The sequence below is a fragment of the Pseudomonas sp. GW822-FHT06D10 genome (assembly GCF_058799535.1).
The window spans coordinates 1-57,671 of record NZ_JBXALN010000005.1; the positions used below are offsets into that span (position 1 = coordinate 1).

Annotated in this window: 37 protein-coding genes, 1 rRNA gene and 2 pseudogenes (1 of these 40 running past the window's edge); 31 read left to right on the top strand and 9 right to left on the bottom strand. The window is 63.5% G+C overall.

The window, feature by feature from the left end:
* Nucleotides 1-76 (top strand): 5S ribosomal RNA (rrf, locus tag AC1RL5_RS17390); the annotation flags it as partial.
* 154 nt (nt 77-230) lie between these two features.
* Here rrf and AC1RL5_RS17395 read toward each other — a convergent pair.
* From AC1RL5_RS17395 to AC1RL5_RS17410, 4 genes are all read right to left on the bottom strand, one after another.
* Nucleotides 231-1,412, bottom strand: a complete 1,182-nt coding sequence (locus tag AC1RL5_RS17395) for a PepSY-associated TM helix domain-containing protein (protein ID WP_072453181.1) — start codon at nt 1,410-1,412, stop codon at nt 231-233.
* A 71-nt stretch (nt 1,413-1,483) separates the two neighbouring features.
* Nucleotides 1,484-3,976, bottom strand: coding sequence for a TonB-dependent siderophore receptor (locus AC1RL5_RS17400; protein WP_093410321.1), 2,493 nt, complete (start codon nt 3,974-3,976; stop codon nt 1,484-1,486).
* A 99-nt stretch (nt 3,977-4,075) separates the two neighbouring features.
* Entirely contained in the window at nt 4,076-5,080 is a 1,005-nt protein-coding gene (locus tag AC1RL5_RS17405) for a DUF4880 domain-containing protein (RefSeq protein WP_072453177.1), read from the bottom strand.
* Nucleotides 5,081-5,085: 5 nt separating this feature from the next.
* Entirely contained in the window at nt 5,086-5,586 is a 501-nt protein-coding gene (locus tag AC1RL5_RS17410; RefSeq protein ID WP_103408270.1) for a sigma-70 family RNA polymerase sigma factor, read from the bottom strand.
* A gap of 314 nt (nt 5,587-5,900) precedes the next feature.
* On the opposite strand from AC1RL5_RS17410, the pseudogene AC1RL5_RS17415 reads away from it, so the two are divergent.
* Both AC1RL5_RS17415 and AC1RL5_RS17420 read left to right on the top strand, forming a co-directional pair.
* A pseudogene (locus AC1RL5_RS17415) lies at nt 5,901-6,926 on the top strand (HAMP domain-containing protein); the annotation flags it as partial.
* Between the two features lie 69 nt (nt 6,927-6,995).
* A complete protein-coding gene (locus AC1RL5_RS17420; protein ID WP_370059459.1) occupies nt 6,996-7,781 on the top strand; it encodes a methyl-accepting chemotaxis protein in 786 nt (261 codons plus the stop codon).
* Between the two features lie 65 nt (nt 7,782-7,846).
* Here AC1RL5_RS17420 and AC1RL5_RS17425 read toward each other — a convergent pair whose 3' ends face one another.
* A complete protein-coding gene (locus AC1RL5_RS17425) occupies nt 7,847-8,611 on the bottom strand; it encodes a thioesterase II family protein (protein ID WP_492589462.1) in 765 nt (254 codons plus the stop codon).
* A 290-nt stretch (nt 8,612-8,901) separates the two neighbouring features.
* Between AC1RL5_RS17425 and lapG the strand changes: the two genes are divergently transcribed.
* Both lapG and lapD read left to right on the top strand, forming a co-directional pair.
* Complete coding sequence (gene lapG / locus AC1RL5_RS17430; protein WP_011058511.1) at nt 8,902-9,594, top strand: cysteine protease LapG; 693 nt, start codon at nt 8,902-8,904, stop codon at nt 9,592-9,594.
* Nucleotides 9,595-9,608: 14 nt separating this feature from the next.
* Nucleotides 9,609-11,555 (top strand): cyclic di-GMP receptor LapD, encoded by a 1,947-nt coding sequence (gene lapD, locus AC1RL5_RS17435; protein WP_072453173.1) that lies wholly within the window; start codon nt 9,609-9,611, stop codon nt 11,553-11,555.
* Nucleotides 11,556-11,611: 56 nt separating this feature from the next.
* On the opposite strand, the gene AC1RL5_RS17440 is transcribed toward lapD, so the two are convergent.
* Nucleotides 11,612-11,950, bottom strand: coding sequence for a hypothetical protein (locus AC1RL5_RS17440; protein WP_011058513.1), 339 nt, complete (start codon nt 11,948-11,950; stop codon nt 11,612-11,614).
* Between the two features lie 160 nt (nt 11,951-12,110).
* Nucleotides 12,111-26,267: a retention module-containing protein gene (locus tag AC1RL5_RS17445; RefSeq protein ID WP_492589464.1), complete on the bottom strand. Its 14,157-nt coding sequence runs from the start codon at nt 26,265-26,267 to the stop codon at nt 12,111-12,113.
* A 361-nt stretch (nt 26,268-26,628) separates the two neighbouring features.
* Here AC1RL5_RS17445 and AC1RL5_RS17450 point away from each other — a divergent pair, with 361 nt between their 5' ends.
* The 14 genes from AC1RL5_RS17450 to AC1RL5_RS17515 all read left to right on the top strand — a co-directional run bounded on the left by AC1RL5_RS17450 (nt 26,629) and on the right by AC1RL5_RS17515 (nt 45,129).
* On the top strand, nt 26,629-27,981 hold the full coding sequence (locus AC1RL5_RS17450) for a TolC family outer membrane protein (RefSeq protein ID WP_103408217.1): 1,353 nt from the start codon (nt 26,629-26,631) through the stop codon (nt 27,979-27,981).
* A gap of 38 nt (nt 27,982-28,019) precedes the next feature.
* The gene (locus tag AC1RL5_RS17455) at nt 28,020-30,173 is read left to right on the top strand and encodes a type I secretion system permease/ATPase (protein ID WP_011058516.1); all 2,154 of its coding nucleotides are present in this window, start codon (nt 28,020-28,022) and stop codon (nt 30,171-30,173) included.
* On the top strand, nt 30,163-31,530 hold the full coding sequence (locus AC1RL5_RS17460) for an HlyD family type I secretion periplasmic adaptor subunit (protein ID WP_011058517.1): 1,368 nt from the start codon (nt 30,163-30,165) through the stop codon (nt 31,528-31,530). The genes AC1RL5_RS17455 and AC1RL5_RS17460 overlap by 11 nt, the downstream gene beginning before the upstream one ends.
* A gap of 360 nt (nt 31,531-31,890) precedes the next feature.
* Entirely contained in the window at nt 31,891-32,778 is an 888-nt protein-coding gene (locus AC1RL5_RS17465; RefSeq protein WP_093410257.1) for a TauD/TfdA dioxygenase family protein, read from the top strand.
* 27 nt (nt 32,779-32,805) lie between these two features.
* Complete coding sequence (locus tag AC1RL5_RS17470) at nt 32,806-33,843, top strand: ABC transporter substrate-binding protein (protein ID WP_015633677.1); 1,038 nt, start codon at nt 32,806-32,808, stop codon at nt 33,841-33,843.
* Between the two features lie 5 nt (nt 33,844-33,848).
* On the top strand, nt 33,849-34,709 hold the full coding sequence (locus AC1RL5_RS17475) for an ABC transporter ATP-binding protein (protein WP_207239892.1): 861 nt from the start codon (nt 33,849-33,851) through the stop codon (nt 34,707-34,709).
* 33 nt (nt 34,710-34,742) lie between these two features.
* Nucleotides 34,743-35,609: an ABC transporter permease gene (locus tag AC1RL5_RS17480; RefSeq protein WP_011058521.1), complete on the top strand. Its 867-nt coding sequence runs from the start codon at nt 34,743-34,745 to the stop codon at nt 35,607-35,609.
* 215 nt (nt 35,610-35,824) lie between these two features.
* Nucleotides 35,825-36,751, top strand: coding sequence for a LysR family transcriptional regulator (locus AC1RL5_RS17485; RefSeq protein ID WP_011058522.1), 927 nt, complete (start codon nt 35,825-35,827; stop codon nt 36,749-36,751).
* A gap of 176 nt (nt 36,752-36,927) precedes the next feature.
* Nucleotides 36,928-38,472 carry an MFS transporter gene (locus AC1RL5_RS17490; RefSeq protein ID WP_011058523.1) on the top strand — a complete coding sequence of 515 codons (1,545 nt, stop codon included), beginning with the start codon at nt 36,928-36,930 and terminating at the stop codon, nt 38,470-38,472.
* Nucleotides 38,473-38,486: 14 nt separating this feature from the next.
* Complete coding sequence (locus AC1RL5_RS17495) at nt 38,487-39,557, top strand: HlyD family secretion protein (protein WP_011058524.1); 1,071 nt, start codon at nt 38,487-38,489, stop codon at nt 39,555-39,557.
* Nucleotides 39,554-41,035 (top strand): efflux transporter outer membrane subunit, encoded by a 1,482-nt coding sequence (locus tag AC1RL5_RS17500; protein WP_015633681.1) that lies wholly within the window; start codon nt 39,554-39,556, stop codon nt 41,033-41,035. Before AC1RL5_RS17495 ends, AC1RL5_RS17500 begins: the two co-directional genes overlap by 4 nt.
* Nucleotides 41,036-41,105: 70 nt before the next feature.
* On the top strand, nt 41,106-41,615 hold the full coding sequence (locus tag AC1RL5_RS17505; protein ID WP_011058526.1) for a sigma-70 family RNA polymerase sigma factor: 510 nt from the start codon (nt 41,106-41,108) through the stop codon (nt 41,613-41,615).
* Nucleotides 41,612-42,565, top strand: a complete 954-nt coding sequence (locus AC1RL5_RS17510) for a FecR domain-containing protein (protein ID WP_492589465.1) — start codon at nt 41,612-41,614, stop codon at nt 42,563-42,565. Before AC1RL5_RS17505 ends, AC1RL5_RS17510 begins: the two co-directional genes overlap by 4 nt.
* A 98-nt stretch (nt 42,566-42,663) precedes the next feature.
* Nucleotides 42,664-45,129 (top strand): TonB-dependent siderophore receptor, encoded by a 2,466-nt coding sequence (locus AC1RL5_RS17515; protein WP_011058528.1) that lies wholly within the window; start codon nt 42,664-42,666, stop codon nt 45,127-45,129.
* A gap of 96 nt (nt 45,130-45,225) precedes the next feature.
* Here AC1RL5_RS17515 and AC1RL5_RS17520 read toward each other — a convergent pair whose 3' ends face one another.
* Both AC1RL5_RS17520 and AC1RL5_RS17525 read right to left on the bottom strand, forming a co-directional pair.
* Nucleotides 45,226-45,969, bottom strand: coding sequence for a DUF3142 domain-containing protein (locus tag AC1RL5_RS17520; protein ID WP_492589466.1), 744 nt, complete (start codon nt 45,967-45,969; stop codon nt 45,226-45,228).
* A complete protein-coding gene (locus AC1RL5_RS17525) occupies nt 45,939-48,131 on the bottom strand; it encodes a PA5441 family protein (protein ID WP_072453129.1) in 2,193 nt (730 codons plus the stop codon). Before AC1RL5_RS17525 ends, AC1RL5_RS17520 begins: the two co-directional genes overlap by 31 nt.
* Nucleotides 48,132-48,462: 331 nt before the next feature.
* On the opposite strand from AC1RL5_RS17525, the gene AC1RL5_RS17530 reads away from it, so the two are divergent.
* The 12 genes and pseudogenes from AC1RL5_RS17530 to AC1RL5_RS17585 all read left to right on the top strand — a co-directional run.
* Nucleotides 48,463-50,073, top strand: a complete 1,611-nt coding sequence (locus AC1RL5_RS17530; RefSeq protein WP_093410280.1) for a glycosyltransferase family 39 protein — start codon at nt 48,463-48,465, stop codon at nt 50,071-50,073.
* A gap of 109 nt (nt 50,074-50,182) precedes the next feature.
* A complete protein-coding gene (locus AC1RL5_RS17535) occupies nt 50,183-50,644 on the top strand; it encodes an aminoacyl-tRNA deacylase (protein ID WP_041115071.1) in 462 nt (153 codons plus the stop codon).
* Between the two features lie 14 nt (nt 50,645-50,658).
* Nucleotides 50,659-50,904, top strand: a complete 246-nt coding sequence (locus AC1RL5_RS17540; protein ID WP_011058533.1) for a DUF2789 domain-containing protein — start codon at nt 50,659-50,661, stop codon at nt 50,902-50,904.
* Between the two features lie 64 nt (nt 50,905-50,968).
* A complete protein-coding gene (locus AC1RL5_RS17545) occupies nt 50,969-51,214 on the top strand; it encodes a type II toxin-antitoxin system Phd/YefM family antitoxin (RefSeq protein ID WP_011058534.1) in 246 nt (81 codons plus the stop codon).
* Nucleotides 51,204-51,485, top strand: a pseudogene (locus AC1RL5_RS17550) (type II toxin-antitoxin system RelE family toxin). The gene AC1RL5_RS17545 and the pseudogene AC1RL5_RS17550 overlap by 11 nt, the downstream one beginning before the upstream one ends.
* Nucleotides 51,486-51,627: 142 nt before the next feature.
* Nucleotides 51,628-52,056, top strand: a complete 429-nt coding sequence (locus AC1RL5_RS17555) for a MarR family winged helix-turn-helix transcriptional regulator (protein WP_011058536.1) — start codon at nt 51,628-51,630, stop codon at nt 52,054-52,056.
* Nucleotides 52,053-54,140: an FUSC family protein gene (locus AC1RL5_RS17560; protein ID WP_072453123.1), complete on the top strand. Its 2,088-nt coding sequence runs from the start codon at nt 52,053-52,055 to the stop codon at nt 54,138-54,140. The genes AC1RL5_RS17555 and AC1RL5_RS17560 overlap by 4 nt, the downstream gene beginning before the upstream one ends.
* Entirely contained in the window at nt 54,137-54,346 is a 210-nt protein-coding gene (locus tag AC1RL5_RS17565) for a DUF1656 domain-containing protein (RefSeq protein ID WP_011058538.1), read from the top strand. Before AC1RL5_RS17560 ends, AC1RL5_RS17565 begins: the two co-directional genes overlap by 4 nt.
* Entirely contained in the window at nt 54,343-55,233 is an 891-nt protein-coding gene (locus AC1RL5_RS17570; protein ID WP_011058539.1) for an efflux RND transporter periplasmic adaptor subunit, read from the top strand. Before AC1RL5_RS17565 ends, AC1RL5_RS17570 begins: the two co-directional genes overlap by 4 nt.
* Nucleotides 55,230-56,678: an efflux transporter outer membrane subunit gene (locus tag AC1RL5_RS17575; protein WP_492589467.1), complete on the top strand. Its 1,449-nt coding sequence runs from the start codon at nt 55,230-55,232 to the stop codon at nt 56,676-56,678. Before AC1RL5_RS17570 ends, AC1RL5_RS17575 begins: the two co-directional genes overlap by 4 nt.
* A 93-nt stretch (nt 56,679-56,771) precedes the next feature.
* On the top strand, nt 56,772-57,407 hold the full coding sequence (locus AC1RL5_RS17580) for an NADH:ubiquinone oxidoreductase subunit N (RefSeq protein WP_093410289.1): 636 nt from the start codon (nt 56,772-56,774) through the stop codon (nt 57,405-57,407).
* A 223-nt stretch (nt 57,408-57,630) separates the two neighbouring features.
* Nucleotides 57,631-57,671 carry the beginning of a YdgA family protein gene (locus tag AC1RL5_RS17585; protein WP_072453121.1) on the top strand. The gene runs 1,462 nt beyond the window's last position, so only the first 41 of its 1,503 coding nucleotides appear in the window; the start codon lies at nt 57,631-57,633; its stop codon lies off the right edge, out of view.

The following is a 57,671-nucleotide window of genomic DNA, read 5'->3' on the forward strand; positions in this document are numbered from 1 at the left end:
CGAACTCAGAAGTGAAACGATGCATCGCCGATGGTAGTGTGGGGTTTCCCCATGTGAGAGTAGGTCATCGTCAAGATCAAATTCCAAAACCCCTGTCTGCTCACGCAGACAGGGGTTTTGTTTTTGTGCGCTATAAAGCCAGGGCTGTGTGGCAGAAGCAGATTGCAGGGTGGATTCAGGGCTTCATCAGCATCGAGTAAGCAGTCATCAAGACCACATTTGTTTGCCCCTTACGCCCTGTTCTTACGCATCTTGCTGCTTCTACGGGCGATTAACTTACGCCACCAGATATAGATGCCGGTCAGTGCCAGCACGGCAATCAGAACGCCCAATAGAGCAATGATCACCTGCCCCGTGGTACCGATGATCCTGCCTCCATGTATGGGCAGTTGCAGTCGGTAGAAGCGCTCTCCGAGGGTGCCTTGCCCCGCTATCTCCTGCCCCAGCAAGCGCCCATCCGTACCGTGGAAGAACAGCCAGGACTTACCATGGGTTTGGCTGTCATGCCGACCAAAACCTGCTCCATAGAAGTTGTATTCAAAGCTGTAATACAACTCACCAATCGTCTCCTTCAAGCCCAGCCGCTGCCCCTCTTCCAGAGCCCGTTCATAGGCCTGTTGATAAGTCAGCCGGGTTATCCCCAGCTCTGCCGCCGGTACTCGTCCCCGAGCTTCATAGACGCTGGGTTCGATGGACGAGAGCAATGACACCACGGGTTTGAACACCTGGCTCGGCAGGTTCATGGCTACGCTACTGATGGCGATCGGCAGCAGTAGCAGCCATAACCACAAGCCTGCGGCGCGATGCAGGTCGAAGTTGAGCCGATAGGCATGGCCGCCCTTGATCTTCCAGGCCGTGGCCCACTTGTGCCAGAACGGCCGTCCACGAGGCAGGGTCAGCAGCAAGGCAACAAAACAGTCGATGACCCAGGCAATGGCCACCAACCCCATCAACCACAGCCCCCAATTGCCGGGCAGGCTCAGGTTGTAGTGGAACTCCAGCAGAAAAGGCACCAGGTTCTGCCGCTGGAAGCAGCAGGCGCCCCAAAAGCGCTGCCCCTGCTGATGGGCCGTAACCGGGTCCAAGTAAAATACTTGATTGCGCTCGGTATACGGTTGGCCGGTGGCCGGGTCGGTGCGTGGCACCGCTGCCAGCAGCGCGGCATGCCCGGCTTCTTGTGGATATTCCATGTACCAGACCTGCAGCCTCGGGTGCTCGGCCTGAACGCGATCCACCAGTGCGCCGGGGGCCAGCACCGGCCCCTTGCCAGGCGTGTGATAGAACTCGGGGTTGAGCCACTCATCCAGCTCGTGATGAAAGGCCAGGACACTCCCGGTCAGCCCGGCCAGCAGCAGGAACACTGCGGTGGCCAGGCCCATGTAGCGGTGCAATAGAACCAGAATGGCGCGCATGACATTTTCCCGTAGAGACGACAAAGCCAGCGGCTGCTGACAGGCGCTGGCTTTGTTGGCGTCAACCTAGATCAGAACTGGTAGCTCACCGTGGCGGCGACATTGCGCTCTTCGCCCAGGTAGCAGTAGCTCAAGCTTGCACAGGAGGCGACGTAGGACTCGTTGGTCAGGTTGTTGGCATTGAGCCGTACATCCACTCCCTTGAGGCCCAGCTTGCCCAGGTCATAGCCGATGGAGGCATCGAAGAGCGTGTAGGCCGGTACCTTCATGGTGTTCTCGGCATCGGCCCAGCTGTAGCCCACATAGCGCACACCGCCGCCCAAGCGCAGGCCATCCAGCGCCGCGCTGTCGAACTTGTAGTCGGCCCACAGCGATGCCATCTGCCGAGGTGCCTGAGTAGGCGAGTTGCCCTTGTTCTCGATGAGGTTGGTGGCGCTGCTCAGGGTGCTGGTCATCGACTTCGAATACTGGATGTCGGTGAAGGTATAGCTGCCCAGCAGTTTCAGGTTGTCGGTGAGTTGCATGTGGGCTTCCAGCTCCAGCCCCTGGGAGCGAACAGCACCCACCGCACGATAGAAGTTTTCCTGGGGCAGCTTCGACGCCAGGTTCTCCTGGTCGATGCGGAACAACGAGGCAGTGAACAAGTTGTCCGTACCTGGTGGCTGATATTTCAGCCCGACTTCCCATTGAGTGCCGTCGGTAGGTGGCAGCGGATTGCCTGCGCTGTCTGCGTAGGAGTTGGGGTTGAATGACTCGGAATAGCTGACGTAAGGCGCCAGACCGTTATCGAACAGATAGAGCGCGCCCGCACGTCCAGTGAGCTTGGTGCGTTTGTCGCTGATTTCGGTGCCCAGTGGACGCTGGGCTTCAGCCAGGCGGTTTTCATCCGAGGTCTCCACCCAGTCCTGGCGCAGCCCCAGGGAGAAGCGCCATTTGTTCAGCTCGATCAGGTCCTGCAAGTACACGCCGGTCTGTTCCAGGCGCCGCAAATAGCTGGTGTGGCTGTAGTAGTTGATCGTCGAGTTGCCATAGACCGGGTTGAACGCATTGATCGGCTGCAGCGTTCCCTGGTCCCAGTCGACCACGGTCTTGCGCCGTTGATAGTCGGCTCCCAGCAGTAAGGTGTGCTTGACGTCGCCGGTGAGTAGTTCGGCCTGCAGCATGTTATCGACGATGAAGGAGTGGAGCTTCTCATCTCCGCCCGAGTAATAGCGGTTCAGGTCGTTGCTGGTGGCATTGGTCCAGCCATAGGCATAGACCTGGTCGAGCTTCACCTTGGAGTCCAGGTAGCGGAAGTTCTGGCGGGCGGTGAAGGTGTCGTTGAAGCGATGCTCGAACTGATAGCCGAAGGACTGTTGATCGCGCTTGTAGCCATCCACGCCGGGCTCGCCCTCGAAGAAATGCTCAGAAATGCGCTGGCCATTGCGCTGGTTCAGGGTGCCGTTGGCGGGCATGCCGCCGTGGTAGCCGCCATCGGGGTCATTCTGCAAATAGGCCTGGAGCGTCAGGGAGGTGTCTTCACTGAAGTCGATACTCAGGGTCGGCGACAGGGCGAAGCGTTTTTCCTTCGCGTGGTCGAACTGAGTGTCGGACTTGTCCGTCAGGCCGATCAACCGATAGGCAATGCGCTTGTCGTCATCGAGCGGGCCGCTGAAGTCGAACCCCAGGCCCTGTTTGCCCTGGGTGCCCACGGTTGCCTGAATCTGGTGATAGGGCTCGTAGAGAGGCTTTTTGCTGGTCAGGGCCACCAGGCCGCCAGGGGAGCTGCGGCCATAAAGCACCGATGAGGGGCCCTTGAGAATATCCACCCGTTCGAGGAAGTAGGGGTCGACCTGCATGCTGCTGTAGGTGCCGCTGTCACCCATGGACTTGAGGCCATCGAGGTAGATGTTGTCCACCGAACCATCGTTGAAGCCGCGCATCGCTACATAGTCGTAGCGATGGGTGGCGCCATAGGGATTGGTCAGCACGCCGGGGGTGTAGCGCATGGTCTGGGCGACGGTTTGCGCGCCCTGGTCGTCGATCTGTTCACGGGTGACCACCGAGACGCTTTGCGAGGTCTCCAGCAACGCGGTACTGGTCTTGGTGGCGATCTGACTGTGCGTCGCGTTGTAGCCCTCCATGCTGCCCAATGCGTTGCCCAGGGCGAAGCCCTTGACCTCAGTGGCGGGCAGGGTCAGGGCGCTGCCCTGGGGCAGGGGCCGCAGCACGTAGCTGCCGCCGTCCTGGCTGACCGCCTCCAGTCCCGAACCCCGCAGCAGCTGGTTCAGGCCCTGGGGAATGGAGTAGTCGCCCTGGAGCCCGGGGGACTGCATGCCCTGGGTCAGGGCTGGGGTGGTGGACAGGGTGATCCCGGCCTGCCGGGCGAACTGGTTGAGGGCATCGCCGAGGTTGCCCGGGGCCACGCTGTAGCTGTGACGCGGGGCATCAACAGCCCTATCGGCGGCCAGCACCTGGGGCGCCACTGTGCCGAGACCGATGCTGGAGCACAGCAGGGCGGCGTGGATGGCTTGGCGCAAGGGGCGGGCGCAGGGAGAGCTTGGGCGGGTGTCGCGCAGAGTCATGGTAGGTTCCGTTGAAGTCGCAGGAAGCAGATTGAAGTGCTTACTGACTAAGCCGGACGTCCTGGCAAAACCCGCCAAAAAAAATCACCCCAGTGAATTTCAAGCCACGGGCCCCAAGGTCACCCACCAACGGGTGCGGTAGCGCAACTGCACTGGCAGGGTCTGGGGCAGGATGGCCAGCAACTTGTCGGTGTCTTCCAGGCGGAACACACCTGAAAGGCGCAGATTGCCGACCGCTGCCGAGCAGCCCAGATAGCCATGGCGATAGCGGCCGACCTCCTGGAGGAAGTCGTCCAGGCGCATGTTGCGCGTAACGATCAGGCCATCGGCCCAGGCGCCGACGTCCATCGCCAGGGGGGCCGCAGGTTCGGCCAGGCCATGGCTGATCTGATAGCTCTGACCTGCTTCCACCCGGGCGCTACGGCCATCGGCGGTGTGCGGCGCATGAATGGCCACGCTGCCGTGGGTCACGCTCAGGCGCGTGCAGCGTTCCTCCATGCGCACCACGAAGCGGGCGTCGAAGCCTTCCAGCAGGGCGTGGCGGCTCTCCACCAGCAGCGGGCGGGCAGGGCCGTGATCGGCTCCACAGGACACCATGATCTCGCCCCGGCGCAGTTTGATCAGGCGCTGCTCGGCATTGAAGTTGAGGTCCGCCGCGCTGTCGGTGTTGAGTTCCAGGCGGGTGCCATCGGGCAACTGGAAGCCCCGCTGCTCGCCGACGGCGGTGGCAAAGTCTGCGTTCCATTGTTGCCAGCCCAGCAGATCCTTGCCGACCCAGGCACTGGAGCCCAGGAGCAGGGCGCCACTGAGCAGTTTCAGGGCCTGGCGCCGGTCCAGGCGCTGACTGCTGTGTTCCAGGGTATGCAAGGCCACCTGAGCCCCCGGCACCGAACGCAGGTTGGCCGTGAGTTCCTGCTGCAACGATTGCACCCGCTGCCAGGCCAGTTCGTGCTCCTGGTGCGCCGCCCGCCACAGATCGCACTGTTGCTGCAGCTTGGGGTTGGCACCGTTGTTGCGCAGGCGCAGCAACCAGTTGATTGCTTGCTTGACCACCAGGTGATCGGGATTGGGCTTGAGCGGCAGGCTGGCGGGAAAGTTATCCACAGGCTTCAGCTCTCGTAGCGCAGCAGGTAGCAATGGTAGAGCGCCTGGGCGACATAACGCTCGACGGTACGCAGGGATAGGCCCATCTGCTGAGCAATCTGCTTGTGGGTAAGTTCCTCGCACTGAGCCAGGAGAAAAGCCTGACGTACTTTCGGCTTCAGCCCTTCAAGCATCCGCGCAATGCTTTCCAGCAGCTCCAGAATCAACGCCCGAGCTTCAGCGCCGGGTGTTTCGGCTTCGGGCAAGTGGGCGATGGTTTCCAGATAGGCTCGTTCGATTTCCTCGCGGCGCCAGTGATCGATTACCAGCCCCCGGGCGATGGTGCGTAAAAAAGCCCGGGGGGCCTTGAGTTCCAGACGTTCAGTTTTCTGCAGCAGGCGTACGAAGGTGTCCTGAGCCAGGTCGGCAGCATCCGCGGCATTGCCCAGGCGCTGGCGCAGCCAGCAGTTGAGCCAGCCATGGTGATGGCTGTAGAGCGTCTGTATGGCGAACTCGGGTGATGACATGGACGCGGATTGCCTGAGTGTCACTAATGATAATTAGTCGCATTGTCATTGAGGCTTTATCGATTTGGCAATAAGCAGCGCGCTGTCGGTCATCTGAAAATGTGCCGCGGATGCTCTGGAACACCGTTCGGCGGGATTAGGTAAATTCAGGCGAGTAATTCAGAAAAATCTCTAAGGGTTCGCAGATTCTTGCCGAAAGACTGATAAGACATGCGTGCACCAAAGTAGAGCGGTCAGAGAACATCGCCTGCGCTGTTACATGGAATGTTGCATTACGGACGCATCCCCACTTTCGGCATAAGAAGTCCCATGAAATGAATCTCAAGTTCAGCCATAAAATCCTTTTGGCCGCCTCCGGCGTAGTGGTTCTGGCTTTTGCGTTGTTCACCTTGTACAACGACTACCTGCAGCGAAACACCATCCGACAGAACCTCGAATCCTCTATCCAGCAGGCCGGTGAGCTCACCTCCAGCAGTGTGCAGAACTGGATGAGCGGGCGGATCCTGGTGCTCGAGAACCTCGCGCAGAACGTTGCTCACCAAGGTCAGAACGCAGATTTCCCAGGGCTGGTGGACCAACCGGCCTTTACCTCGAACTTCCAGTTCACCTACGTCGGCCAGGCCAACGGCACCTTCACCCAGCGCCCTGACGCGAAGATGCCCGACGGCTACGACCCGCGTCAGCGCCCCTGGTACAAGCAGGCCGTCGCCGCCGACAAGACCATGCTGACCCCGCCCTACATGGCGGCTGTCGGTGGCCTGGTGGTGACCATCGCCATGCCGGTGAAAAAGCAGGGTGAACTGCTGGGCGTGGTTGGTGGCGACCTGAGCCTGGAAACCCTGGTGAAGATCATCAACTCGGTGGATTTCGGTGGCCTGGGCCACGCCTTCTTGGTCAGTGCCGACGGTCAAGTGATCGTCAGCCCGGACAAGGACCAGGTGATGAAGAACCTCAAGGACATCTACCCCGGCGCCAACGTACGGATCGAAAACGGCAACCAGGAAGTGGTCCTGAACAAACAGGAACGCATCCTCTCCTTCACCCCGGTGACCGGCTTGCCGAATGCCGAGTGGTACATCGGTCTGTCCATCGACAAGGACAAGGCCTACGCACCGCTGAGCCAATTCCGTACTTCCGCCTTGATCGCGATGTTTATCGCCGTGGCGGTGATCGCCGTACTGCTGACCCTGCTGATCCAGGTGTTGATGCGCCCACTGATCACCATGGGCCGTGCGATGCAGGACATCGCCCAGGGCGAGGGCGACCTGACCCGGCGCCTAGTGGTGGAGAGCAAGGACGAATTCGGCGAACTGGGCAGCTCGTTCAACCAGTTCGTCGAGCGGATCCATGCCTCGATTTCCGAAGTGTCCTCGGCCACCCGCCAGGTACACGACCTGTCCCAGCGCGTGATGGCTTCGTCCAACGCTTCGATCATCGGTTCCGACGAGCAGAGCGCCCGCACCAACAGCGTGGCCGCCGCGATCAACGAACTGGGGGCCGCAACCCAGGAAATCGCCCGTAACGCCGCCGATGCCTCGCAGCACGCCAGTGGCGCCAGCGAGCAGGCCGACGACGGTCGCCAAGTGGTGGAACAGACCATCCAGGCCATGACCGAGCTGTCGCAGAAGATCAGCCTGTCCTGCACCCAGATCGAGACCCTGAACGCCAGCACCGACAACATCGGGCACATTCTCGATGTGATCAAGGGCATCTCCCAGCAGACCAACTTGCTGGCCCTCAACGCGGCCATCGAAGCGGCCCGTGCCGGCGAAGCCGGTCGTGGCTTCGCCGTGGTGGCCGACGAGGTGCGCAACCTGGCTCATCGCACCCAGGAGTCGGCGGAAGAGATCCACAAGATGATCACCTCCTTGCAGGTCGGCTCCCGTGAGGCGGTGTCGACCATGAACGCCAGCCAGGCGTCCAGCGAAGAGAGCGTCGAAGTGGCCAACCAGGCCGGCGCGCGGCTGGTCAGCGTGACTCAGCGGATCGGCGAGATCGATGGCATGAACCAGTCGGTGGCGGCGGCGACCGAAGAGCAGACGGCCGTGGTGGAGACCCTCAATGTCGACATCAACCAGATCAATCTGCTGAACCAGCAGGGCGTGGCCAACCTCAACGAAACCCTGAAGGATTGCGATGCCCTGTCGCAGCAGGCCAGCCGCCTGAAGCAGTTGGTGGACAGCTTCAAGATCTGACGTTTCGCGTCACTTTCAAGCCCGCTCCCGCCTCACGGCAGGGCGGGCTTTTTCATGGGTACCGATCAGGCCGGGTGGTCGCCCAGCAGCCCCAGGTGAGTATTGATCACCTGCAACAAGCGCTGGCGCTGGGACTTGATGAAGAAGTGATTGCCGGCCACTTCGATCAGCTCGAACTCGCGGCCGGTGAACTCGCGCCAGTTGAGCATGAGGTTGGCCGTGGCCAGCGGGTCCTCGCTGCCGTAGAAGGCCGTCAACGGCACATCCAGGCAGCCGCTGGAGGTGTCGTACCAGGTTTCGAAAAGCTTCAGGCCGTTGCGCAGCAGGCGTTCGTAGGATTGCAGGTCGTTCTGCCCGCGGGGCATCTCCAGGGGGCTGGCGCCGAGGGTCAGGATCGCCTCGCGAAACGCGGCGATGGGCAGGGAGTGGAGCAAGGGCCGGCGCGGCAGGCTATCCGGGCTGCGACAGCCGGAGACGAACAGGTGGCGGGTCTGCTGGGGAAAGCGTTCCTGGGCATGCTTGCTGGTCTCGTAGGCCAGCAGCGCGCCCAGGCCGTGGCCGAACAGCGCATGGGGCTCGCCGAGCCAGGGGTCGAGGGCGGTGAAGGTGTTTTCCAGCAGGCTGGGCCAGTTGTCGCAGGGCGCTTCGTCACGGCGCGGACCGTGCCCCGGCAGGTTGAGCACCACCAGCTCGATATGATCGGCCAGGCCACTGGACCAGAACCGCATTTGCTCGGCTGCCGCCCCGGCCTGGGGAAAGCAGATCAGGCGGATCCGGGTGGCTTGCCCGGGTTTGATCACCAGCGTCCATTGTCGGGTGTCGGTGTACACAGCTTTTCCTTAAGCAAGTGGGCCGGCACTGCGCCGGCCAGAGGCAGCCTGAAGAGGGCGTCGCAGTCTGCGGATGGTTTCTAACATAGTGCCTGTCGTCCGTGAAGGCACGCGTGTGCCGGGCCGGGCGGGCGGTTGCTGTTCGTCGCCGGAACGCGGCTTGCGGCTATGCTCTGAATGTTTCGCGCCGGCTCTTTTCCGGCGGCTGGTGATTGTAAGGTGCCATTGTTTTTTGCCGGGCCAGCCTTCACCATCAGCCGATTTACGATAGCTCCCATGGACGCATTGCATTGGCGGCACGTTTAGCTCTTTCTCGGACCCTGCGCTGGTTCTGCGCGGCATTGCTGCTGGCCGGCGCACTGCTGGGCAGCCTGCACGCCGACTGGGATTTCTCCCTGATCAGCCGCCGTGCCACGGCGCTCTACGGTCCGCTGGGCGAAGGGCAGCCGCGCATCGATGCCTGGCAGCACCTGCTGGCCACGCAAAAGCAGGTGCCCGAGCGCGAACAGTTGAAGGTGGTCAACCTGTTCTTCAACAAGAACATGCGCTACGTGGAAGACATCGATCTGTGGCACCAGGTGGATTATTGGGAAACGCCGATCGAGGCATTGTGGAAGGGCGCCGGCGATTGCGAGGACTACGCGATCGCCAAGTATTTCAGCCTGCGCCACCTCGGGGTTTCCAGTGACAAACTGCGCATCACCTACGTCAAGGCCCTGCGCCAGAACCGTGCGCACATGGTCTTGACCTACTATTCCAGCCCGGAGGCCATGCCTCTGGTGCTCGACAGCCTGGAAGACTCGATCCGCCCGGCCAGCGAGCGCACCGACCTGTTGCCGGTGTACTCCTTCAATGCCGAGGGTCTGTGGCTGCCCGGGGCCAAGGGCAACAAGCGGGTGGGCGACACCAAGCGCCTGTCCCGTTGGCAGGACGTGTTGAAAAAAATGCAGGCCGAAGGTTTTCCGGTCGAGACGACTAACTAGGAGCACGAGCTCAGATGTCTTTGTTCAAACAACTGTTGATCGCAATCTGTGTGTTCCTGGTGGTCGCCTTCAGCGGCAGCTTCATGGTCAGCCTGGAAAGCTCGCGCACCCAGTATGTCAATCAGCTGCGCTCCCACGCCCAGGATGCCGCCACTGCCCTGGCGCTGTCGCTGACGCCGAACATCGACGACCCGGCGATGGTCGAGCTGATGGTCAGCTCGATCTTTGACAGTGGCTACTACGCCAGTATCCGGGTGGTGGACCTGGCCACCGACAAGACCCTTGTCGAGCGCAGCGGCATCCCGGAAGTCGGCAACGTGCCCCATTGGTTTGTCAGCCTGATCGGCCTGGAACCGGCGGGTGGCGATGCCATCGTCAGTCGCGGCTGGGAACAGGCGGCACGGGTCGAGGTGCTCAGCCACCCGATGTTCGCCGTGGCCAAGCTCTGGCAAAGCGCCCTGGGCAGCCTGGGCTGGCTGTTGATCTGCGGTGCGGTGAGCGCGGTGCTCGGCGCCCTGCTGCTGCGGCGCCAGCTCAAGCCGTTGGACTACATGGTCCAGCAGTCCCACGCCATTGCCCGTCGTGAATTCCTCAGCCTGCCGCAATTGCCCCGGACTCCGGAGCTGCGGCGGGTGGTGCAGGCCATGAACCAGATGGTCGAGAAGCTCAAGGCGCTGTTCCAGGAGCAGGCCGAGCGTAGCGAGAAACTGCGCACCGAGTCCTATCAGGACAGCCTGACCGGGCTGGCCAACCGGCGTTATTTCGAAATGCAGCTGCACGCCCGCGTAAGCAACCCCGAGCAGGCCAGTTCCGGCTACCTGCTGCTGTTGCGGGTCAAGGACCTGGCCGGGCTGAACCAGCGCCTGGGCGGCCAGCGCACCGACCAGTTGCTCAAGGCGGTGGGTGAACAACTGCTGCGCGAGTGCGACAAGTACCCGGAAACCCACAACCTGGTCACCCGGGTCCGTGGTGGCGAGTTCGCGGTGCTGGCGCCGGGGCTGGTGCGTGAGGAAGCCATCCAGCTGGCCCAGAGCCTGGACAGTGCCCTGGGCAACCTGCACGCCACCGGCGCCACCGATGTTGCCTCAGTGGCCTCCATCGGCCTGGCGGCGTTTGCTCACGGTGATTCGCCGCAAGCGGTGCTGAGCCTCGGCGACCAGGCCCTGGCCCAGGCCGAAGCCCAGGGTGACACCAGCTGGGCCTGCCTCGATCAAGGCGCCAGTGCCCAGGTCGGGGATGACCACCATGGCTGGCACCGGCTGTTGGACCGGGCGCTGTCGGAGCAGCACTTCCAGCTGTACTTCCAGCCGGTGGTGGCCGCTCGAGACACCCACCTGGTGCTGCACTACAAAGTGCTGTCGCGGCTGCTGGATGAACTGGGCCAGACCATTCCGGCCGGGCGTTTCCTGCCGTGGCTGGAGCGTTTCGGCTGGACCTCGCGCCTGGATCTGCTGATGCTCGAACAGGTGCTGAGACAGATGGCGAGCCACGAAGACTGCCTGGCGCTGAACCTGTCGGCGGCGACCCTGGCGGACCCGCACGCCCTGAATCGGGTGTTCGAGATCCTCCGCCAGCATTCCGACCTGGGCCCGCGCCTGACCCTGGAGATCGGTGAAGAGCAATTACCCGAGCAGGCCATGCTGGAACAGCTGACCCGGCGCCTGCGCGAGCTGGGTTTCTCCCTCAGCCTGCAACGCTTCGGTGGGCGCTTCAGCATGATCGGCAACCTGGCGCGCCTGGGGCTGGCGTACCTGAAGATCGATGGCAGCTACATCCGCGACATCGATCAGGAAAGCGACAAGCGCCTGTTTATCGAAGCCATCCAGCGCGCGGCCCACAGCATCGACCTGCCGCTGATTGCCGAACGGGTCGAGACCGAGGGCGAGCTGCAGGTGATTCGCGAGATGGGCTTGTACGGGGTGCAGGGCCAGCTGTTCGGCGAGCCGGCCCCCTGGGGTTGAAACCACTTTCGCCGGCGAGCCGGCTCCTACAGTAGGAGTCGGCTGGCGAAAAGGGTTCAGATCAGTCCGGTTTCATCGTCATTGATCAACCGGCTCAAACCGCCCAGCGCCTCGCGGGCCTGGGTGCGGTCCATCAGCTTGGCCTGGGCCGCGGCCGGCAGGTCGGTGATGCGGATCACGCCCTTGAGGGTCAGGAGCTGGATCAGGTCGTCCAGCACCCGGATCATTTCCAGGTCGCTTTGCTTGAGTTGCTTGAGACTGACTTCCACCGCCTCGTTGGCGTACCAGGTCTGGATCTCGTGGTGGTCGGCGGGCAGCGTCTCGGTGGCCTCGGCGTAAGCGGCGGCTTCCACGCGAATCAGCTGGCCCTGTGCATCGCGTTGCACGTAGAACATGGCGAATCCCTCAGGCATGTGTTTCCGGCGTCAGGCAGGCAGCAGCATAGGCCAACGCAGCATTCAGAGCGCGAGTATGCGGTGCGCCGCGGCGCTCGTCACGCCGCGGGCTGCCTGCCGGGGCCCGGCGACCACCCTGGGGGTGGCCGCTAGGGACCGGTCAGCTGTTGTTGTGATCGATCTTGATGGTCGGGTCGCTGCCGGCGATCAACGAATTGATGTTGGCGTTGGACCAGTTGTTGCCTTCCAGCTTGATCGTCACGTCGGCGTTGGCCAGGCCCCCGGCGGCGTTGAGCTTGCCCTCGGAGCTGACCTGCAGGGTCGAGACCCCGTCCACGGTGGTGATCTTGAGGAAGTTGTCGATGGTGCTGGCGCTCTCGCCCTGCAGCAAGTCACGCAGGTCGATGCGGTCGCCTTCGCTGGCCTTGAAATCCTTGATCACGTCGTTGCCGGTGTCGCCGGCCTTCCAGACGAAGGTGTCGGCACCCGAACCGCCGATCAGGATATCGTTGCCCTTGCCACCGATCAGGGTGTCGTTGCCGGTACCCCCCAGCAGGATGTCATTGCCCTTGCCGCCGTCCAGCAGATCGTTGCCGCCCTGGCCGAAGAGAATGTCATTGCCGGCACCACCCAGCAGAGTGTCGTTGCCGTCGTGGCTGCCAGACACATCGAACTCGGTGTAGTGCTCGGTGATGTACTGGTGCACGTTGCTGGTGGTGACCTTGCTCACGTCGATCCCGGTCTGCTTGGCCACATAGGCCTGCATGGCCTGGTAGCCCTCGCCTGCGACGCCGTTGAAGCTCACCAGGTCGCCGAACAGGATGTCGTTGCCGTCGCCGCCGCTGACCTTGTCGGCCCCCGGCATGGTCGCTTCGGTGTGGCCGATGATCGAGTTGGCCAGGTCGTTCGGGTCGATGTTGGTCTGCGGCTTGCCGTCGCTGTCGTAGGGCTTGAGGTCGTTGAGGCTGACACCACTGTTGATGCCGATGGCTTCGACGTTCGACAGGCCGCTGAGCAGGGCAAAGCCGCTGTTGGAGTTGATGGTGGTGTAGTAGTCGGTGCTGCTGCCGGAGCCGGCCAGGTTCGACAGCTCGTAGGTACCGTCGCCCTGGGCGTGCAGGGTGCCCAGGGTCTTGCTGCTCCAGCCCCAGCCATTGGTGTAGGTCTGCAGGACCACCGAACCGCTAGAGTTCACGGAGAGGTAGTGGGTGTTGTCGATGTAGCTGCTGAAGGTATCCCCCAGCTTGTAGTTGCTGGTAGTCACCACATCGTCGAGGCGCACGTTGCCGTACAGCGTCGGGTTGGTCTGCTCGCCGCTCTGGTAGTAGGTCGGCTGACCGTCGGTGATGAAGTAGGTCAGGTTGGTGGCGTTGCTGTTGCCGGTGGCCTGGCTGCTCTGGAAGAAGTTGGCCGTGGCCTTGAACACGTCTTCATAGTTGGTACCGCCGCCGGACGTCATCGAATCCAGCACTGCCTTGAGCTGGGCCAGGGCATTCGGGTCGTTGAGGTTAACCGATACCGACTTGTTGACCTGGGTATCGAAGTCGGCGAGGAAGATGTTCACCGTCCCCGAGCTGCTGCCGCCGATGCTGTTCTTCAGGGTATTGAACACCGAGGTCAGGGAGTTCTTGGCCGCGGTGATCGAGGCGCTGCTCATGCTGCCGGAACTGTCCACCATGAAGGCGATGTTGTAGTTGGTGCCCGGGACCACGGTCAGGCCGCCGATGTCGGCAACCACGATGTCGTTGCCGTCGGTGCCGGTAACGGTGTCGTCGCCAGAGGTGGCGACCACCGAGTTGTAGACCGCCGGGTAGACCTTGACCGGGATCTGCGCCGAAGTGCTGGCAGAGCCGCCCAGGGACTCGGTGGAGGTCGAGGTCACGTTCAGGTTGAAGGTGCCGTTGTAGTACGGCGGCGGCGTGACCGTCAGGTTGCCCAGGTTCCAGCCGGTGACGTTGGCTTCACCGGAAGTCGCGGTGGCGGTGAAGGTGTGCCCGGCACCATCGCTGAGCACCGAGCCTGCCGGAATGCCGCTGATCTTCACGCTGAGGGTTTCCGAGCCGTCGGTATCGGTCAGGCCGGTGGTGATCTTCGACAGATGCACGCTGCCGCCTTCGCCGCCCTCGTTGAGCTTGTAGCCGTCGTAGTAGCCTTCACCGTTGGTGCCGTGCAGGTCGGACACCGAGACTCCGGCGTTGGTCAGGTCGGTGATGCCGGTGTACAGCGGCACGCCGGCGTTGCTCAGGTCCACCGCAGCCCCGCCGTTGACCGAGAGGTTGACGTCGTAGTTGCCTACGCCGTTCTGGTTGTGATGGTAGATATCGATGGTGTAGTAACCGCTGGTGGTCGGGGTGAAAGTACCGTTGAGGTTACCGCCGGCGCCCCAGGTGGTGCTGGCCACGTTCTTGCCGCCGATGGTCACCAGCAGGCTGTCGTCGCCGGTGCCGGAGAAGGTATAGGCCTTGCCTGCTTCCAGGTAGATCAGGCCTGAGGTCTTCGACGCGGTGCCCGGCGTGATGTTGCCGTCGGACTGGACGTTGGTCGCCAGGCTGCTGCTGTTGGGTGTGCCGGCAGCGTCGATCACCGATTTCAGAGTGCTGGCGGAAGCGCCGCTGCCGTCGGTGCCCAGGCCGCTGAGGTTGGTCCAGACTTCCTTGAGCAGGCCCACCGAATTCACGCTGTTGCCGGCCACGCTCAGGGTCGGCGCATCGGCTACCGGGGTGATGTCGACGGTTACCGTGCCGGTGTTGCCCAGGGCCTGACCGTCGGTTGGCTGGAACTTGATCTGGGCGTAATCGGCTTGCTGGTTGCCCACGCCGTTGCCGCCGTAGCCATTGGTTCCGGATTCGTTGGCGTCCGGTGTGAAGCGCAGTTTTCCGGCATCGATATCGGCCTTGCTGAAGGTCTGGTTGTTGGCCACATCCTTCCAGGTCGAACCGTCCAGGTATTGCAGTTTGCCGTCGCTGGGCAGCTGGGTGATCTTCACGCCGAGGCTGGACGCCGGGCTGTCAACGTCGCTGACACCGAAGTTCGACCAGGTCAGTGCCAGCGGTGTGTCTTCGTTGCCGGTCACGGCGCCGCCAGTGGCGGTTGGGGCGTCGTTCACCGCCACCACGTTGACCGTGGTAGTGGCGACGTTGGAGTAGTTGCCGCCGTCGGTCACGGTCACGGTGATGGTCCGTGGCGTGGTGCTCGGGTCTTCACTGTTGTTGGTGAAGGTGATGTTCTTGATCTGCTGCATGTAGTCGGCGAGCGTCGCGCTGCCCGACAGGGTCAGGGTGATCGAACCGTCCTTGCTGTTGGCATTGATGGTGATGCCGTTGACGCTGTTGCCCAGGTTCAGCGAGTCCCCCGGCTGGCGGTTGGTCAGCACGATGGTGGCGCCGGTGAGCAGGGTGCTGTCCGGGTCGGTGATGCTCAGGTCGGTGTCGGCGATCGACACGCCGGGGCCTGTGGTGCCTTCGGTGAAGGTGACCTTGTAGTCGGCCCCGGTAGCACCGCTGGAGTTGTTGGCATCCAGGTCGATGACCGGCGGAGCGTCGTTATCGATGATCGAGGTAGTGACGCTGTTGTTGCTGCCCACCACCAGGTTCTCGAAGTTACCGCCAGTGGCCGAGTCGATCTTGACCGTGAAGTTCTCGGTGCCTTCGGTGATCTTGTCGTCAATGGTGGCGACGTTGAAGGTGGCGCTGCTGGCGCCGGCCGGGATCTTCACGGTGTATACGCCGCTGAAGTCCGAACCGTCGGTGGCGGTGCCGCTGTAGCTGATCTTCAGGGTGACTTCGGTCTGCGCCGGGTGAGTCAGGCTCACGGTGTAGCTGGCGGTCTGGCCTTCGGTGACCGAGGCGCTGCCGCTGATACCCACCGAAGTGGTGTCCAGTGTATCGGTGACGTTGGTCACCGCTGGCGTGGTGTCCGTGACCAGCTTCTCGAAGTTGCCGCCAGTGGCGTTGGTGATGGTGGCGTTGACCTTGCCTGCGTCGATGTAGACGTCGTCTGCCGGCGCCGCAACGGTGACCGTCCCGGTGGTTTTCCCGGCCTCGATATGGATCACCGCACCGTTGCTCAGGGTCACGGTCACCGGAGTACCGGCGGCGTTGGTCAGGGTGGCGGTGTAGGTGATCTGGCCGCCCTCAGCGACGGTGCCAGTGGCAGTCAGGCTGACGCTGGTGGTGTCGACGGTATCGGTCACGGTGGTGCTGACCGGAGTCTTGTCGGCGACCAGGTTCTCGTAGTTACCACCGCTGACATTGGTGATGGAGTTGGTCAGTGGGGTATGGCCGACCAGCACATCGTTCGGCGCGCTGATGCTTACCGAACCGGTGGTTTCGCCGACCGGGATGGTGATCTTCTCGCCATTGGCCAGGGTCACGACTACAGGTGAGCCGGTCACTGGAGCAGTGACGGTGGCGGTGTAAGTGACGTTGCCACCTTCGGCCGCCGAAGGCGTGGCCTTGAGCGACACGGTGGAGTTGTCGATGGTGTCGGTCACGTCAGTCACGGCCGGCGTGGTGTTCGGCACCAGCTTCTCGAAGTTGCCGCCCTCGGCCTTGGTGATGGTGGCTTCGACCTTGCCTGCGTCCTTGTACACGTCGTCAGCCGGGGCCGCAACGGTGACCGTCCCGGTGGTTTTCCCAGCCTCGATATGGATCACCGAACCGTTGCTCAGGGTCACGGTCACCGGAGTACCGGCGGCGTTGGTCAGTGTGGCGGTGTAGGTGATCTGGCCGCCCTCAGCGACGGTGCCAGTGGCAGTCAGGCTGACGCTGGTGGTGTCGACGGTATCGGTCACGGTGGTGCTGACTGGAGTCTTGTCGGCGACCAGGTTCTCGTAGTTACCACCGCTGACATTGGTGATGGAGTTGGTCAGCGGGGTATGGCCGACCAGTACATCGTTCGGCGCGCTGATGCTCACCGAACCGGTGGTTTCGCCGACCGGGATGGTGATCTTCTCGCCATTGGCCAGGGTCACGACTACAGGCGAGCCGGTCACTGGAGCGGTGACGGTGGCGGTGTAAGTGACGTTGCCACCTTCGGCCGCCGAAGGCGTGGCCTTGAGCGACACGGTGGAGTTGTCGATGGTGTCGGTCACGTCAGTCACGGCCGGCGTGGTGTTCGGCACCAGCTTCTCGAAGTTACCGCCTTCGGCCTTGGTGATGGTGGCTTCGACCTTGCCTGCGTCCTTGTACACGTCGTCAGCCGGGGCCGCGACGGTGGTGGTGCCGGTAGTGGCGCCCGCGGCGATGGTGATTACCGCGCCGTTGCTCAGGGTCACGGTCACCGGAGTGCCGGCGGCGTTGGTCAGGGTGGCGGTGTAGGTGATCTGGCCGCCCTCAGCGACGGTGCCAGTGGCAGTCAGGCTGACGCTGGTGGTGTCGACGGTATCGGTCACGGTGGTGCTGACTGGAGTCTTGTCGGCGACCAGGTTCTCGTAGTTACCACCGCTGATATTGGTGATGGAGTTGGTCAGCGGGGTATGGCCGACCAGCACATCGTTCGGCGCGCTGATGCTCACCGAACCGGTGGTTTCGCCGACCGGGATGGTGATCTTCTCGCCATTGGCCAGGGTCACGACTACAGGCGAGCCGGTCACTGGAGCGGTGACGGTGGCGGTGTAAGTGACGTTGCCACCTTCGGCCGCCGAAGGCGTGGCCTTGAGCGACACGGTGGAGTTGTCGATGGTGTCGGTAACGTCAGTCACGGCTGGCGTGGTGTTCGGCACCAGCTTCTCGAAGTTGCCGCCCTCGGCCTTGGTGATGGTGGCTTCGACCTTGCCGGCGTCCTTGTACACGTCATCGGCAGGGGCCGCGACGGTGGTGGTGCCGGTAGTGGCGCCCGCGGCGATAGTAATCACCGCGCCGTTAGAGAGCGTGACAGTAACAGGCGTACCCGCAGCATTAGTCAGAGTCGCGGTGTAGACGATGGAACCACCTTCAGCCACAGACTCCGTAGCCGAGAGGCTCAGAGTGGTGGTGTCCGGGGTATCGGTGACGCTGGTTTCAGCCGGCTTGTCGCTGACTTCCAGCTTCTCGTAGTTGCCACCGTCGGCTTTGGTGATGGTCGTGCTGAGCGAACTACCGCCCGCCAACGCATCGTTGGGTGCGGTGAAGTTGACGCTGGCGGACGACTCACCCACTGGAATGGTGATGGTCTGGCCATTAGACAGAGTCACTACGACCGGGGAACCAGTCACGGGAGCGGTGACCGACGCGGTGTACACCACGGTTCCACCTTCAGCCACGCTTGGTGTTGCAGTCAGACTGACAGTCGACGTATCGATGGTGTCAGTCACGTCGGTGACTGCTGGAGCTGGATTGGTTTCCAGGTTCTCGAAGTTGCCACCCTCGGCTTTGGTGATCGTTGCCTCGACCTTGCCGGCGTCCTTGTAGACATCATCGGCTGGCGCGGCGACAGTTGCCGTGCCCGAAGTGGCACCGGCAGCAATAGTGATCACGGCACCGTTACTCAAGGTCACAGTGACCGGAGTGCCAGCTGCATTGGTCAATGTGGCGGTGTAGACGATGGAGCCGCCTTCAGCCACGGACTCCGTAGCCGAGAGGCTCAGGGTTGTAGTGTCTGGAGTATCGGTAACCGAGGTCTCTGCCGGCTTGTCGCTGACTTCCAACTTCTCGTAGTTACCACCGTCGGCTTTGGTGATGGTGGTGCTCAGGGAGCTACCGCCAGCCAACGCATCGTTTGGCGCGGTGAAGTTGACGCTGGCGGACGATTCGCCCACCGGGATGGTGATGGTCTGACCGTTGGACAGAGTGACGACCACTGGAGAACCGGTCACTGGCGCGGTCACGGAGGCGGTGTACACCACGGTTCCACCTTCAGCCACGCTCGGCGTGGCAGTCAGGGAAACGGTGCTGGTGTCGATGGTATCGGTGACATCAGTCACAGCTGGAGTCGGGTTGGTCTCCAGGTGCTCGAAGTTGCCACCCTCGGCTTTGGTGATCGTTGCCTCGACCTTGCCGGCGTCTTTGTAGACGTCATCGGCAGGGGCCGCGACGGTCGCTGTGCCCGAGGTAGCACCGGCAGCGATGGTGATCACTGCGCCGTTGCTCAGGGTCACGGTGACTGGAGTACCAGCGGCATTAGTCAGGGTCGCGGTGTAGACGATGGAACCACCTTCAGCCACCGACTCGGTAGCGCTCAGGCTTAGAGTGGTGGTGTCAGGAGTATCGGTGACCGAGGTCTCGGCAGGCTTGTCGCTGACCTCCAGCTTCTCGTAGTTGCCACCGTCGGCTTTGGTAATGGTGGTGCTCAGGGAGCTGCCGCCAGCCAACGCATCGTTGGGTGCGGTGAAGTTCACCGAGCCCTGGCTTTCGCCCACTGGAATGGTGATGGTCTGGCCGTTGGACAGGGTCACTACGACCGGCGAGCCGGTTACTGGTGCTGTCACCGACGCGGTGTAAACAACAGTGCCACCCTCAGCCACGCTTGGCGTGGCAGTCAGGGAAACGGTGCTGGTGTCGATGGTATCGGTGACATCGGTCACAGCTGGAGTCGGGTTGGTCTCCAGGTTCTCGAAGTTGCCGCCTTCGGCTTTGGTAATGGTGGCTTCGACTTTGCCTGCATCTTTGTAGACGTCATCCGCCGGGGCCGCGACGGTGGTGGTGCCGGTAGTGGCACCCGCTGCGATGGTGATCACTGCGCCGTTGGACAGCGTCACGGTCACCGGGGTGCCAGCGGCGTTGGTCAGGGTTGCGGTGTAGACGATGGAGCCGCCTTCGGCCACGGACTCAGTAGCCGAGAGGCTCAAGGTTGTAGTGTCAGGAGTATCGGTGACCGAGGTCTGGGCAGGCTTGTCGCTGACCTCTAGCTTCTCGTAATTACCGCCATCCGCCTTGGTAATGGTGGTGCTCAGGGAGCTGCCGCCAGCGAGGGCATCGTTTGGCGCGGTGAAGTTGACGCTGGCGGACGACTCACCCACCGGAATGGTAATGGTCTGGCCGTTGGACAGGGTCACTACGACCGGCGAGCCGGTTACTGGTGCTGTCACCGACGCGGTGTAAACAACAATGCCACCCTCAGCCACGCTTGGAGTTGCGGTCAGACTGACAGTCGAAGTGTCGATGGTGTCAGTGACATCAGTCACCGCCGGGGCTGGATTGGTTTCCAGGTTCTCGAAGTTACCGCCCTCGGCCTTGGTGATCGCTGCCTCGACCTTGCCGGCGTCTTTGTACACGTCGTCAGCCGGAGCGGCGACGGTGGCAGTACCGGAGGTAGCGCCAGCGGCGATGGTGATCACCGCGCCGTTGCTCAGGGTCACGGTGACCGGGGTGCCAGCAGCGTTGGTCAGGGTGGCGGTGTAGATGATGGAGCCGCCTTCAGCTACAGACTCAGTAGCCGAGAGGCTCAGAGTTGTAGTGTCTGGAGTATCGGTAACCGAGGTCTGGGCAGGCTTGTCGCTGACTTCCAGTTTTTCGTAGTTGCCGCCGTCGGCCTTAGTGATGGTGGTGCTCAGGGAGCTACCGCCCGCCAACGCATCGTTGGGAGCGATGAAATTCACGCTGCCGGAAGACTCGCCCACTGGAATGGTGATGGTCTGGCCATTAGACAGAGTCACTACGACCGGGGAACCAGTCACGGGAGCGGTGACCGACGCGGTGTAAACAACAATGCCACCCTCAGCCACGCTTGGTGTTGCGGTCAGGCTGACCGTCGAAGTATCGATGGTATCGGTAACATCGGTGACGGCTGGAGCCGGGTTGGTCTCCAGGTTCTCGAAGTTGCCACCCTCGGCTTTGGTAATAGTGGCTTCGACCTTGCCGGCGTCTTTGTAGACGTCATCCGCCGGGGCCGCGACGGTGGCAGTACCGGAAGTGGCGCCAGCGGCGATGGTGATCACCGCGCCGTTAGAGAGCGTGACAGTAACAGGCGTACCCGCAGCATTGGTCAGGGTCGCGGTGTAGACAATCGAACCACCTTCGGCCACGGACTCGGTAGCGCTCAGGCTCAGAGTGGTGGTGTCAGGGGTATCGGTAACCGAAGTCTCGGCTGGCTTGTCGCTGACTTCCAACTTTTCGTAGTTACCGCCATCCGCCTTGGTGATGGTAGTGCTCAGGGAGCTACCGCCAGCGAGGGCATCGTTGGGAGCGGTGAAGTTCACCGAGCCCTGGCTTTCGCCCACTGGAATGGTGATGGTCTGGCCATTGGACAGGGTCACTACGACCGGCGAGCCGGTTACTGGTGCTGTCACCGACGCGGTGTACACCACGGTGCCGCCCTCGGCGACGCTTGGTGTTGCGGTCAGACTGACAGTTGAAGTGTCGATGGTGTCAGTCACATCGGTGACGGCTGGAGTCGGGTTGTTCTCCAGATTCTCGAAGTTACCGCCCTCGGCCTTGGTGATCGTTGCCTCGACCTTGCCGGCGTCTTTGTACACGTCGTCAGCCGGAGCGGCGACGGTGGCAGTACCGGAGGTAGCGCCAGCGGCGATGGTGATCACCGCGCCGTTGCTCAGGGTCACGGTGACCGGGGTGCCAGCAGGGTTGGTCAGGGTCGCGGTGTAGACGATGGAGCCGCCTTCAGCCACGGACTCGGTCGCGCTCAGGCTTAGAGTGGTGGTGTCAGGAGTATCGGTGACCGAGGTCTCGGCAGGCTTGTCGCTGACTTCCAACTTCTCGTAGTTACCGCCATCTGCCTTGGTAATGGTCGTGCTGAGCGAACTGCCGCCCGCCAACGCATCGTTGGGTGCGGTGAAGTTGACGCTGGCGGACGACTCACCCACCGGAATGGTAATGGTCTGGCCGTTGGACAGGGTCACTACGACCGGCGAGCCGGTTACTGGTGCTGTCACCGACGCGGTGTAAACAACAATGCCACCCTCAGCCACGCTTGGAGTTGCGGTCAGACTGACAGTCGAAGTGTCGATGGTGTCAGTGACATCAGTCACGGCTGGCGCTGGATTGGTTTCCAGGTTCTCGAAGTTACCGCCCTCGGCCTTGGTGATGGTGACTTCGACTTTACCGGCGTCCTTGTAGACGTCATCCGCCGGGGCCGCGACGGTGGTGGTGCCGGTAGTAGCGCCAGCGGCGATGGTGATCACCGCGCCGTTGGAGAGGGTCACGGTGACTGGAGTACCAGCGGCATTGGTCAGGGTGGCGGTGTAGACGATGGAGCCACCCTCGGCCACGGTATCGGTGGCGGTCACGCTCAGGGTCGTTGTATCCGGGGTATCGGTGACGGAAGTTTCAGCAGGCTTGTCGCTGACTTCCAACTTCTCGTAGTTGCCGCCATCCGCCTTGGTAATGGTCGTGCTGAGCGAACTGCCACCAGCCAGAGCGTCGTTTGGCGCGGTGAAGTTGACGCTGGCGGACGACTCACCCACCGGGATGGTGATGGTCTGACCGTTGGACAGAGTGACGACTACCGGCGAACCGGTCACTGGTGCAGTCACGGAGGCGGTGTACACCACAGTGCCGCCTTCGGCGACGCTAGGGGTAGCCGTCAGTGAAACAGTGCTGGTGTCGATGGTATCGGTAACGTCGGTGACCGCTGGCGCTGGATTGGTCTCCAGGTTCTCGAAGTTGCCACCCTCGGCTTTTGTGATCGTTGCCTCGACCTTGCCGGCGTCCTTGTAGACGTCATCGGCTGGCGCGGCGACGGTTGCCGTGCCCGAAGTGGCACCGGCAGCAATAGTGATCACGGCACCGTTACTCAAGGTCACAGTGACCGGAGTGCCAGCTGCATTGGTCAATGTGGCGGTGTAGACGATGGAGCCGCCTTCGGCCACGGACTCAGTAGCCGAGAGGCTCAAGGTTGTAGTGTCTGGAGTATCGGTAACCGAGGTCTCTGCCGGCTTGTCGCTGACTTCCAACTTCTCGTAGTTACCACCGTCGGCTTTGGTGATGGTGGTGCTCAGGGAGCTACCGCCAGCCAACGCATCGTTGGGTGCGGTGAAGTTCACCGAGCCCTGGCTTTCGCCTACTGGAATGGTGATGGTCTGGCCGTTGGACAGAGTGACGACTACCGGCGAACCGGTCACTGGCGCAGTCACGGAGGCGGTGTACACCACAGTGCCGCCTTCGGCGACGCTTGGTGTTGCGGTCAGACTGACAGTTGAAGTGTCGATGGTGTCAGTCACGTCGGTGACGGCTGGAGTCGGGTTGTTCTCCAGATTCTCGAAGTTACCGCCCTCGGCCTTGGTGATCGTTGCCTCGACCTTGCCGGCGTCTTTGTACACGTCGTCAGCCGGAGCGGCGACGGTGGCAGTACCGGAGGTAGCGCCAGCGGCGATGGTGATCACCGCGCCGTTGCTCAGGGTCACGGTGACCGGGGTGCCAGCAGGGTTGGTCAGGGTCGCGGTGTAGACGATGGAGCCGCCTTCAGCCACGGACTCGGTCGCGCTCAGGCTTAGAGTGGTGGTGTCAGGAGTATCGGTGACGGAGGTTTCAGCCGGCTTGTCGCTGACTTCCAGTTTCTCGTAGTTACCACCGTCGGCTTTGGTAATGGTGGTGCTGAGCGAACTGCCGCCCGCCAACGCATCGTTGGGAGCAGTGAAATTCACGCTGCCAGACGACTCACCTACTGGGATGGTGATGGTCTGGCCGTTGGACAGAGTGACGACTACCGGCGAACCGGTCACTGGCGCTGTCACCGACGCGGTGTAAACAACAGTGCCACCCTCAGCCACGCTTGGAGTTGCGCTCAGACTGACAGTCGAAGTGTCGATGGTGTCAGTGACATCAGTCACCGCCGGGGCTGGATTGGTCTCCAGATTCTCGAAGTTGCCACCGTCCGCTTTAGTGATGGTGACTTCGACTTTACCGGCGTCCTTGTAGACGTCATCCGCCGGAGCGGCCACGGTTGCCGTGCCCGAAGTGGCACCGGCAGCAATAGTGATCACGGCACCATTGCTCAAGGTCACGGTGACCGGAGTACCAGCGGCGTTGGTCAGGGTTGCGGTGTAGATGATCGAACCGCCTTCGGCCACGGACTCGGTCGCGCTCAGGCTCAGAGTGGTGGTGTCCGGGGTATCGGTAACCGAAGTCTCGGCTGGCTTGTCGCTAACTTCCAGCTTCTCGTAGTTGCCGCCGTCGGCTTTGGTAATGGTGGTGCTCAGGGAACTACCACCAGCCAGAGCATCGTTGGGCGCAGTGAAGTTCACGCTGGCGGACGACTCACCCACTGGAATGGTGATGGTCTGGCCATTGGACAGAGTGACGACTACCGGCGAACCGGTCACTGGCGCTGTCACCGACGCGGTGTAAACAACAGTGCCACCCTCAGCCACGCTTGGAGTTGCGCTCAGACTGACAGTCGAAGTGTCGATGGTGTCAGTGACATCAGTCACCGCCGGGGCTGGATTGGTTTCCAGGTTCTCGAAGTTACCGCCTTCGGCTTTAGTGATGGTGGCTTCGACCTTGCCCGCGTCCTTATAAACGTCATCGGCAGGTGCGGCCACGGTTGCCGTGCCCGAAGTGGCACCGGCAGCAATAGTGATCACGGCACCGTTACTCAAGGTCACGGTGACCGGAGTGCCAGCGGCGTTGGTCAGGGTTGCGGTGTAGACGATGGAGCCGCCTTCGGCCACGGACTCGGTCGCGCTCAGGCTCAGAGTGGTGGTGTCCGGGGTATCGGTGACGCTGGTTTCAGCCGGCTTGTCGCTGACTTCCAGTTTTTCGTAGTTGCCACCGTCTGCCTTAGTGATGGTGGTACTCAGGGAGCTACCGCCCGCCAACGCATCGTTTGGCGCGGTGAAGTTCACGCTGGCGGACGACTCGCCCACTGGAATGGTGATGGTCTGGCCATTGGACAGAGTGACGACTACCGGCGAACCGGTCACTGGCGCAGTCACCGATGCGGTGTAAACGACGGTGCCACCCTCAGCCACGCTTGGTGTTGCGGTCAGGCTGACGGTCGAAGTATCGATAGTGTCTGTGACGTCGGTAACTGCCGGAGCCGGGTCGGTGACCAGGTTTTCGAAATTGCCGCCATCGGCCTTGGTGATGGTGACTTCAACCTTGCCCGCGTCCTTGTAGACGTCATCGGCAGGGGCCGCGACGGTGGCAGTACCGGAAGTGGCACCGGCAGCGATGGTGATCACTGCGCCGTTGCTCAGGGTCACGGTGACCGGGGTGCCAGCAGGGTTGGTCAGGGTCGCGGTGTAGACGATGGAGCCGCCTTCGGCCACGGTATCGGTGGCCGACAGGCTCAGGCCGGTGTCGTCGATGCTGTCGATCACGGTGGTGACCGCTTTGTCTGGGCTGGGTTGCAGGTTCTCGAAGTTGCCGCCTTCAGCCTTGATGATACCGACTTCGATGGTCTCGCCGTTCTTGTAGACGTCATTGGCTGGCGCTGGGACGTCGATCGAGCCACTGGACTTGCCCGCTTCGATAGTGATCACCGAGCCGTTGGACAGGGTGATGGTCACCGGAGTCTGTGCCGGGTTGGTGAGGGTGGCGGTGTAGGTGATCTGCCCGCCCTCGGTAACGCTGGTATCAGCGGTAAGACTGACGGTGGTGGTGTCGATGGTGTCGGTGACCTGGGTGACCGCCGGGGTCGGGTTGACCGTTACCAGCAGGCCGCCACCGCCGGTGGTGCCGGTCACGCTGACGCTGATCTGGCCCGGGTCGATATAGACGTTGTCCTGGGGCGCCAGGGGCACCTGCACGCTGCCAGTGGTCTGGCCGGCGCTGATGACGATGACCGCGCCATTGGACAGGGTCACGGTCAGGTCGGTAAGTGGCGCCTGGGTCAGGGTCGCGGTGTACACCAGGGTGCCACCGGCTTCGGTAATGGTTGGGGTGGCGCCCAGGGTCAGGGTGGCCGGGCGCAGGGAGTCACTCCCGCTGCCGTTGCCATTGCCCAGGCCGCCATTGTTGGTCAGGCCGCCAAAGGTGTTGTCCTGGGTCGAGTTGGCCAGCCCCAGGCCAGCGGTGGGGAAACCGATGGTCGGGTCGACCCGGCCCGCAGTCTCTTCCAACTGCACAAAACTGTGGCCACCACCGGCCGCGCCGCCATTCCCCGCGGCGGTCGGGCCGGCGGCGGTGGCTTCCAGGTCGGTGGTCGGGTCGGCGCCGGCGGCGATGGCCTGCTGCAGTTCTGCCACCGAAGGGGCGGCCTGAGCGGTGGCCTGTGCCAGGTCCGTGCTGGAGTCCGGTGCGGCACCGCTCCACTGGGTGTCACGCCCCAGGTCCAGAGTGCGCCCGTCGGTCAACTCCAGGGTGACGGCCCCGGCCGGGCCGGTGTCTACCTGGTCACCCACGAACAGGCGGTCCCCTTCAATGAGTACGCGTCGGATCCCTTCCGGGGAAACCACGAAAACTTGGCCGACAATGCTTTTGACGATGGCAACAACACTGCTCATTGGGGACTCTCCGGTGTACCGCTCAGTCGACTTCCATGTACCGGCTTGGGCGCGGGCCGCAACTCAGTCAGGACGTACTAGGTGTGTAATTGGGAACGGGTAATTGACAGAACTACCGTCAAAAGTTTGGCTATATTTTTTGGGTATTAACTTTATGCCAAACTATTGACCTTATGGACGCCATCCTAAACAATCGCCGAATTAATGTCACATTGATATTCACGCGGTAACCTGACTTGAAGTATGTGAACCAGTTCTTAGTTTGAACTTTCCGACGGACGGTTGTTTTGGTTGTAATAAATCGATGTGGTGCCACGTTCTGACGTGATTCTGGACACGCTGTCCGAGGGAAATTCTTACCATGCGTTTTCATCTGTTCAAGGCCCTGCCCTTTGCCTTAGCCGCCAGCTTTGTGCAGGCTCAAACCCTTCCTGAAGCCATGCAGAAAGCACTGGATGTGCACCCGGAAATCCAAGCCGGCGTTAACAGCCGTCTGGCTGCTGACTACCAGTTGAAAGCCGCCAAAGGTGGCTATCTGCCACGAGTGGACATGCTAGCTGGCTATGGTCGTGAAGGGACGGATAACCCTACGACCCGTGCGGGTACAGGCAGCAATCACTGGGAAACCTTGAACCGCGGCGAGTCAAGTTTGCGTCTGCAACAGATGGTTTTTGACGGTTTTGCCACGTCCAGCGAAGTCGGGCGTCAACAAGCCACCGTCAACTCCCGCGCCTACTCCCTGCTGGGCACCTCCGAGCGCACGGCCCTGACCGTGGCCCAGGTCTATCTGGATGTGCTGACCCGCCGTCAATTCGTGCAACTGGCGGAAGACAACCTGCGCAATCACGAGCGTATCTACGACCAGATCAAGCTGCGCACCCAGCGTGGCGTGGGTAGCGGCGCCGACCTTGACCAGGCTGAAGCGCGGATGGCCCAGGCCCGCAACAACCTGATCACCGAGCAGACCAACCTCGCCGACGCCCAGACCAACTACCTGAGTGCCGTCGGAGAAATGCCGGACCAGCTGGAGCGCCCTGCCAGTTTTATGGCGATGTTGCCGGCCAACCTCGACGAGGCCCGGCACCAGATGCTGGAAAACAGCCCGATCCTGCGTTCCGCCGAGTCCGATATCGTCGCTGCCGAGAAGCAGTACGATGCCGCCAAGTCGGCGTTCTATCCGCGCTTCGACGCGGAGCTGGGGCGTACTGCCGACAACGACCTGGATGGCCAGAACGGCCACAACAATGAATGGCAGGCGATGTTGCGCATGCGCTTCAACCTGTTCGCCGGCGGCAGCAACAAGGCCGACCTGGAGTCCAAGGCCTACCAGTCCAACCAGGCGCTGGATATCCGCAACAACGCCCTGCGGGTGCTGAACGAGGAACTGGGCCTGGCCTGGAACGCCTTGAACAACGCCAACGCCCAGGTGCCGATCGCCCAGCAATACGTGGATCACAGCACCAGCGTGCGGACCGCCTACCAGAAGCAGTTCAGCCTGGGTGAACGTACCCTGCTGGACTTGCTCGACAGTGAAAACGAGTTGTTCACCGCCTCCCGGCGCCTGGCCGAGATCCAGAACATTCAGTTATTTACTCAATATCGAATCAAGGCGACCATGGGCGAGTTGCTCAAAAGCCAGGGAGTGGTGGCACCTATGGCCTCCGTCGTGCAAAGCGATGTGAGGCCCAAGGTCCAGCTGCCCGGGATGAATTGAGCTAATTTCATCCAACCAGCCAGTCAAGAGTGTCGAGCGTGGAATCAGAAGTCAGTGTGCAACTCAGTCATGATCCACGCGGCATGCATGACGATCCCCTTCTGGATGGTTTGCTGACCCTCTGCTTCCTGCACCAGAAGCCCGCCAGTGCGGCGATGCTGACCACCGGCCTGCCCTTGCCATCCCAGCGCCTGAGTGCCGAGCTGCTGCCCCGGGCCGCGGCCCGGGCCGGGCTGCAGGGCCGGGTGCTGCGGCGCAAGCTCGAACAGATTCCAGCCATCGCCATGCCCGCCCTGTTGCTGCTCAAGGACGGCCGCAGCGCGGTGCTGCTGGGCTGGCAGGGTGAAGACCAGGCGCGGCTGCTGCTCAGCGAAAGCGATGGCGGCGAAGTCTGTGTCGACCGCCAGTTGCTGGCCGACGATTACAGCGGCCAGGTGTTCTTCGCCCAGCCCCAGCACAAGTTCGACGTCAACCACGGGTCGCTGATCCCCCGCGCCCGTTCCTGGTTCCGCGACACCCTCAAGCGCTCGCGCTGGCTGTATGCCGACGCCATTGCCGCGAGCCTGCTGATCAACATCATCGCCATGGCCGCGCCGTTGTTCGTGATGAACGTCTATGACCGGGTGGTGCCGAACCAGGCCACCTCGACCCTGTGGGTGCTGTCCATCGGCATCATCGGCGCCTACATCTTCGACCTGATCCTCAAGGGCCTGCGCAGCCTGTGCCTGGACCTGGCGGGAAAGAAGACCGACCTGATCATTTCCGCCACGCTGTTCGAGCGCATCGTCGGCATGGCCATGAAGTACCGCCCGGCACGGGTCGGCAGCTTCGCCCAGAACATCCATGAGTTTCAGAGCCTGCGGGACTTTCTCGCATCCCTGACCCTCACCAGCCTGATCGACCTGCCGTTCACCCTGCTGATCTTCCTGGTGATCGCCATCCTTGGCGGGCATCTGGTGTGGATTCCGGTGCTGGCCTTCCCGATTGCCCTGTGCATCGGCTATGCCCTGCAGAAGCCGCTGGTGGCGACCATGGAAAAGACCATGGCCCTGGGGGCCGAGCGCCAGTCGAGCCTGATCGAGACCCTGGCCGGCCTGGACGCGGTCAAAGTCAACAACGCCGAGAGCGAGCGCCAGTACCAGTGGGAGCAGACCATCGGCACCCTCAGCCGGCTTGAGCTGCGGGTGAAGATGCTGTCCAGCCTGGCGATGAACATCACCTTGCTGATCCAGCAACTGGCCGGGGTGATCATGATCATCTTCGGCGTGTACCAGATCATCGACGGCAACCTCAGCATGGGCGGCCTGATCGCCTGCTACATGCTCAGCGGTCGGGCCCTGAGCCCGCTGGCTTCGCTGTCCGGGCTGCTGACCCGCTACCAGCAGGCGCGGGTCACCATGACCTCCGTGGACCAGATGATGGAGCTGCCCCAGGAGCGCAATTTCGACGAGCGCCCCCTGAGCCGCAGCGTGCTGCAGGGCGCCATCGAGTGCCGGCAACTGAGCTTTACCTACCCGGGGCAGCAGAACCCGGCGCTGAAGAACATCAACCTGATGATCAAGCCGGGGGAAAAGGTCGGCATCATCGGCCGCAGCGGCTCCGGCAAGAGCTCCCTGGCCAAGTTGCTGGTGGGGCTTTACCAGCCGGACTCCGGTGCCCTGCTGGTGGACGGTGTGGACATCCGCCAGATCGACGTCAGCGAACTGCGTCACAACATCGGCTACGTGCCCCAGGACATCCAGCTGCTGGCCGGGACCCTGCGTGACAACCTGACTTCCGGTGCCCGCTATGTCGAGGACGAACTGGTGCTGCAGGCCGCGGAACTGGCGGGGGTCCATGAGTTTGCCAGGCTGCACCCGCAGGGCTATGAATTGCAGGTGGGCGAGCGCGGGCAGAACCTTTCCGGTGGCCAGCGGCAGAACGTCGCCCTGGCTCGCGCGCTGTTGCTCAACCCACAGATCCTGCTGCTCGACGAGCCCACCAGCGCCATGGACAACACCGGCGAAGAGCGCTTGAAACAGCGCCTGGAGGCGGTGGTGCAGAGCAAGACCGTGGTACTGGTCACCCACCGGGCGTCGTTGCTGTCGCTGGTGGACCGGCTGTTGGTGGTGGACCGTGGACAAATCCTGGCCGATGGCCCGAAAGCGGTGGTGATGGAAGCGTTGAAGAAGGGGCAGATCAGTGTTGCTTAAGTCGGGATTCAAGGACTCGATCCGTCGCTATTTCAAAGGCACCGATTCGCTCCAGGGGCAGCCGCTGCCCGAGGTCAACAAGGCACTGATCGAAGATGCGCCGCGGGTTATCCGCCTGACCATCTGGGGCATCATCGCGTTCTTCCTGTTCCTGGTGCTGTGGGCCAACTTCGCGGTGATCGACGAAGTAACCAAGGGCGAGGGCAAGGCGATTCCTTCCTCCAAGCTGCAGAAGATCCAGAACCTGGAAGGCGGCATCGTCTCCGAGCTGTACGTCAAGGAAGGCCAGATAGTCGAGGCCGGCGCGCCGCTGATTCGCCTCGACGACACGCGCTTCCAGTCCAACGTCGGCGAGACCGAGACCGTGCGCCTGTCCATGCTGCTGCGGGTCGAGCGCCTTAGCGCCGAGGTGGATGAACGCGAGTTGAATTTCCCCGCCGAGGCGGTCAAGGAAGCGCCGGGCCAGGCGGCTAGTGAGAAATCCCTGTACCAGAGCCGTCGCCAGCAACTGCATGACGAGATCGGTGGCCTCCAGGAACAGCTGATCCAGAAGCAGCAGGAACTGCGCGAGTTCACCTCCAAGCAGGCGCAATACCGCCAGCAACTGGGTCTGCAGCGCCAGGAAATCGCCATGTCCGAGCCGCTGGTGGCCCAGGGCGCGGTGTCGCCGGTGGAAGTGCTGCGGCTCAAGCGTGCCGAAGTGGAAACCCGTGGCCAGCTGGACGCGACCACCCTGGCGATCCCTCGCGCCGAATCGGCGATCAAGGAAGTGCAGCGCAAGATCGATGAAACCCGCGGCAAGTTCCGCAGCGAGGCCCTGACCCAGCTCAACGAAGCGCGCACCGAACTGAACAAGGCCAGCGCCACCGGCAAGGCCCTGGAAGACCGGGTCAGCCGCACCCTGGTGACCTCGCCGGTACGCGGTATCGTCAAGCAGCTGATGGTCAACACCATCGGCGGGGTGATCCAGCCGGGCAGCGACATGGTGGAAATCGTCCCCCTGGACGACACCCTGCTGGTGGAAGCCAAGATCCGTCCCCAGGACATCGCCTTCCTGCACCCGGGGCAGGAAGCGGTGGTCAAGTTCAGCGCCTATGACTACACCATCTACGGTGGCCTCAAGGCCCGCCTGGAACAGATCGGCGCCGATACCATCACCGATGAAGACAAGAAGACCACCTACTACATGATCAAGCTGCGCACCGACCGCAGCCACTTGGGCACCGATGAAAAGCCGCTGCTGATCATCCCCGGCATGGTGGCCTCGGTGGACATCATCACCGGCAAGAAAAGCATCCTCAGCTACCTGCTCAAGCCGATCATCCGCGCCCGCGCCGAAGCCCTGCACGAACGCTGATCCATGTAAGAAACCACCTGCCAGCCTTGTAGGAGCTGGTTTGCCAGCGAAGGGACCTTGAGAGCGCCTTCGTCGGCAAGCTCACTCCTGCAGCCTGTGTCATGGAGCCGTCGACAGCGCGCCGTCCGCAAGCGCCATGGGCTCCATCGATGGCGTACCGTCCCCAAGCGGTCCATCGGTTGAATCAACATATCGTTATTCAATAACGGTATTTAAATTCGTTTTCTTATATCTATAAAGTTGACTCCCTGCGTACCTGCCGACCAATCGGCGCGCCGCACGAAATGAACCCACACGGGATCTCCGTGAGTTTCTGATCGACGCGCGCGCCCTGGGCGCGCCTGCGCGGGAGTTTCAGTCATGTCTGCATCAGCCAGTGCCGCCTCCATTGCCGCACAAGCTTTCGAAATCCGGCCCTTGAATGGGGCTGTAGGCGCCGAGATCGTCGGCATCGACCTGTCCCGGCCAGTCAACGACCAGGACTTCGCCCGCATCCACCGCGCCCACCTGGACCATCACGTAGTGGTGTTCCGCGACCAGCGCATCAGCCCCGAACAGCAGATTGCCTTCAGCCGTCGCTTCGGTGTGTTGCAGATTCATGTGCTCAAGCAGTTTCTGCTGGCCGGGCACCCGGAAATCCTCATCGTTTCCAACATCATCGAGAATGGCCAGTCCATCGGCCTGGGGGACGCCGGCAAGTTCTGGCACTCGGACCTCTCCTACAAGGAACTGCCGAGCCTGGGCTCGATGCTGCACGCCCAGGAACTGCCAGCCGAAGGGGGCGACACCCTGTTCGCCAACATGCACCAGGCCTGGGACAGCTTGCCCGAGGCGCTGCGCAAGGCGGTCGAGGGGCGCAGCGCCGCCCACTCCTACACGGCGCGCTACAGCGAGACCAAGTTCGAGGGCAACTGGCGCCCGACCCTGACCCCGGAGCAACTGGCCCAGGTCGCCGAGGTGGTGCACCCGGTCGTGCGCACTCACCCGGAAAACGGCCGCAAGGCGTTGTTCGTCAGCGAAGGCTTCACCACCCGCATCGTTGGCCTGCCGGAAGACGAAAGCGCCCAGTTGCTGGCCGAGCTGTATGCCCACAGCGTGCTGCCGGACAACATCTACCGCCATCAATGGCAGCCCCACGACCTGGTGTTCTGGGACAACCGCTCGCTGATCCACCTGGCCGCCGGTTGCCCGAGCCATCTGCGCCGCAAGCTGTATCGCACCACCATCCAGGGCGACGCCCCTTACTGATCAGCCAGGCACGGCAGGAGAACCAGCATGTCCTTATCCATTCCCTTCATTCCCCGCCTCGGCAGACTGGCCACGGCCATCGGCCTGGGTTTCAGCCTGCTGGCCGGCAGCCTGGTCGCGCCTGCGCCGGCCCAGGCCGAAGGCGAGATCCGCATCGCTGAACAGTTCGGTATCGTCTACCTGCTGCTCAATGTGGTGCGCGACCAGAACCTGATCGAAAAGCACGGCAAGGAGCAGGGCATCGACATCAAGGTCGACTGGACCCAGCTGTCCGGCGGCGCGGCGGTCAACGACGCGCTGCTGTCGGGCTCCATCGACATTGCCGGGGCCGGCGTCGGGCCGCTGCTGACCATCTGGGATCGCACCCACGGCCGGCAAAACGTCAAGGCCGTAGCCTCTCTGGGTAACTTTCCCTACTACCTGGTGAGCAACAATCCCAAGGTCAAGACCATCGCCGACTTCACCGAAAAGGACCGCATTGCGGTACCGGCGGTGGGGGTCTCGGTGCAGTCGCGCTTCCTGCAATACGCCGCCGCCAAGCAATGGGGCGACAAGGAATTCAATCGCCTGGACAAGTACACCATCGCCGTTCCCCACCCGGACGCCACCGCCGCGCTGATTGCCGGCGGCACCGAGCTGACCGGGCACTTCTCCAACCCGCCATTCCAGGACCAGGCCCTGGAGAACCCCAATGTGCACGTGGTGCTCAATACCTACGACCTGCTGGGGCCCAACTCACCGACGGTGCTGTTCGCCACCGAGAAATTCCGCAACGACAACCCCAAGACCTACAAGGCCTTCGTCGAAGCGCTGGCCGAAGCGGCCGAGTTCGCCCAGCACGACAAGGGCGCAGCCGCCGATACCTACCTGCGCGTGACCAAGGCCAAGATCGACCGCGCCGCCTTGCTGAAGATCATCGACAACCCGCAGTTCGAGTTCAGCGTGACACCAAAAAACACCTACCCACTGGCGGAATTCCTCTACCGGGTCGGTGCGATCAAGAACAAGCCCGAGTCGTGGAAGGACTACTTCTTCCAGGATGCCAAACCGTTGCAGGGGAGCTGATCGCCATGAACGCCCCCTTGCCAGGCCACACGGCCAGCAATCGCGCTGCCATCGCCCCGGCGCTGTTGGCGGTGGAACAAGTCAGCCTGGAATACCGCACCCCACAGCGGGTGGTGCGGGCCACCCACCAGGTGAGTTTCGAGGTTGATCCGGCCGACCGCTTTGTCCTGCTGGGGCCTTCAGGCTGCGGCAAGTCGACCCTGCTCAAGGCCGTGGCCGGGTTCATCCAGCCCTGTGAGGGCGAGATTCGCCTGCAAGGCCAGCGCGTCAGCCAGCCCGGGCCGGATCGTATCGTGGTGTTCCAGGAGTTCGACCAGTTGCCCCCCTGGAAAACCGTGAAGCAGAACGTGATGTTTCCCTTGCTGGCGTCGAAGACCCTCGGCCGCCGCGAGGCCGAAGAGCGTGCCCTGGAATACCTGGAAAAAGTCGGCCTGGCGGCTTTCGCCGATGCCTATCCGCATACCCTGTCCGGTGGCATGAAGGCCCGGGTGGCGATCGCTCGCGCGCTGGCCATGCAGCCGAAGATCCTGCTGATGGACGAACCTTTCGCCGCCCTCGACGCCCTGACCCGACGCAAGATGCAGGAGGAGTTGCTGCGGCTCTGGGAGGAGGTGCGCTTCACCTTGCTGTTCGTCACTCACTCCATCGAGGAAGCGCTGGTGGTGGGCAATCGCATCCTCCTGTTGTCGCCTCATCCGGGGCGCGTGCGGGCGGAAGTCCACAGCCACCAATACGACCTGCAGAGCCTCGGTGGCGTGGCCTTTCAGCAGACCGCGCGGCGCATCCACCGCTTGCTGTTCGATGAAGGCCAATCGCCGGAAACTGAAACCGAGCTGGATTTCGCCGATATCCGTATCGCTTATTGAGCCGTCAGGCCACCGTTGAACGAGGAATGCCCGATGAGCCACTCATCCCCTGCGCGCGAGGAATACGAAGTTGTCCTGCAGCCCTTGCTGCAAGTGCCCCTGGAGCGCGAGCTGCCCCTGGGGCAGCGCCTCTGGCAACAAGGCTGGTTGCGCAAGAGCCTGATCCTGGTCCTGCTGGCGCTGCTCTGGGAAGCCGTGGCCCGTTACCAGAACAACGACCTGCTGCTACCGAGTTTTCTGCAAACTGCCAGCGCTCTTTACCAGGGCCTGCTCAGCGGCGAATTGCTGGGCAAGGTGGGCATTTCCCTGGTGGTGCTGCTCAAGGGCTACCTGATCGGCATCGTCCTGGCGTTTGCCTTGACCACCCTGGCGGTCTCGACCCGGCTTGGCCGTGACCTGCTGAGCACCCTGACCTCGATGTTCAATCCGCTGCCGGCCATTGCCCTGCTGCCCCTGGCGCTGCTGTGGTTCGGCCTGGGGCAGAACAGCCTGATCTTCGTGCTGGTGCATTCGGTGCTTTGGGCTTTGGCCTTGAACACCTATGCCGGGTTTCTCGGGGTTTCCGAAACCCTGCGCATGGCCGGGCGCAACTACGGCCTCAAGGGCCTGCGCCTGGTGCTGTTCATCCTGATCCCGGCGGCGCTGCCGTCGATTCTCGCCGGGTTGAAGATCGGCTGGGCTTTCGCCTGGCGCACCCTGATCGCTGCCGAGCTGGTGTTCGGCGCCACCAGCGGCAAGGGTGGCCTGGGCTGGTACATCTTCCAGAACCGCAATGAGTTGTACACCGACAAGGTGTTTGCCGGGCTGGCAGTGGTGATCCTCATCGGCCTGCTGGTGGAAAACCTGATCTTCGACACCCTGGAGCGGATCACGGTAAAACGCTGGGGCATGCAGCGCTGAGCTACCTCGTCCGCCAGCCCCCCGACCGTAGGAGCTGGCCTGCCAGCGAAAGCGTCCTCAAGGGCTCTGCAAGGTTCGAGGGCCCATTCGCCGGCAAGCCGGCTCCTACGCGGCTAGTGGGTTCACGGGTAAGGATTGATCTCCCTCATTTTCCTAGGCGCCAAGCCTGCTAGCATTGCGCCTGGATCATCCCTGACCAGTCACGAGTGCTCAGCATGCAACTTCCGGACATGAACCTTCTGGTGGCCCTCGACGCCTTGCTCGACGAGGGCAGCGTGGTGGGCGCGGCGCGGCGCATGAACCTCAGCCCGGCGGCCATGAGCCGGACCCTGACGCGGATCCGCGACGCCCTCGGCGACCCCGTGCTGGTACGTGCCGGACGCGGCCTGGTGCCCACCCCCAAGGCCCTGGAACTGCGCAGCCAGGTGCGCGATGTAGTGGAGCAGGCGGCGCTGGTGTTCCGCTCGGCGGACAAGGTCGACCTGGGTTCCCTGCAGCGGCGCTTCAACGTGCGCGCCAACGATTTTTTCGTCGGCGTGTATGGCGGTCGCCTCATCGATACCCTGGAGCGTCAGGCGCCCCTGTGCGAGCTGCGCTTCGTGCCCGAAGGCGATGGCGATGACGAGGCCCTGCGGGAGGGAAGGATCGACCTGCGGATTAGCAACACCCGGCCCCTGACCCCGGAAGTCAAGGTGCAGAACCTGTTCACCACCGCCTTTGTCGGCCTGGTGCGCGAAGGCCACCCGCTGTTGGACGAAGACATCACCGCCGAGCGTTTTGCCGCGTTTCCCCATATCAGCATGTCTCGTCGGGGCATAGCCCGTGGACCTATCGATGCGGCCCTGGCCGAGCAGGGCCTGGAGCGCCGGGTGCCGCTGATTGCCCCGAGCTTCCACGCCGCCATGTTCATGCTGCCGGATTCGGACCTGATTTTGCCGGTGCCCCAGGAAACCCTGCTCAGCGTCTCGCGCCTGGGCCTGCGCTTGCGTTCGTTCGTGCTGCCGATTTCCCTGCCGACCCTGGTTTTGACCCAGGCCTGGCATCCGCGCTACGACAAGGACCCGGCGCACAAGTGGTTTCGCGAAACCCTGCGCACCTCCTGCCAGGCCACCTGGCAAGAAGCCCAGCCGACCTCCTCGTAGGAGCCGGCTTGCCGGCGAAAGCGGTCTTGAGGGCCCCTTCGCTGGCAAGCCAGTTCCTACGGTCAACAGGGTGAATCATTGCGTCTGGCGCACTTATAAACTGTCGATAAGTCAGTTTTCGTCAGCATCGGCTGTTCATAAACTGCTCTGGTTTTCTTGTCTGGAGCAGTATTTCCATGAGTTCCCTCGCTGTCGCTGCGCCTGCTTCGGTTGAAGCCGCCAGCAAGCCGGCAGCCATTGCACCGCCGGTGTTCGGGCCGCGGATCATCATCGGCCTGGTGGGCGTGCTGCTGGCGGTGCTGGTCTCGGGCCTCAACGAGATGGTGACCAAGATCGCCCTGGCGGACATTCGTGGTGCGCTGTTCATCGGCTACGACGAAGGCACCTGGCTGGTGGCCTGCTACACCGCCACCTCGGTGGCGGCCATGGCCTTCGCGCCCTGGTGTTCGGTGACCTTTTCCCTGCGGCGCTTCACCCTGTGTGCCATTGGCCTGTTCACCCTGCTGGGGGTGCTGTGCCCCTTCGCCCCGAACTACGAAAGCCTGTTGCTGTTGCGCACCCTGCAAGGCCTGGCCGGCGGCGCGCTGCCGCCGATGCTGATGACCGTGGCCCTGCGTTTCCTGCCGGCCAACGTCAAGCTCTACGGCCTGGCCGGCTATGCCCTGACCGCCACCTTCGGCCCCAGCCTGGGCACGCCCCTGGCGGCACTCTGGACCGAGTACGTGGGCTGGCAATGGGCGTTCTGGCAGGTGGTGCTGCCTTGCCTGCTGGCGATGGCGGCGGTGGCCTACGGCCTGCCCCAGGACCCGCTGCGCCTGGAGCGTTTCAAGCAGTTCAACTGGCGCGGCCTGCTGCTGGGCTTTCCGGCGATCTGCATGCTGGTGATCGGTATCCTGCAGGGCAACCGCCTGGACTGGTTCGAGTCGCCGCTGATCTGTGTGCTGCTGGCCGGCGGGCTGGTGCTGCTGGTGCTGTTCATGATCAACGAATGGTCGCAGCCGATTCCGTTCTTCAAGCTGCAGATGCTCGGCATCCGCAACCTGTCCTTCGCCCTGCTGACCCTGGCCGGGGTGCTGGTGGTACTGACGGCGGTGATCATCATCCCGTCCGCCTATCTGGCTCAGGTCCAGGGCTACCGGCCGTTGCAGACCGCGCCGGTGATGCTGGTGATGGCCCTGCCGCAACTGCTTGCGCTGCCCCTGGTGGCAGCACTGTGCAACCTGCGCTGGGTCGATTGCCGCTGGGTGCTGGGGATCGGCCTGGGCATGCTGGTGCTGTCCTGTCTGGGCGGTACGCACCTGACCTCGGCCTGGATCCGTGACGACTTCTATGTGCTGCAACTGCTGCAGATCTTCGGCCAGCCCATGGCAGTACTGCCATTGCTGATGCTTTCCACCGGCAGTATCACCCCGATGGAAGGGCCTTTTGCCTCGGCGTGGTTCAACACTGTGAAAGGCCTGGCGGCGGTGATCGCCACCGGTGTGCTGGATGTGCTGACCACCCGCCGCCTGCATTTTCATTCGACCATGCTGGTGGACAGCCTGGGCAACTCGCCTCTGGTGGACGACGGCGTCGCCGGCCTGGCCCGGCGCCTGCACCAGCAGGCCGTGGTGCTGACCTCCGCCGACCTCTACTACTGCATGGCAGGGCTGGCCGCTGTGCTGATCCTGCTGATTTTCTGGCTGCCGACGCGGATCTACCCACCGCGGGCGCCGACTTGAACGAGACCTTTGTCATGACGACCCAGAACAAACACAAAATCGCCATTGCGGTAGCGGCAGTGGCGGCCCTTGGCGTGTTGGCCTACCTGGCGCTGCCGGGGCTGTTCGGCCGCGCCGGCGAGCAGACCACCAACGACGCCTTCATCGCCGCCGACTACACCCTGGTGGCCCCGCGCGTGGCGGGGTTCATCAAGGAAGTGCTGGTGGAAGACAACCAGCAGGTCAAGGCCGGGCAACTGCTGGCGCTGATCGACGACCGTGACCTGCGGGCCGCGGCCCAGGCGGCGGATGCCGAGACCCTGGTGGCCAAGGCGCAGTTGCAGAACGCCCGGGCGACCCTGGACCGGCAGAGTTCGGTGATCGCCCAGGCCCAGGCTGCCTTGAGCGCGGCCCAGGCCGAGCGAGCCTTTGCCGAGCATGAACTGAACCGCTACAACCACCTGGCCGGGGTCGGCGCCGGCACGGTGCAGAACGCCCAGCAGGCCCGGACCCGCATCGACCAGGCCAGCGCCCGGCTGGCCACCGCCACCGCAGCCCTGGCGGCGGAGCGCAAGCAGGTGGAGATCCTCACCGCCCAGCGCGACGCCGCCGAAGGCGGCTTGAAACGTGCCCAGGCGGCCCTGGAAATGGCCAGCTATGAGTTGTCCTACACGCGCATCGTGGCGCCGGTGGACGGCATGGTCGGCGAGCGTGCGGTGCGGGTCGGTGCCTATGTCACCCCGGGCAGCAAGATCCTTGCCGTGGTGCCGCTGCAGCAGGCCTATGTACTGGCCAACTTCCAGGAAACCCAGCTGACGGCCATGCATGCCGGGCAGGTGGTGGAGGTGCGGGTCGACAGCCTGGGCGGCGAGACCCTGCATGGTCGGGTGGAAAGCCTGGCCCCGGCCACCGGTGTGACCTTCGCCGCGGTGAAGCCGGATAACGCCACCGGCAACTTCACCAAGGTGGTGCAGCGCATTCCGGTGAAGATCCTTCTGGAACCCAACCAGCCGTTGGCCGAGCGGTTGCGGGTGGGCATGTCGGTGGAAGCCAGCGTGGACACCCACAGCTCTGCCACTAGCGCCCGCGAGGTGACCCAGCGATGAGCCGCGAACGCAGCCGTCACAGACGCTCCCACGGGCTCCGCACTCTGCTGGCGCTGAGCCTGCTGTCCCTGGCCGCGTGCAATGTCGGCCCGGATTTCCAGAGGCCCCAGGCGACCCAGGTCCAGGCCTGGTCCGCCCCGGCCCAGGCCGCTGCCAGCCAGGCGGTGGACAGTGCCATGCAGGAGCGCTGGTGGGAGGTGTTCAACGACCCGCAACTGTCGGCCCTGAGCCGTCGCGTCCTGAGCGATAACCTTGACCTGCAACTGGCCACCAGCCGTTTGCAGCAGAGCCGGGCGGCGCGCCAGGTCATCACTGCCGAACGCTATCCGAGCACCTCGGCCAATGGCGGCTACGGGCGCAAGCGCAACAGTGCCGAGGGCCTGAACGACCCTTCGGGGAACAACGGAAAATCGGCCTTCAATCTCTGGGAAGCGGGCTTCTCCGCCTCCTGGGAGCTGGATTTCTGGGGCCGGGTGCGGCGCGAAACCGAGGCCGCCGACGCGACCCTGGAAGTGGCGGAGAACGACCGGCGCGGGGTGCTGCTGTCGGTGCTGGCGGAAACCGCCCAGGACTACATCCAACTGCGCGGCGTGCAGAGCACCCGGGCGGTCACCGAGCAGAACCTCGAGGTCGCCCGGCACAGCCTGAAACTCTCGCAACTGCGCCTGGCCGACGGCGTGGCCACCGACCTGGACGTGGCCGAAGCCGCCGCCCAGGTCGCCACCATCGAGGCTCAACTGCCGGAGCTGCAACAGCGCCAGGCGCAGCTGATCAATGCCCTGAGCCTGCTGCTGGGGGAGCCACCCCAGGCCTTGCACCAGGAACTGGCCAGCGATGCGCCAGTGCCGCAACCGCCATCCCAGGTGGCTATCGGCCTGCCTTCGCAACTGGCCGAGCGGCGTCCGGATATCCGCCAGGCCGAGGCGCGCCTGCATGCAGCCACGGCCAGCATCGGTGTGGCCAAGGGCGATTTCTATCCGCGCATTACCCTGTCCGGCAACTTCGGCTCCCAGGCCCTGCAACTGGCGGACTTCGGTTCCTGGAGTTCGCGGCAGTTCGGCATCGGCCCGCAGTTCAGCCTGCCGCTGTTCGATGGCGGCCGCCTGCGGGGCATGCTCCAGTTGCGCGAGGCCCAGCAGCAGGAAGCAGCCCTGGCCTACCAGCAGACGGTGCTGCGGGCCTGGCACGAAATCGACGACCAACTGACCCGCTACAACGCCAGCCAGTTGCGCCGCGACAGCCTGGCCGAAGCGGTGCGGCAGAACCAGATCGCCCTGCGCACGGCACAGCAGCAGTACATCGAAGGAGTGGTGGATTTCGTCAACGTGCTGACGGTGCAGGGCGCCTTGCTGGCGACCCAGGAGCAGTTGGTGGAAAGCTCGGCCGGAGTGTCCCTGGCCATGGTTGGCCTGTACAAGGCGCTGGGGGGTGGTTGGCAGTCGGTCTACCCATTGCAGGCTGCCAGCCAGCCAGGTTGAAAAGCGTTTTGCCTGGATTGAGAAAAAAGTGTAATGATAATTGCTCTCAATCATGTGCGCAGTTTCATTCATGCAAGCCACCACTGACGGCAACGCTCAACTCCATCGTCTGTATCAGGATCATCACGGCTGGTTGCAGGGCTGGTTGCGCAAGCGCCTGGGCGATCGCGAGCATGCCGCGGACGTGGCGCAGGACACCTTCCTGCGCCTCTTGCTCTCGGGGCGTTTTCCCGGGCAGCAGGAAAGCCGCAGCTACCTGGCGCAGATCGCCCGCAACCTGGTGGTCGACCAATGGCGGCGCGCGCGCATCGAGCGCGCCTACCTGGAAAGCATCGCCCACTTGCCGGAGCCGCAGACCCCCTCCCTGGAAAGCCGCGCGCTGATTCTCGAAACCCTGATGCAGATCGACGCCATGCTCGACCGCATGCCGGACAAGGTGCGCCAGGCCTTTGTCATGTCGCAGTTCGAGGGGCTGGGCTATGCGCAGATTGCCGAGCGCCTGGAGGTTTCCGTCAGCTCGGTGCAGAAGTACATGACCCGTGCGATCCAGGCCTGTTACCAGGTGCTCTACGCAGAATGAAACCTCGTCAGGCACCCATTGCCCCCAGCGTTGTCGAGCAGGCCAGCGAGTGGCTGATGCTGCATTGGGGCGGCGAATTGAGCGCGCAGCAGCGCAGCGCCTTCGACGCCTGGCAGCAGGCCGATCCCGAGCACCAGCGAGCCTGGCAACGCCTGCAGCAACTGCAGCAGACCCTGCAAGGCGTGCCGGAACACAGCACCCATGTACTGTTGGCCAAGGCGCCGGACCAGCAGCGCCGCGCCGCACTGAAGCTGCTCGGCTTGCTGCTGGTGGCCGGTGGCAGCGGCTACCTGGTGCAGGACAGCCAGCCCTGGCGAGCGGCCTTCGCCGCGCAGCGCAGCGCCACCGGGGAAGTACGCCACCTGACCCTGAGCGACGGCAGCCGCCTGGACCTCAACAGCGCCAGCGCCGTCGACCTGCTGTTCAGCGCCAGCGAACGGCGCATCCGCCTGATCCAGGGCGAGATCCTGCTGACCAGCGGGCATGACCCGTCGCGGCCGCTGATCGTGGAAACCCCCGCCGGCGATATCCAGGCCCTGGGCACACGTTTCGCCGTGCGCGAGTTGGACGGCGGCACCCGGGTCGATCTTTACGAAGGGGCCCTGCGGATCAGCCCCCGTCACACCCAGGCCCTGCAACTGAATGCCGGCGAACGCCTGTGGTTCGACGCCGGCCGGGTGTCGGCCCGGCAAGTGGCCCAGGTCAATGCCAGCAGTTGGAGCGAGGGCCGGTTGATTGCCGAACGCCAGCCCCTGGGGCAGTTCGTCGCTGAGCTGTCACGGTATCGGCCAGGGGTGCTGCGCTGCGATGAGCAGGTGGCGGGCTTGCTGCTGACCGGGGTCTTTCCCCTGGCCGACAGCGATGCGGTGCTCGCCGCCCTGGAGCGCTCGCTACCGGTACGGGCCCATGCGGTGACCCGCTACTGGGTAACCCTCAAGCCGCGAGGCTGAATGCAAAAATATTTTGTCAGGCGGTTGTCGGTTCCGGCGCGCCGTTCGGGATACCCCATGAAAGCCGATCAAGACGCATTCTCATGGGGAGTTCAGGAATGCCTTACCAGACCGCTGCATCCATTTTGACCCTGGGCGCTACCGCGCGCCGCCGAGCCTTTGTTGCGCTGCTGGCGGTGGCACCCGTGCTGCCAGGCATTGTCCAGGCCGAGCCGGGCAGCCAGAGCCAGGCCCGCGACTACCAGATCGCCCCCGGCAACCTCGACCAGGTGCTGAACCGCTTTGCCAGTGCGGCGGGCATTCTCCTGTCGGTGGATGCGAGCATGACGGCCGGCAAGCACAGCCAGGGCCTGCAAGGCCGCTACGAAGTGGCGCAAGGGCTGCACCAGCTCCTCGCGGGGACCGGCCTGCAAGCCACCCAGAGTGGCGCCAGCTGGGGGCTGCAGCCAGTGGCCCAGGGCGCTGCGCTGGAGCTGGGGCCAACCCGCATCGGCGCCACCCAAGTGGATGAAAATGCGTGGGGCGCGGTGCCGGGGATCGTGGCCAAGCGCAGCGCCACCGGCAGCAAGACCGACTCGGCGCTGGTGGAGATTCCGCAGACCATCAACGTGATCGGCGCCAAGGAAATCAGCGCCCGTGGTGCCCAGAGCGTGACCGAGGCGCTGCTCTATACCCCGGGCATGACCGGCGGCGGCTTTTCCGACCGGGTGAAGATTTTCGACGAACCCACCTCCCGTGGTTTTTCACCGACTCCGCTGTACCTCGACGGCCTGCACTTGCCCTATGGCGGTGGCAGTACCGGTGGTGCCCTGCAGATCGAGCCCTATTCCCTGGAGCGCATCGAAGTGCTCAAGGGCCCGGCCTCGGTGCTCTACGGGCAGAACCAGCCGGGCGGGATCGTCAACATGGTCAGCAAGCGGCCCACCGAGACCCCCGTGCATCAGCTGAAAGTGGAAGCCGGCAGCTACGACCACAAGAGCATCGCCCTGGACCTGGGCGGCCCGCTGGATGAGCAGGGGCAGTTCCTCTATCGCCTGACCGGCCTGGCCAGCGACAGCCAGGACGCCATCGATTACGTGCAGCGCCAGCGTCAGTTCATTGCCCCGAGCCTGACCTGGCGGCCGGATGACGACACCCAACTGACGGTGTTTGCCCAGTTCCAGAAGGACAACGACGTGCCCGAGGCCCAGGGCCTGCCCAGCGTGGGCACGGTGTTCGCCAACCCCAACGGCAAGATCGACCGCGACCTGTTTCTCGGCGAGCCCGGGGTCAATGCCTACGACCGTGACCAGTTCGTCGTGGGCTACGAGTTCTCCCATCGCCTGAACGATGTCTGGACCCTGAAGCAGAATGCCCGCTACGCCGACGTCGACGACCGTTACCGTGCGCCGCTGCACGGCTACAAGTTCGTCACCAACCCCAAGACCGGGCTCGACGACCAGCGCTACATGACCCGCTACGGGGTCGACTGGAAGCAGCACAACAAGGTCTTCGGCGTGGATAACATCGCCCAGGCCGAGTTCGACACCGGGCCGTTCAACCACACGGTGCTGGTGGGACTGGATTACTACCACTTCAATTCGAAATACCACGGCAAGTACGACTACAACCCGCCGATTCTCGACATGTTCACCCCCACCTACGGCCAGTCGCTGAATTTCGGCAACGCTTACCAGTGGGACAACACCATCATCCAGACCGGCCTCTACGTGCAGGACCAGATCAAGTACGAGAAGTGGGTCCTGGTGCTGGGCGGTCGCAACGATTGGGCGGAAACCGACAACAAGGCGCCGCTGGGTGGGGCCCATACCAACGTCAAGAACCAGTCTTTCACCGGGCGCGGGGGGCTGGTGTACCTGTTCGACAACGGGCTGGCGCCCTTTGTCAGCTACTCGGAATCCTTCCTGCCGTTGAGCGGCACCAGCTTCCAGCGCAGTGCGTTCGAGCCTTCCACCGGCAAGCAGTACGAAGTGGGGGTGAAATTCCAGCCTCCGGGCCAGGAGAGTTTCGTCCAGGTATCGGCCTATCAGCTGGACCAGGAGAACATTCTGACCACCGACCTGGCCAACCCCGGGTTCAGTATCCAGAGCGGCGCGGTGCGCTCCCGGGGTATCGAGCTTGAAGCCAAGGCCAGCCTCAGCGAGTCGCTGGACGTGATTGCCTCGGCGTCGCGCAACGACATCAAGTACACCAAGGACAACGATGGCCGCGAGGGTCGCCACCCGGCGGGCATGCCACCCCTGACTGCTGCGTTGTGGCTCAACTACACCATCCTGGGCGACACCCCCCTGGCAGGCCTGGGAGCGGGCGTCGGCGCCCGCTACGTCAAGGGCAGCTACGGCACCGACTACGACGGCGCCTTCCAGATCCCTTCCTACACCGTGTACGACGCCGGCCTGACCTACGACCTTGAAAAGTCGCCGTTGCAGCTCAAGGGCGTGAAGCTGGCGCTGAACGTGAAGAACCTCACCGACAAGACCTACGTCGCCAACTGCACCAGCATCTGGGACTGCTACTACGGCGAAGGCCGGACCATGGTCTCGAGCCTGACTTATGACTGGTAAGGGGTTGTCTGACTGATTTGCAGGTCCCGGGTTCGCTTTCGGCTGTTTGTGGGAGCTGGCTTGCCAGCGAAGGCGTCTGCCAGGCCGCCTTCGCTATCAAGGATTCTGCAAGAACACCACGTAGCCCTTGAACCAGGGGCTGTCGCGCAGGGCCTGGGGTTCCTGCCATTCACCGCCCTGGATCAGGCCGACCTTGTAGGGCAGGCCCATGCGGTCCAGGCGCGGCAGGTAGCTGGCGTAGTTGGGGATGCTGCGGCGGCCCTGGTAGGTCTGCACCACCACTTCGTCCACCACGCCCTTGAGCTGGCCGATGGCTTGCGGGTCGGCGTTGCTGCCCCAGTCCATCAACCCGGTGATGCTCAGGCGGTAGTGCGCCGGCAGGCGCTGGCGCAGGTCGCGCAGGAAGTGGCCATAGCGCTCCAGGTCGTGGGTGCTGCTGTCGAAATCGATCTGGATGCCCACCACCTGGGTGCCCGTGGCCTGCCAACGCCGGACCTGGCCCAGCAACTGGTCATACAGCGGTTCGGGCCAGGCCAGGGTGTGGGCGCGGTAGACCACCCACACCTGCTCCTGGGGTAGGCGCGACACCGGCAGGCCCTGGGCGATGAGCTGGACGCCGCTGGCCGGATGGCGCCGCGAACGGCTGATCTGGCCCTGGAGGAGGTACAGGGTCCTGGCCTGGCCCAGCACCGGCTGGGTCTTGACCCCGCTCCATAGCCAGAATGCGTCGTAGTCGGTGGCGTCCACTGCCGCGCTGGCCGGCGTTGCCCAGCACAGCCACAGCAGCAGGCCATAGCCCAGGCGCTTGCCTACCAGTAGTAACGCAGCGACTGGGCCCACTGGGTATCCCCCAACTTGGTCTTCAACTGGCGGAACCAGGCCTTGCGCACGGCGGGCTCGACACCGGCACCGCCACAGTTGTTATGGCCCGAGGAGGCGTAGCAGTTGATGGCTCGGTACAGCGCGTAGGCGCGATCGTCACGGCTGGCCTTGGGGTTGTTGATCACCACCTGATAACCGTCGAGCCGCGAGAACGGCTTGCCCGGGAACGTGTCCTGGGTGCCGCCCAGGTTCTGGGCCGGTGGCGGGGTGTCCAGGGGCATGCGGTCGAAGCCGCTGAAACGCATGAACTCGCCGAGGCAGAGCAGCCCGGCCGGCGCTTTCGGGTCACGCTGCAGGAGCGCGGCAGTCTCCAATAGGCTTGGGCAGCGGTAGTCGGGTTTTTCTTCTTCGGGCTGTGGGCCATTCCAGTGGAAGTCCTGCAACGGCGGGGTATCGAGGTAGATGTAGCCCAGGCTGGCGGCAAGGCTAGCGTCGGGCAGGGTGGGCGGCAGTTGCTCGAAGTCTTTGCCGAAGGCCGCGTACTGGCCGCGGGTCAGGTCCTTGTACAGCAGGATAAAGCGCGCGGCGTTGCGCTCCGCTGGCGAGTCGGCCTGCTGTGCCTGCTGGCGCAGCAGTTGGGGAGAGGCCACCTGGCGCAGGAGAATGGCGCGCACCTGGGCGGTCTTGATCGGCGAGTCGGCGGCGAACACCTTGGCCAGTTGCCCGCTGCGCTCGTAGGTGTAGGCCAGGGCCAGTTCCAGCTGTTCGCGTTGCAGCGGTTGCTGGGCCAGGGGCAGCAGTTGCAGCCACAGCGCCTCGGCGCCTTTCCAGTCCTTTTGGGCCTGCAGGGCCAGGCCACGCAGGATCTGCTGGCTGAAGCTCAGGTAGTCCAGTTGCGCCGGCACTTGGCTGGGCAATTGTTTGAGCGCCGCCGCCGGTTGTTTTTCGACATACAGGCTGAAAGCGGCCTGGAGATAGTCGAACAGCGCCGGCTGGCTGGCGAACAGGGCCTTCTGCTGTTGCAGGGCGTCCCGGGTCAGGGGCGCCGATGGGGCGTCGCGCATGCGCATCAGGTCCTTGACCGCCAGCAGTAGCGGAGCCTTGAAGTGGTCTTCGGGCAGGCTCAGCAGTTTGTAGTCGACTTCTTCCACCAGGTCGTCCAGAGGCATGTTGCGCGGGGTGCCGGGAGCCTGGGTCAGTTGCCAGGCGTAGTCCTCGGCCAGGGCCTGGGTGTCGCCCGTCAGCCAGTGCACACGGCGGATCAGACCCTTGGCAGAAACGGCGTAGCGGCCCTGTGGATAAGTCTTCAGGTAGGCCTCGAAACCGGCGCCGGCCTGTTGCAGGACGGGTTTGTCCACATGCTCCAGATTGACCATGCTCCATTCATCGAAGGCGTTCTGCTGGGCCAGGTTGAGCAGGGTGCGCGGGCTCATGTAGGCCGCGGTTTCGGCCAGCCAGGGCTGGGGACTGTCCTTGAGCGCGGCAAAACCGTTGCCGGCTTCGTTGAAGCGGCCGCTGTAGAAGTCGGCGGCGGCCTGCAGGTAGCCGGCGAACGCCTTGGCCGCCGCCGAGTTCAGGTTGGCCGGCAGCAGCTTGCTCATTTCGCTGGCGTTCCAGTCGCAGCTGGCCAGCAGTTGCACCCGGGCCTCGGCCAGGGCCTGGCGTTCTTCGGGGCTCAGTGGCGCCTGGTCGAGCTGCTCGACAAAAGCCAGGGCACTGTCGTCCGAGTTGCTGCGGCAGCGGCTGCCTTCTCCGGAGAGAAAGCCGTTCCCGGCGGCTTCCTTGCTATCGCGACGCAGGCCCACGGCCTGCAGCAGGCTGTCGAGCTGCTCGGTGGCGGGCGAGGGGCCGGGCTTGGGTGGGTTGCCAGTGTCGGGATCGAGCTCGGGCTGCGCCGGGTGCAGGCGATAGTGCATGAAGGGCACAGGGCCGTAGCCCATGCCCAGCTCATCCTGGGTCAGGGCCCGGGGTGCCAGGGGCAGGCTGCCTTGGTCGGCCAGCAGCAGCCGCAGGTTGACCCGGCTGTCGTTGCCCGGGCTGAGAAAGGGCAGGTTGCTGCAACCGTCCAGGCGATTTGAGTAGAGCGACCAGCTCGGCGAGCAGATGTCATCCGAGCTGGCCTGGGCCTGGCCGGCGCACAGGGCGGTGAGGGTCAATGCCGAGAGCAGAAGCTTGCGCATGAATTGTCCTTAATTCAGAAAAGCCATGAGGGCAGGTTCCGAGTGTGGCGAAAATCATACAGAAGGCGCCGGCTGGCACCTACGTCGCTGGTTAGAAAATCCGCCGTTCTGTGACGCGCCTTTGCTGTGCTCCGGTCTATGTTCATCCATTGCCGGTGATGGCCGGGCCCGACCCCGTACCGCGGTCCCCGAGGGCAATCGGCAGGCGTCGCACATGACATTCGAGGAGCGGCTTTTTACCCTTGCGTCTGTGCTTTGCGGTTTTCCAGGCAAAGGACGATGCTGTCGGGGTTTGAGCGACCAGATCTGGCGAGTTTATGGGGAGCAAGGAATGGATTTTCGCAGAGCGCCGGAGTTGATCGGGCGTTTGCAAGAGCGGGCCGTCGTGCCTCGGGAGCAAGGTGTGCAGCGGCTGATGCGCTTGGCGCTTGAGTATTGGTTGCTGCCGGTGTTGCTGTTGGCTGCGGCCGTTCGCTTTTATGACCTGACCGCCGCGGCCATCTGGGGCGACGAAGGTTCCAGCCTGGTGCTCAGCCAGTATTCGCTGAGCGAAATCTGGTTTCATGCGGCCCGCGACGTCCATCCGCCGCTGTATTTCATGCTCTTGCGTGGTTGGATTGAGCTGTTCGGCGACGGGATTTTTTCCATTCGCACCTTCAGCGCGCTGCCAGGGACAGTTACCGTAGGGCTCGGCATGTGGCTGGTGGCGCTGCTGGCGACCCGTCGCGCGGCGATTCTCGCCGGTGTGCTGCTGGCCCTGCTGCCCACGGCCGTGCGCTACAGCCAGGAAGTGCGCATGTATGCGCTGCTGGGCCTGTTGCTGTTGGGAGCGACCCTGGCCCTGGTGTACTGGTTGCGCCAGCCTTCGCGTCCCGGCTATCTGTTGAGCTACGCACTGCTGATGACCCTGGCTTTCTACACCCATTACTTCACGGTGTTCTGCGTGCTGGCGCACTGGCTGTACCTGGCCGTTTCGGGCGTGCGCGTCGAGGGTGGCGGGCGCCTGGTCACCCGCCCGGCCTGGTGGCTGGCGAATGCGGCGATCGTGCTGCTGTTCCTGCCCTGGGTTCCGGAGTTGCTGGACCTGCTGCGGCACATGGACGAGTTGAAGGCTAACGGCGATGTCGGCTGGGAGCCGGTGGTCACCTGGTCTTCGCTGCCGGCGATGGTCTGGCAATTGCTGATCCAGGACGAAGGCGACAACCTGCCAGGCGCGCTGTTCGTGGGCATGCCGCTGCTGTTGCTGGCGGTCTGTAGCGTCCTGGCCTGGCGTGATGGTGCACCTGCCAGGTTCGGCGGGCTGCTGGCGAGTTTCACCCTGCTGCCTTTGTTGTTGGTGTTTGCGGTGTCGTTCGCTTCGCCAGTGTTTATCGAACGCTACCTGACCGCGTATGCCTTGGGCTTGCCGATGATCATGGCGGTGCTCATCGATCGCTGGCTTAAGACTGCCCGGCTGGTGGCGCTGGCGTTGCTGCTGGGGTTCGTGGGGCTGGAAGCGGTGGGGCTGAAAAACAACATCGATGTCGACGCCAACGACCAGATCAGCGTGATGGTCGACTATGTCAACCGGCACTACGTCGCGGGCGACCGCATCGTTATCAGCGACATGCTCTGGTACTTGAGCTACGTCTACTACAACCGCACCGATGCCCAGCCGATGCTCTATACGCCGCCGCTGCCGGGAGGCACCTCCAGCAGGCCGAACGCCTACGGCTTCGGCACCCTGATCGACCACCCGGATCAGGTCTACCTGGATCACTTGAGCGCCTTGTCAGTGGGCAGCGGGCGGTATTGGCTGGTGGGGTCGGACGATCAGTCCGAGGAATTCGCGCCATTGCCCCAGGGGTGGCACAAAGTCGGTCAGTTCGCCGCGGGTGGTACTCGGGCCCGCTTGTTTGTCCTCTGTGACTCGGCAGCCGGCGCCTCCTGTGCCGGGCAATGAACGCGCAGGGTGCCGTTCGGAAGTTCGAGGCCTTGTGTCTTGCAGCGCGACCTAGACTTGCATCAGGAGTCACAGTCCTGTCCCCGCTTGCGGGGCACCGAGGTGCATCATGCGTATGGCAAGAACCGTGCAGCGCAGCCTGGAACAAGCCGCTTGCGAGTTTGATCTGGTGACCCATCCACACTCCGCCAGCAGCCTGGAAACGGCGCGGGTGGCGGGGGTACCGGCGGAGCGGGTGGCCAAGTCGGTGATCCTCGACGATCACCACGGCCATTACCTGATGGCGGTGTTGCCGGCCAGTCGGCACCTGGACCTCGGCAAGGTGCGCGGCAGCGGCGAATGGCAGGTCACCCGGGAAAGCACCCTGGCCCACCTGTTCAACGACTGCGAGCGCGGCGCGGTGCCGGCCCTGGGCGAGTCCTATGGGCTGGACGTGGTGATCGACCCGCTGCTGACCCGGCAGAAAGACATCTACCTGGAAGCTGGCAACCACCACAACCTGGTGCACATGAGCATGGCCCAGTACCTGAAGCTGGTGCCCCACGCCGAGGTTTGCGAAGTCTCGCACTGATCAGGAGCCCGACCATGGAAGCACCGACCCACAGCCTGCCGGCGTTGTTCAAGCAGTTGGGGCTGGCCGATGACCCGGTGAGCATCGAGCGTTTCATTGCCACCCATTCGCCGCTCAAACCGGAGCTGCACCTGGCGGACGCGTTTTTCTGGAGCGAGAGCCAGGCCGACTTTCTGCGCACGGAAGTGCTCGATGATGCGGATTGGGCCGAGGTGGTGGATCAGTTGGATGTGTTGTTGAGGAAGGGGCGTGGGGGCTGATGAGCTGTAGTTGTTGATAGGGAGGATTTGGACCAGAATCACGACCTGAATTGAGGTCATGATTATGCAGAGTATTCTGGCTGACAAAGCCGTCAGCGTATCTGAGTTGAAGAAAAACCCTTCTGCCGTCTTGAGTGGTGCCCAGGGCGGGCCAGTGGCGGTGTTGAATCACAATCGTGTCATGGGCTACATGGTTCCGGCCGAGGTTTTCGAAGCGTTGATGGAACGCCTGGATGATCTGGAGTTGGCCGAAATCATCCGCGAGCGCAGCCATGAGACGCCCGTTCCGGTCAGTCTGGATGACTTATAGCCTTGAGTTCCTGCCTTCGGCACACAAGGAATGGAACAAGTTGGGGCATACGCTTCGAGAGCAATTCAAGAAAAAGCTCGCCGAACGGCTTGAGGTGCCGCGAATCCCTGCTGATGCCCTGCATGGGCTTCCCGATTGATACAAAATCAAACTCAAGGCTTCGGGCTACCGATTGGTTTATCAAGTGATCGAAGAGCGCGTAGTGGTTTGCGTGGTTGCGGTCGGCAAGCGCGAGCGTGGAACCGTTTACGAGCAGGCCAGGAAACGCTGAGGTTCGCTGGCAAGCTGTGCATCTTCACTATCAGGCAATTGTTACAAAACTTGACTGGATTTATCCGTCAATGACATATTGATAGTTAGCAAACTAACAGTGTGCAAACAATCTTGTGTCCAGCTCCCTTGAATCACTCCACATGAATATCAGCAGTGGCATGGTGGTCGCGTCCCGGCATTGGCGGCGGATCTGCCAGACCACGCTGGTCAACTTCGGCATTTCCGAAGCCTGCGCGGTGCCGCTGTTGATGATCGGGCGCCTGGGCGAGGGCGTGCGCCAGGTCACGGTGGCCCAGGCCGCAGGGATGGAAAGCCCGTCCCTGGTGCGCCTGCTGGATCAACTGTGCAGCGCCGGCTACGTGTGCCGCAGTGAAGACCCCCACGACCGCCGGGCCAAATGCCTGAGCCTGACCGACACCGGTCGCGAGCTGGTGCAGGCGGTGGAAAGCGAGTTGGTGCGCCTGCGTCATGAAGTGCTGGAAGGCATTGGCAGCGCCGACCTGGAAGCGGCGTTGCGGGTGATCCGCGCGTTCGAGTCCGCCAGTCATGTACCGGTGCTGCCATCTTGAAAGGCTTCTTTACCGGCATGCCTCCCGCGCGGGACTGGTTCTATGGCGTACGTACCTTCGCCGCGTCGATGATCGCCCTGTACATCGCCATGCTGATGCAGATGCCCCGTCCGTATTGGGCGATGGCCACGGTGTACATCGTCTCCAGCCCCTACGTCGGCCCCACCAGTTCCAAGGCCCTGTACCGGGCGATCGGCACCTTTCTCGGGGCGGCGGCCGCGGTGCTGTTCGTGCCGATGTTCGTGCAGAGCCCCTACCTGCTGGTGGTGATCATCGCCCTGTGGACCGGGATCCTGCTGTTCCTGTCCATGCACCTGCGCACTGCCAACAACTACGCCCTGATGCTGGCCGGCTACACCTTGCCGCTGATCGCCCTGCCGGTGGTGGACAACCCCCTGGGGGTCTGGGACGTCGCCGAGGCGCGGACCGAGGAAATCTTCCTCGGCATCGTTTGCGCCGCGGTGATCGGCAGCATGTTCTGGCCTCGGCGGCTGGCCCCGGTGTTCGTCGATTCCGCCGCCAAGTGGTTCGCCGATGCCGCGCTCTACAGCCAGCGCTTCCTGGCCCGCAACGTCCAGCCCGAGGAAGTCAGTGCCCTGCGCGCGTCCATGGTGGGCACCTTCAACACCCTGGAACTGATGATCGGCCAGTTGCCCCACGAGGGCGCCCGGCCGCAGACCGTGCGCAACACCAAGGAGCTGCGCGGGCGGATGATCAACCTGCTGCCGGTGGTGGATGCCCTGGACGATGCCCTGTATGCCCTGGAACGGCGTACCCCGGAGCTGGTGGCGCAGTTCGCCCCCTTGCTGGCCAAGGCCGATGAATGGCTGCAAGGCACCGCCCGGGATGCTTCGGTGGAACGCTGGCAGGCCCTGCGCGATGAACTCGAAGCCTTGCAGCCAAGCCCCGAAGCCCTGGATGACCGGCGCCAGCTGCTGATGTCCAACGCTCTGTATCGCCTCGGCGAGTGGATCGACCTGTGGCAGGACTGCCGCAGCCTGCAGCACGCCATCCAGAGTGAAAGCCAGGCGCCCTGGCGCGCGGTCTACCGGCATTGGCGGCTGGGCCGGCTGACGCCGTTTCTCGATCGCGGGCTGATGCTGTACTCGGCGGGCTCGACGGTCCTGGCGATCATCGTCGCCTCGGTGCTGTGGATTCTCCTGGGCTGGACCGACGGCGGCAGCGCCGTGATCCTGGCGGCGGTGGCCTGCAGTTTCTTTGCTTCCATGGACGACCCGGCGCCGCAGATCTACCGGTTCTTTTTCTGGACCGCGATGTCGGTGCTGTTCGCCAGCCTCTACCTGTTCCTGATCCTGCCCAACCTGCACGACTTCCCGATGCTGGTGCTGGCCTTTGCCGTGCCGTTCATTTGCGTCGGCACCCTGACGGTGCAGCCGCGGTTCTACCTCGGCATGCTGCTGACCATCGTCAACACCTCGTCCTTCATCAGCATCCAGGGCGCCTACGACGCGGACTTCCTGAGTTTTGCCAACTCCAACCTGGCCGGCCCCATGGGCCTGCTGTTCGCCTTTGTCTGGACCCTGATCGCCCGGCCGTTCGGCTCCGAACTGGCGGCCAAGCGCCTGACCCGCTTCAGCTGGCGCGACATCGTCAGCCTCAGCGAACCGGCGACCCTGGCCGAACACCGGCACATGGGGGCACAGATGCTCGACCGCCTGATGCAGCACCTGCCGCGCCTGGCCATGACCGGGCAGGACACCGGCATAGCCCTGCGGGAGTTGCGCGTGGCGCTCAATGTGCTGGACCTGCTGGCCTACGCACCGCGGGTGCAGGGCGTGGCCCAGAGCCTGCTGCGCCAGGTGGTGGCCGAGGTGGGCGAGTACTTCAAGGCCTGCCTCAAGGCCGGCGAACGCCTGCCGGCCCCCAGCGGGCTGCTGATGACCCTCGACCGTACCCGCCGCGCCCTCGGCAGCCAGGGCCTGCAAGGCGATCACGAAACCCGCCTGCACCTGCTGCACGCCCTCAGCGGCCTGCGCCTGGCGCTGTTGCCGGGGGTGGAATTCGTCGCCACCGGCGAGCTTGAAGAACCCCTTCCCCATGGCATCGATGGAGCGCCCCTATGATCGGTGATCTGGATATCAGCGGGGTGTTCCTGCCCACGCTGCTGGTGCTGATGGGCATCACTTATGGCTTGTACCTGCTGGTGCACGGGGTGCTGACGCGCTTGCACTTTTATCGTCTGGTCTGGCACCGGGCGCTGTTCAACGTGGGTCTCTACGCTCTGCTACTGGGCGCCGTGGACTCTCTCAGTCGATACCTGATGACATGAAAAAACCTTTATTGACCATTGGCCGTGTGGTCCTGACGTTACTGGTGGTGACCTTCGCGGTCGTGGTGGTCTGGCGCATGGTGATGTACTACATGTTCGCGCCCTGGACCCGGGACGGGCATATCCGTGCCGATATCGTACAGATCGCTCCGGACGTGTCCGGGCTGATCCAGCAAGTGCAGGTGCGTGACAACCAACTGGTGCAGCGCGGTCAGGTGCTGTTCAGCATCGACCAGGACCGCTTCAAGCTGGCCCTGCGCCAGGCCAAGGCGGCCCTGGCCGACCGCCAGGAAACCCTGGCCCAGGCCCAGCGCGAGGCCAAGCGCAACCGTGGCCTGGGCAACCTGGTGCCGCGCGAGCAACTGGAAGAAAGCCAGTCCCGCGAGGCCCGCGCCCAGTCGGCCCTGGCCGAGGCCCAGGTGGCGGTGGACAGCGCCCAGCTCAACCTCGACCGCTCGGTGGTACGCAGCCCGGTGGACGGCTACGTCAACGACCGTGCACCGCGCACCCAGGAATTCGTCACCGCCGGGCGCCCGGTGCTATCGGTGGTGGACAGCAACTCCTTCCACATCGATGGCTATTTCGAAGAGACCAAGCTCGATGGCATCCATGTCGGCCAGGCCGTGGATATCCGCGTGATCGGCGACCGTGCGCGGCTGCGCGGGCATGTGGAAAGCATCGTCGCCGGGATCGAGGACCGTGATCGCAGCAGCGGCTCCAACCTGTTGCCCAACGTCAACCCGGCCTTCAGCTGGGTGCGCCTGGCGCAACGGATTCCGGTGCGCATCGCCTTCGACGATGTGCCGGCGGACTTTCGCATGATCGCCGGGCGCACCGCCACGGTGTCGATCCTCGACGACCAGGCCAAGCAGGAGCCCGGCCAATGAACAACGGCGCGCGTTTGGCCCTGGCTGGGCTCGGCCTGCTGCTCTCGGCCTGCCAGATGGTCGGGCCGGATTACCAGGTGCCCGGGGATGCGGCGGTGCAGCGCAAGGATTTGCAGGGCCAGTTGAGCGCCAAGGGCGCCAACGTGGTGTCGGCGCCGGTGCCTGCCGACTGGTGGCGGCTGTACCAGGACCCGCGCCTGGACCAGCTGGTGCAGCAGGCCCTGGCTTCCAACACCGACCTGCGGGTGGCGGCGGCCAACCTGGCTCGGGCCCGTGCCCAGGTGGATGAAGCCCAGGCCGCCGGTGGCTGGAGCGGTGGGGTCAAGGCCGGGGTCGAGCGCCTGCAGGAATCCGGCGAAGCCTTCCTGCTGCCGGAAAAGGTGCCAGTGGCCAACGTCGGCAACCTGTCCATCAGCACCTCCTACCAGTTCGACCTGTTCGGCACCTTGCAGCGCGGCATCGAGGCGGCCCAGGCCAATGCCGACGCGACCCAGGCTGCGGCGGATACCGCGCGCATCACCCTGGTGGCGGACGTGGTGCGGGCCTACACCCAGGTTTGCGCGGCCAACGAAGAACGGGAAATTGCCGAGCACTCCCTGAGCCTGCAAGCCCAGAGCACCGAGCTGACCCAGCGCCTGCGCGATGCGGGGCGCGGCGACGAAACCCAGGTCACCCGTTCCCAGACCCAATTCAAATCCCTGCGTGCCGAACTGCCGCGCTATGAGGCGGCGCGCCAATCGGGCCTGTTCCGCCTGTCGATGCTGCTGGCCAAGCCGCTGGATCAATTGCCCGCCGGCACTGACAGTTGCGCCCAGTTGCCGCATATCACCCAGCTGTTACCGGTGGGCGATGGCGCGGCGCTGCTCAAGCGCCGCCCCGACGTACGGCAGGCCGAGCGCCAGCTGGCCGCCGCCACCGCGCGAATCGGCGTGGCCACCGGGGCCCTGTATCCGGATATCAGCATCGGCGCGACCGTCGGCACCGTGGGCATCCTCGACAACCTCGGCAAGCCTTCCACCAATCGCTGGGGCTTCGGCCCGCTGATCAGCTGGACGGTGCCGGCCAATGGCGCCCGCGAGCTCATTCATGAAGCCGAGGCCGCCAGCCAGGGCGCCCTGGCGCATTTCGATGGGGTGGTGCTCAACGCCATCCGCGAAACCCAGACCGGCCTGGCCCAGTACAGCGCGCAGCTGCAGCGCCGCGATGCCCTGGCGGATGCCGAGCAGTCGGCGCAACTGGCGGCGGACCAGACCCACCGCTTCTTCCAGGCCGGGCGCGCGTCCTTCCTCGCCGACCTGCAGGCTACCCGCACCTACACCGATATGCGCGCGCAACTGGCGGCGGCCAACACCCAGGTAGCCATGAGCCAGATCGATCTGTTCCTGGCCCTGGGCGGCGGTTGGGAAAGCGGACGAACGCAAGGCCCGAAACACGCGAAACCCTGAGGCGGTTGCTATGCTTTGATCAGTTGGAAAAGTGCCTTGTGCAACGTGCCTTCCAACCGATCAAAGCATGTGATGGTCATGGGGATTCCAATAATGAAAAACCCTTATGCTCCGGGCTTCTGGTGCGCGCTCTGCGCCCTGGTGCTGCTGTCTGCCACCTACTTCTACGGCATCATGCTGGCCCATCAGATCGACAAGGCCCTGGTGTTCCTCGACAGCGCCAGCGCGTTGATCGCGGTGATGGCCATCGGTGTGGTGGCCTGGGCCTCCTTTCAGGGCCAGAAAATCAAGAAGAAACAGCTCGAACAGAGCAAGACCCTGGTGGCCATCTGGGACACCAAGGTAGCCCTGCGCCGGGTCGAAACCGTATTCGACCGTTACTTCTGGGGCAGTTACTGGCAACCGGGGCGGACCTTCGCCGAAGTCATGGGTGAACTCACCGGCACCCCGCTGGAAAAGAGCCTGGAGGCCCTGAAGAAGCAGTGCATGCTGCTGGACAAGCAAGCCGAGGACGGTCACCACTGGCTGAGCAATGCCCGGGAGCTGTCGGATGTCGCCACCGCCATGGCGCGGGAGCGCTACCAGCTGGATTTCTGCGACCCGCGGGGCGAATCCCGGGGCAACAGCGCGGTGATCGACCGGGATTTCGAGGTCCTGGTGTACACCTGGAGCGCCCGGCTCAAGAGCTTCGATCATCAGCTCGATGCCTTGGAAATCGAATACTCCTAAAAGCCCCTTCCCCTGGCACTGTAACAGCGGCGGCTGCCGGTTTGCGGCAGCCGCTGCCCTGGCCATCTCCCCGCGCTCCACGGTTTTTCACATTCAAAGATTGGGCTCGCCCTAGCCGCCAGTGGTAATCTGCGCCGGTTTTACGCGGAGTCGAGCCGCAACCCGTCATGGGTTCAGGGAAGACGACCACACCTTCAAACAACGGATATTGATCGGGTCAGACATGAATAAATCAGCAGGCGTACTGTTAGGAATCGTCGTCGC

Bases quoted from the DNA above. Each gene is read 5' to 3' on its own strand.
- AC1RL5_RS17395 (WP_072453181.1), bottom strand. From the start codon at position 1,412: ATGCGCGCCATTCTGGTTCTATTGCACCGCTACATGGGCCTGGCCACC.
- AC1RL5_RS17400 (WP_093410321.1), bottom strand. From the start codon at position 3,976: ATGACTCTGCGCGACACCCGCCCAAGCTCTCCCTGCGCCCGCCCCTTG.
- AC1RL5_RS17410 (WP_103408270.1), bottom strand. From the start codon at position 5,586: ATGTCATCACCCGAGTTCGCCATACAGACGCTCTACAGCCATCACCAT.
- AC1RL5_RS17420 (WP_370059459.1), top strand. From the start codon at position 6,996: ATGGCTTCGTCCAACGCTTCGATCATCGGTTCCGACGAGCAGAGCGCC.
- lapD (WP_072453173.1), top strand. From the start codon at position 9,609: ATGTCTTTGTTCAAACAACTGTTGATCGCAATCTGTGTGTTCCTGGTG.
- AC1RL5_RS17440 (WP_011058513.1), bottom strand. From the start codon at position 11,950: ATGTTCTACGTGCAACGCGATGCACAGGGCCAGCTGATTCGCGTGGAA.
- AC1RL5_RS17445 (WP_492589464.1), bottom strand. From the start codon at position 26,267: ATGAGCAGTGTTGTTGCCATCGTCAAAAGCATTGTCGGCCAAGTTTTC.
- AC1RL5_RS17450 (WP_103408217.1), top strand. From the start codon at position 26,629: ATGCGTTTTCATCTGTTCAAGGCCCTGCCCTTTGCCTTAGCCGCCAGC.
- AC1RL5_RS17465 (WP_093410257.1), top strand. From the start codon at position 31,891: ATGTCTGCATCAGCCAGTGCCGCCTCCATTGCCGCACAAGCTTTCGAA.
- AC1RL5_RS17470 (WP_015633677.1), top strand. From the start codon at position 32,806: ATGTCCTTATCCATTCCCTTCATTCCCCGCCTCGGCAGACTGGCCACG.
- AC1RL5_RS17475 (WP_207239892.1), top strand. From the start codon at position 33,849: ATGAACGCCCCCTTGCCAGGCCACACGGCCAGCAATCGCGCTGCCATC.
- AC1RL5_RS17480 (WP_011058521.1), top strand. From the start codon at position 34,743: ATGAGCCACTCATCCCCTGCGCGCGAGGAATACGAAGTTGTCCTGCAG.
- AC1RL5_RS17485 (WP_011058522.1), top strand. From the start codon at position 35,825: ATGCAACTTCCGGACATGAACCTTCTGGTGGCCCTCGACGCCTTGCTC.
- AC1RL5_RS17490 (WP_011058523.1), top strand. From the start codon at position 36,928: ATGAGTTCCCTCGCTGTCGCTGCGCCTGCTTCGGTTGAAGCCGCCAGC.
- AC1RL5_RS17495 (WP_011058524.1), top strand. From the start codon at position 38,487: ATGACGACCCAGAACAAACACAAAATCGCCATTGCGGTAGCGGCAGTG.
- AC1RL5_RS17500 (WP_015633681.1), top strand. From the start codon at position 39,554: ATGAGCCGCGAACGCAGCCGTCACAGACGCTCCCACGGGCTCCGCACT.
- AC1RL5_RS17505 (WP_011058526.1), top strand. From the start codon at position 41,106: ATGCAAGCCACCACTGACGGCAACGCTCAACTCCATCGTCTGTATCAG.
- AC1RL5_RS17510 (WP_492589465.1), top strand. From the start codon at position 41,612: ATGAAACCTCGTCAGGCACCCATTGCCCCCAGCGTTGTCGAGCAGGCC.
- AC1RL5_RS17515 (WP_011058528.1), top strand. From the start codon at position 42,664: ATGCCTTACCAGACCGCTGCATCCATTTTGACCCTGGGCGCTACCGCG.
- AC1RL5_RS17525 (WP_072453129.1), bottom strand. From the start codon at position 48,131: ATGCGCAAGCTTCTGCTCTCGGCATTGACCCTCACCGCCCTGTGCGCC.
- AC1RL5_RS17530 (WP_093410280.1), top strand. From the start codon at position 48,463: ATGGATTTTCGCAGAGCGCCGGAGTTGATCGGGCGTTTGCAAGAGCGG.
- AC1RL5_RS17535 (WP_041115071.1), top strand. From the start codon at position 50,183: ATGCGTATGGCAAGAACCGTGCAGCGCAGCCTGGAACAAGCCGCTTGC.
- AC1RL5_RS17540 (WP_011058533.1), top strand. From the start codon at position 50,659: ATGGAAGCACCGACCCACAGCCTGCCGGCGTTGTTCAAGCAGTTGGGG.
- AC1RL5_RS17545 (WP_011058534.1), top strand. From the start codon at position 50,969: ATGCAGAGTATTCTGGCTGACAAAGCCGTCAGCGTATCTGAGTTGAAG.
- AC1RL5_RS17555 (WP_011058536.1), top strand. From the start codon at position 51,628: ATGAATATCAGCAGTGGCATGGTGGTCGCGTCCCGGCATTGGCGGCGG.
- AC1RL5_RS17565 (WP_011058538.1), top strand. From the start codon at position 54,137: ATGATCGGTGATCTGGATATCAGCGGGGTGTTCCTGCCCACGCTGCTG.
- AC1RL5_RS17570 (WP_011058539.1), top strand. From the start codon at position 54,343: ATGAAAAAACCTTTATTGACCATTGGCCGTGTGGTCCTGACGTTACTG.
- AC1RL5_RS17575 (WP_492589467.1), top strand. From the start codon at position 55,230: ATGAACAACGGCGCGCGTTTGGCCCTGGCTGGGCTCGGCCTGCTGCTC.
- AC1RL5_RS17580 (WP_093410289.1), top strand. From the start codon at position 56,772: ATGAAAAACCCTTATGCTCCGGGCTTCTGGTGCGCGCTCTGCGCCCTG.